32 protein-coding genes, 4 tRNA genes and 2 pseudogenes are annotated in these 49387 nt (G+C 34.1%); 13 read left to right on the forward strand and 25 right to left on the reverse strand.

The window, feature by feature from the left end:
* Positions 1-192 (reverse strand): annotated as a pseudogene (locus AAEO59_RS13655) (IS1182 family transposase); the annotation flags it as partial.
* Between the two features lie 270 nt (positions 193-462).
* On the opposite strand from AAEO59_RS13655, the gene AAEO59_RS13660 reads away from it, so the two are divergent.
* The 3 genes from AAEO59_RS13660 (at position 463) to AAEO59_RS13670 (ending at position 3698) form a co-directional block, all read left to right on the forward strand.
* A complete protein-coding gene (locus AAEO59_RS13660; RefSeq protein ID WP_341701311.1) occupies positions 463-1470 on the forward strand; it encodes an aldo/keto reductase in 1008 nt (335 codons plus the stop codon).
* A 61-nt stretch (positions 1471-1531) separates the two neighbouring features.
* Positions 1532-2437, forward strand: coding sequence for a helix-turn-helix domain-containing protein (locus tag AAEO59_RS13665; protein ID WP_341701312.1), 906 nt, complete (start codon positions 1532-1534; stop codon positions 2435-2437).
* Positions 2438-2744: 307 nt separating this feature from the next.
* Positions 2745-3698, forward strand: a complete 954-nt coding sequence (locus AAEO59_RS13670; RefSeq protein WP_341701313.1) for a Fic family protein — start codon at positions 2745-2747, stop codon at positions 3696-3698.
* Positions 3699-3927: 229 nt separating this feature from the next.
* On the opposite strand, the pseudogene AAEO59_RS16425 reads toward AAEO59_RS13670, so the two are convergent.
* The 10 genes and pseudogenes from AAEO59_RS16425 to AAEO59_RS13715 form a co-directional block, all read right to left on the reverse strand.
* Positions 3928-4158: pseudogene (locus AAEO59_RS16425) on the reverse strand (IS1182 family transposase); the annotation flags it as partial.
* A 321-nt stretch (positions 4159-4479) separates the two neighbouring features.
* The gene (locus AAEO59_RS13675) at positions 4480-5988 is read right to left on the reverse strand and encodes a calcineurin-like phosphoesterase family protein (RefSeq protein WP_341701314.1); all 1509 of its coding nucleotides are present in this window, start codon (positions 5986-5988) and stop codon (positions 4480-4482) included.
* Position 5989: 1 nt separating this feature from the next.
* Entirely contained in the window at positions 5990-7783 is a 1794-nt protein-coding gene (locus AAEO59_RS13680; protein WP_341701315.1) for an alkaline phosphatase, read from the reverse strand.
* Positions 7784-7861: 78 nt separating this feature from the next.
* Complete coding sequence (locus AAEO59_RS13685; RefSeq protein ID WP_341701316.1) at positions 7862-8818, reverse strand: purple acid phosphatase family protein; 957 nt, start codon at positions 8816-8818, stop codon at positions 7862-7864.
* A gap of 92 nt (positions 8819-8910) precedes the next feature.
* Entirely contained in the window at positions 8911-10653 is a 1743-nt protein-coding gene (locus AAEO59_RS13690) for a RagB/SusD family nutrient uptake outer membrane protein (protein ID WP_341701317.1), read from the reverse strand.
* A gap of 16 nt (positions 10654-10669) precedes the next feature.
* Entirely contained in the window at positions 10670-13639 is a 2970-nt protein-coding gene (locus AAEO59_RS13695) for a SusC/RagA family TonB-linked outer membrane protein (RefSeq protein ID WP_341701318.1), read from the reverse strand.
* A gap of 175 nt (positions 13640-13814) precedes the next feature.
* Entirely contained in the window at positions 13815-17519 is a 3705-nt protein-coding gene (locus AAEO59_RS13700) for a two-component regulator propeller domain-containing protein (RefSeq protein ID WP_341701319.1), read from the reverse strand.
* A 326-nt stretch (positions 17520-17845) separates the two neighbouring features.
* Positions 17846-17919 (reverse strand) — tRNA-Arg (locus AAEO59_RS13705).
* 31 nt (positions 17920-17950) lie between these two features.
* Positions 17951-18025: transfer RNA gene (locus AAEO59_RS13710), tRNA-Pro, on the reverse strand.
* A gap of 11 nt (positions 18026-18036) precedes the next feature.
* Positions 18037-18120, reverse strand: a tRNA-Ser gene (locus AAEO59_RS13715).
* Between the two features lie 247 nt (positions 18121-18367).
* Between AAEO59_RS13715 and AAEO59_RS13720 the strand changes: the two genes are divergently transcribed.
* Positions 18368-19546, forward strand: a complete 1179-nt coding sequence (locus tag AAEO59_RS13720) for an acetyl-CoA C-acyltransferase (protein WP_341701320.1) — start codon at positions 18368-18370, stop codon at positions 19544-19546.
* Between the two features lie 12 nt (positions 19547-19558).
* Positions 19559-20320 (forward strand): C40 family peptidase, encoded by a 762-nt coding sequence (locus AAEO59_RS13725; protein WP_341701321.1) that lies wholly within the window; start codon positions 19559-19561, stop codon positions 20318-20320.
* 182 nt (positions 20321-20502) lie between these two features.
* Here AAEO59_RS13725 and AAEO59_RS13730 read toward each other — a convergent pair whose 3' ends face one another.
* Entirely contained in the window at positions 20503-21162 is a 660-nt protein-coding gene (locus AAEO59_RS13730) for a M15 family metallopeptidase (protein WP_341701322.1), read from the reverse strand.
* Positions 21163-21354: 192 nt separating this feature from the next.
* On the opposite strand from AAEO59_RS13730, the gene AAEO59_RS13735 reads away from it, so the two are divergent.
* The 3 genes from AAEO59_RS13735 to AAEO59_RS13745 all read left to right on the forward strand — a co-directional run bounded on the left by AAEO59_RS13735 (position 21355) and on the right by AAEO59_RS13745 (position 26306).
* A complete protein-coding gene (locus AAEO59_RS13735) occupies positions 21355-21804 on the forward strand; it encodes a YhcH/YjgK/YiaL family protein (RefSeq protein WP_341701323.1) in 450 nt (149 codons plus the stop codon).
* Between the two features lie 133 nt (positions 21805-21937).
* The gene (locus AAEO59_RS13740; RefSeq protein ID WP_341701324.1) at positions 21938-24460 is read left to right on the forward strand and encodes a PIG-L family deacetylase; all 2523 of its coding nucleotides are present in this window, start codon (positions 21938-21940) and stop codon (positions 24458-24460) included.
* A gap of 124 nt (positions 24461-24584) precedes the next feature.
* A complete protein-coding gene (locus AAEO59_RS13745; RefSeq protein WP_341701325.1) occupies positions 24585-26306 on the forward strand; it encodes a sodium:solute symporter in 1722 nt (573 codons plus the stop codon).
* A 239-nt stretch (positions 26307-26545) separates the two neighbouring features.
* Here AAEO59_RS13745 and AAEO59_RS13750 read toward each other — a convergent pair whose 3' ends face one another.
* The 3 genes from AAEO59_RS13750 to AAEO59_RS13760 all read right to left on the reverse strand — a co-directional run bounded on the left by AAEO59_RS13750 (position 26546) and on the right by AAEO59_RS13760 (position 29266).
* A complete protein-coding gene (locus tag AAEO59_RS13750; protein ID WP_341701326.1) occupies positions 26546-27553 on the reverse strand; it encodes an LLM class flavin-dependent oxidoreductase in 1008 nt (335 codons plus the stop codon).
* A gap of 21 nt (positions 27554-27574) precedes the next feature.
* Positions 27575-28603, reverse strand: coding sequence for a zinc-dependent alcohol dehydrogenase family protein (locus tag AAEO59_RS13755; RefSeq protein WP_341701327.1), 1029 nt, complete (start codon positions 28601-28603; stop codon positions 27575-27577).
* Positions 28604-28726: 123 nt separating this feature from the next.
* Positions 28727-29266, reverse strand: coding sequence for a YfiT family bacillithiol transferase (locus AAEO59_RS13760; protein ID WP_341701328.1), 540 nt, complete (start codon positions 29264-29266; stop codon positions 28727-28729).
* Positions 29267-29458: 192 nt separating this feature from the next.
* Here AAEO59_RS13760 and AAEO59_RS13765 point away from each other — a divergent pair, with 192 nt between their 5' ends.
* Positions 29459-29854: a winged helix-turn-helix transcriptional regulator gene (locus AAEO59_RS13765; RefSeq protein ID WP_341701329.1), complete on the forward strand. Its 396-nt coding sequence runs from the start codon at positions 29459-29461 to the stop codon at positions 29852-29854.
* 352 nt (positions 29855-30206) lie between these two features.
* Here the strand turns inward: AAEO59_RS13765 and AAEO59_RS13770 are convergent, their stop codons facing one another.
* The 5 genes from AAEO59_RS13770 to AAEO59_RS13790 all read right to left on the reverse strand — a co-directional run bounded on the left by AAEO59_RS13770 (position 30207) and on the right by AAEO59_RS13790 (position 33914).
* The gene (locus tag AAEO59_RS13770) at positions 30207-31049 is read right to left on the reverse strand and encodes a DUF2911 domain-containing protein (protein ID WP_341701330.1); all 843 of its coding nucleotides are present in this window, start codon (positions 31047-31049) and stop codon (positions 30207-30209) included.
* Positions 31050-31105: 56 nt separating this feature from the next.
* Positions 31106-31780 carry an HAD family hydrolase gene (locus AAEO59_RS13775; RefSeq protein WP_341701331.1) on the reverse strand — a complete coding sequence of 225 codons (675 nt, stop codon included), beginning with the start codon at positions 31778-31780 and terminating at the stop codon, positions 31106-31108.
* A 117-nt stretch (positions 31781-31897) separates the two neighbouring features.
* Positions 31898-32626, reverse strand: a complete 729-nt coding sequence (locus AAEO59_RS13780) for a tRNA threonylcarbamoyladenosine dehydratase (protein ID WP_341701332.1) — start codon at positions 32624-32626, stop codon at positions 31898-31900.
* A 38-nt stretch (positions 32627-32664) separates the two neighbouring features.
* Complete coding sequence (locus AAEO59_RS13785) at positions 32665-33312, reverse strand: TatD family hydrolase (RefSeq protein ID WP_341701333.1); 648 nt, start codon at positions 33310-33312, stop codon at positions 32665-32667.
* Positions 33312-33914, reverse strand: coding sequence for a DUF1684 domain-containing protein (locus tag AAEO59_RS13790; protein WP_341701334.1), 603 nt, complete (start codon positions 33912-33914; stop codon positions 33312-33314). Before AAEO59_RS13790 ends, AAEO59_RS13785 begins: the two co-directional genes overlap by 1 nt.
* A gap of 190 nt (positions 33915-34104) precedes the next feature.
* Between AAEO59_RS13790 and AAEO59_RS13795 the strand changes: the two genes are divergently transcribed.
* A complete protein-coding gene (locus AAEO59_RS13795; RefSeq protein ID WP_341701335.1) occupies positions 34105-36042 on the forward strand; it encodes a DUF294 nucleotidyltransferase-like domain-containing protein in 1938 nt (645 codons plus the stop codon).
* A complete protein-coding gene (locus tag AAEO59_RS13800) occupies positions 36042-36698 on the forward strand; it encodes a 3'-5' exonuclease (RefSeq protein ID WP_341701336.1) in 657 nt (218 codons plus the stop codon). Before AAEO59_RS13795 ends, AAEO59_RS13800 begins: the two co-directional genes overlap by 1 nt.
* A 27-nt stretch (positions 36699-36725) precedes the next feature.
* On the opposite strand, the gene AAEO59_RS13805 is transcribed toward AAEO59_RS13800, so the two are convergent.
* The 5 genes from AAEO59_RS13805 to AAEO59_RS13825 form a co-directional block, all read right to left on the reverse strand.
* On the reverse strand, positions 36726-39461 hold the full coding sequence (locus AAEO59_RS13805; RefSeq protein WP_341701337.1) for a DNA gyrase/topoisomerase IV subunit A: 2736 nt from the start codon (positions 39459-39461) through the stop codon (positions 36726-36728).
* A 7-nt stretch (positions 39462-39468) separates the two neighbouring features.
* Positions 39469-40557 carry a PDDEXK nuclease domain-containing protein gene (locus AAEO59_RS13810; RefSeq protein ID WP_341701338.1) on the reverse strand — a complete coding sequence of 363 codons (1089 nt, stop codon included), beginning with the start codon at positions 40555-40557 and terminating at the stop codon, positions 39469-39471.
* Positions 40558-40575: 18 nt separating this feature from the next.
* Entirely contained in the window at positions 40576-42438 is a 1863-nt protein-coding gene (locus tag AAEO59_RS13815; RefSeq protein ID WP_341701339.1) for a DNA topoisomerase IV subunit B, read from the reverse strand.
* 349 nt (positions 42439-42787) lie between these two features.
* The gene (locus AAEO59_RS13820; RefSeq protein WP_341701340.1) at positions 42788-43885 is read right to left on the reverse strand and encodes a slipin family protein; all 1098 of its coding nucleotides are present in this window, start codon (positions 43883-43885) and stop codon (positions 42788-42790) included.
* A gap of 348 nt (positions 43886-44233) precedes the next feature.
* A tRNA-Ser gene (locus tag AAEO59_RS13825) sits at positions 44234-44300 on the reverse strand.
* Positions 44301-44773: 473 nt separating this feature from the next.
* Between AAEO59_RS13825 and AAEO59_RS13830 the strand changes: the two genes are divergently transcribed.
* Entirely contained in the window at positions 44774-47887 is a 3114-nt protein-coding gene (locus AAEO59_RS13830) for a DUF6493 family protein (RefSeq protein WP_341701341.1), read from the forward strand.
* Position 47888: 1 nt separating this feature from the next.
* Positions 47889-49214: an SWIM zinc finger family protein gene (locus AAEO59_RS13835; protein WP_341701342.1), complete on the forward strand. Its 1326-nt coding sequence runs from the start codon at positions 47889-47891 to the stop codon at positions 49212-49214.
* Positions 49215-49387 lie beyond the last annotated feature (173 nt).

Genomic DNA, 49387 nt, shown 5'->3' on the forward strand with positions numbered 1-49387 from the left:
TTTGAGAAACACTTTGGCGTCAAAGCTCGGGCGTCCTTCGGTCTTGATGGTTTTGGCCTTAAAACCAAGCGATTCCAGAGAGATATGCTCAACAAAGGCTTCTATGAAACGAACGGGATTGTCTGGTGAAATTCTGTCTTCCAGACTGCTGATTTGTAACTGTTGGCGGGAGATTCCTGATATGTGTTCCATCCTTAAAAATACGAAAAATCTGCTTTTTATAAAACTATTTTATATATTTGTTTGAAACAAAAACGGAAGTTTTTTCACAGACTGACGTTGGGTGCAAGGCTAAACCGACATTTGTGCAAATATCAACGGGCTTACAAAACGGAAAACCAAACCTACCCACCACCCGACAAAAATCAATGACCTACTATTTGGATACAACTTCGCCCGATTTAGATACTTTTTACTGTGACAACATTCTGACCTTTGCAACTCACATTCAAAGTAAATTTTATGAGCATCAAAAAAGTAAATTTAGGAAGTCAGGGCCTTGTTGTTCCTGCAATCGGACTTGGCTGTATGGGTATGACAACCATTTCTGGAAATAATATCTACGGAAAAGCAGATGAAAAGGAAAGCATTGCTACAATTCATCGTTCGCTTGAATTGGGAGGAAATCTTTTAGACACAGCAGATATGTATGGTCCTTTGCTTAACGAAAGATTGATTTCAAAAGCAATTAACGGAAACAGAGATAAATACATTATCGCCACCAAATTTGGTTTTGAAGTTAATGCCGAAGAGCAAATGACAGGAAAAATTAACGGTACTAAAAATTATGTAAAAAAAGCCGTAGAGCGTTCTTTAAAGAATTTAGGGACAGACTACATTGACCTATATTATTTACACCGTTTGGACACCAACACACCTATTGAAGAAACCGTAGAAGCAATGAGCGAATTGGTAAAAGAAGGCAAAGTAAAATACATAGGCCTTTCGGAAGTTAGCTCTGAAACCATCAAAAAAGCACACGCAATTCACCCAATTACTGCGGTGCAATCCGAATACTCATTGTTTGAAAGAGAAATTGAAGAATTGGCAATTTTAGACACACTAAAAGAATTGGAAATTAGTTTAGTTGCGTATTCGCCAATTGGCAGAGGATTTTTGAGTGGAGAAATTCAAAGGCCAGAAGATTTTGCCGATGATGATTTTAGAAAATATTTTCCGAAATATACAGGCGAACAATTTTACAAAAATTTAGACTTGGTAAAAGAAATTAAAAAAGTCGCTTTAGAAAAAAACATTACGACTGTACAACTTGCATTGGCTTGGATTATTGCCAAAGGACATTTACCAATTCCCGGCACAAAACGAGTAAAGTATGTAGAAGAAAACATTGCATCAACCAACATTTCACTGACAGAAGAAGACCTAAACCGATTGGAAAGCATTATCCCATTAGGAACACAAACAGGTGCAAGATATGATGAAGCAGGAATGAAAGGTGTAAATTTGTGATTAATAAAAGCAACGGATAAATTTAATTGCTTATCCGTTGTTTTTTTCTTAAATTAACTCAATGAAAAATAACGCACCATATTTTTTGAACTCTGTTTCAGGGCTTCATACTTTATTGAAAATCAGAAAGCCAACGCACCCTTTGGTAAGTGTTGTAAATCTTGACGACATTGCTTTTGAAAATTCTGACGAAATAAAAACGATTGTCTATAATTTCTACACTGTTTCTTTGAAGAAAAATTTTGACGGAAAAATAAAATACGGACAACAATATTACGATTTTGACAACGGAATAATGACCTTTCTTACACCTAAACAAATGTTTTCGGTGGAACGAGGAAGTTCATCAAAAGTTGAAGGTTGGATGCTTGTTTTTCACCCTGATTTTATTCAGAATTATGAATTAGGAAAGCGAATAAAAGAATACGGATTTTTCTCTTATGCAACTAACGAAGCATTGCACCTTTCAGACAAAGAAGAAACAGTTATTTCGGGACTAGTGCAAAACTTGCAACAAGAAATTGAAGCAATGATAGATAATTACACACAAGACCTTGTTGTTTCACACATTGATTTGTTGCTGAGCTATTGCAACCGTTTTTACAATCGTCAGTTTATTACACGAAAAAAAGCGTCAGACGATTTGTTTTTGAAGTTTGAAAAATTGTTGTTAACATACTTTCAAAATGAGATTTCAGGGTTGCCAACCGTTCAATATTTTTCCGAAAGATTATTTGTGTCGCCCCATTACCTAAACGATATGCTGAAAAACTTAACGGGACAAACCACACAGCAACATATTCAAAACCAACTCATAGAAAAAGCAAAAGAACTTTTGTCAATTACAAAATTATCTGTTTCGGAAATCGCTTATCAGTTGGGTTTTGAATATCCGCAATCGTTCAGCAAGCTGTTTAAAAACAAAACCAACCTGACACCATTGGAATTTAGGCAGTCGTTTAACTGAAACTAAAAGTTGTAGATGAGCAGACGAAAACGCTTGACAAAATGCCCAGCACCCAATCGAGTAGACGGCTCTGCCAGTAACTGACAGAGTGCGCCTCTCAAATATTTATATCCCGACCGCGCGGATTTGCAATCAATGTCTCGCTTGGATAGCGCGGATTTGCATCTTAAATCCGCGCTATCTTCACGAAAAAGATTACTGCAAATCTGAGCTATCCCATCGCTCGGATACACATAAGCGTTAGTAATAATAATTTTGGGCGTTTACTGAAAAAACCTATCTTTGATAATATCAAATGATAGCATCAATGAAACCACCTTACGAGATTACTCCGAAAATTCTAAAACTGATAAGTTCAATTTCAGAGAAAATTGGAGAAGTAAACGCTAATTACCTAAGCAAACAATCTCCGCAGCTCAGAAAAAAGAATAGAATCAAAACCATTCATTCTTCGCTACAAATCGAAGGTAATACATTGACAGAAGAACAAATCACTGCTTTAATTGAAAACAAAAGAGTAATTGGCCCTGAAAAAGATGTGTTGGAAGTTTTGAATGCCATTAAGGTTTATGAAAAACTGAAAGAATACAAATTTTCATCTGATAAGAGTTTTTTAAATGCACATCTTCAGTTAATGAATGGATTAATTGAAAGTGCTGGAAAATATAGAAAACAAGGCGTTGGAATAGTTAAAGGAACAAATGTAGAACACATTGCTCCGCCTTATGAGAATGTTCCGCATTTAATGAAAGATTTGTTCGAATATCTGAAAGATTCTGATGAATTAACGTTAATAAAAAGTTGTGTGTTTCATTACGAAATGGAATTCATTCATCCTTTCCTTGATGGTAACGGAAGAATGGGAAGATTATGGCAAACGCTGATTCTAATAACTGAATATCCAGTTTTTGAGTTTTTACCATTCGAAACATTAATTAGCAAAACTCAAGATGAATATTATAAATCATTAGCATTAAGTGACAAATCTGGTAAGTCAACAATCTTCATTGAATACATGCTTGGAGTTATTGAAAAATCGTTGGAAACTTTACTCAATTACAACAATAGAGTTCTGAAAGATATTGACCGTTTAGAATATTTTTTGAAACTCGGAATAAAAGAGTTTAACAGAAAAGACTATATGAACATATTTAAAGATGTATCATCTGCAACAGCAAGCAGAGATTTGAAAAAAGGAATGGAAATGAAAATGTTTGAAAGTGTTGGTAATCTCAATAAAACGAGATATATAGTGAAATAATTACTGTTGCTAACAGCGGTTTAAAGCAATAGTTGGATTGCTTCGTTACTTTGACGTTTTTTGTTCACGAAAAAATTCTATCTTTAACAGAAGATAATCCGTCCGCTCGCTTCACTACTGTCGCCAAGCTGCAAAACGTCAGGCTGTGAAAAAACCTCGTTTTTTCTTTAAAACCTCCCCATTTTCATAATCTACAATCCAAATAAAGCCTTTTAAGAAGGCTATTTTTTCAGGCTGCAAATTCAGTTTGATAGAAAACAAAGTCTAATTTTAGCTTTAAATAAGTCGTTCTTATAAAAATAAAACCATTTGTTGGGTAATTGACATTCCATCTCTTGATTTTGGCTATCAAATCAGCTACTCCCAGGATAGTAATACTGCGTTTAATATTATACACTAACATAATCGGGCTGTGCTCTCCGTTTACTTTTTCCAGTCCTATTAAATTGGTATGGTTGTATCTCTAAGTTTCGGGATTTATAAACGAGGTTTATTTTTTAAATGAAATTCGAAATGTGAAATTTGGTGAGTTTACGATTTACAAAACATTACGACTTCCTGTTTCACATAGAAGAAAAAGACAAATGAAGTTGATAACGCTGAAACAAACCTAAAAATTCTTCAAAAGAATCTCTAAAACGAACTTATCAATTCTCAATATTTTCAAAACAAATCAAAAAAATCCACTACTCACAAAAAATATTGCAAGTAGTGGATTTGCGTTATTGAAATTGGGTTTAAAACTTTAAACTGGGGCAAAAAGTATTACCTGCAAACAGCTTTATTTATCTATCCACAAAACGGCATTACCATGAACATCCAGATTAATTTTGTTAGCACTTGCTTTTATCCTTACGCTATGTGCACCCGGCAGCAAATCAACTGGTTTTTCTATTCGCCATAAATGATGGCTAATGGTTGTAGGTTTAGGAAACTTAGCCATTGATTCATTACTAAATTTGCCCAATGATTGCAAATGATACAATTTTTGTATTTCTGGAGCAACATCTTCATATTTACGCATGGCCATCCATTTTCCATTATCAAAACGAATATCCACCTGCGTAGTTTCGTCGGCAGCAAAAACATTGGCATAGATAAAATTATCATTAAAAATATTCAAACTCTTATCCCATTCTTTGGTATTAGGAACAGTAATATTCATCTGTTTATCATGAGCTGCTCCTGAAACCTTGTATTTGAAATCATATTGCTGATGATCAAAAATAAGTTCCCAATAGCCTTTGGGTGTACCATCATACATTAGCGCAAAAGGAATTTGATCGATATCATGCGGTCCCTGCCACCAGGAACCACAAACTGCACCCGCCACGAGTTGGTGTATTGGCTTTTGATTATTCCTTTCAAAATAGTTATGGTATTGCGTATGCGTATGCCCTGCAGCTACAAAAACATTTTCGAATGGTTTTACTAAAGTGATCAATTCCTCTTTGTCCTTCATTTCTTCCAATGGAATATGCATGTATACCGTAACAGATTCAAACTTTTCTTTTTCTAAGGCAATTAAATTTCTTAAAAATGTGAGTTGCATTGCATCTAATCTTCCTTCATAGCCTTTGGTTTCCAAAGGATAAATATTATTGAGGACGATATGTAACTGTTTGCCATATTCAAAAGCATAATAGGATGGTCCAAAAATCGCTTCAAAACTTTTGTCTCTGTCCATAAAAGCTTTTTCAGTAAAATTTAAATCATGATTTCCTATTGTATAAAATATTGGTACCCCAATAAGTCCCAAGGTTTGGGATAATGGATCAAAAATAGATACATTGTCAAAGGAAAGATCGCCCAGAGGAACTATAAAATCAATTTCTTTATCCATTAATTCTTCAGTAACTAATTTCCCCACATGATGCACATCATCAATAACATCCACCTGCGTATCGCCTAACAAAACGCTCTTAGTAGGTTTGTTTTCCTGATGTGGATACAAAGCAAAATCATATGTTTTGACCGTCTGAATCGTATCAAAAGGAACAAAAAACTGTACCGTTTTTTGTTTATTCAGCCGGAACATATACGATTCCGGTTTGATAACAAAAACCGTATTTCCTTCTATCTTAGCTATTTTGTAATGACCTTTTGCATCTGTTTTAACAACATCTTTTCCGTTAGAAATCAAAACATTAAACAACCCAACCTCATCAGTATCTTTATAATTATTCTGATTAACATCCACGAAAACTGTTCCGGAAAGTGATTGAGAAACCTGTCCAAAACCAATTAACGTACAAAATGAAACGACTAAGATTAAAACTCTTTTTTGCATTTTATTTTTCCTTGTTTAAAACTTCCAACATCTTATGAAACAACACATTGTTTTCATAAACTCCTGTAAATTTATTCGATTGGGGTCCATAAGCAAAAATCGGAATCATGGTTGCTGTATGATCATGAGTGATAAAATCACCTTCAATTTCATGTTTTTTTACATTTCCCTGAGGAATAGCAAATCCGGAAGTTTCATGATCGGCTGTTATGATAACCAATGTTCCTTCGTTATTATCTGCAAAAACTAAGGCTTCGGTAATGGCTTTATCAAAATCTAAAGTCTCGGCCACAATTCCAGCCACATTGTTCGCATGACCAAAACTGTCTATCTGAGCACCTTCAACCATTAGAAAAAATGGCTTGTTTTTCTTTTTCAAAAAGGCCAAACTATTTCGGGTAGCATCTGCTAAAAAATCACCTCGACCGTCTAAAACAGAAGGCACTCCTTTTTCGGAAACTAAAACACCAACTGCCGGACTTGATGTCTGAGCAATTTCAGAGATGGAAGACAGCATAGAAAATTGGGAATCAATATTTTTATTTTTAAAATAAGAAGCGCCCCCTCCTACAAATAAATTCAGTTTGCTTTTTAATAAATCTCCCGAAATACCAGCTACATCACCTCTTTCAATTGTATGAGCAAAAAATGCTGCCGGCGTTGCACCTATGATTTCATCGGTTGTAATGCATCCTGTAGAAAAGTTTTTCTTTTGTAATAATTCTAAAATATTTTGAACAGGTTTCCCCAAACTGTCTACTCCTATCGCTCGGTTGTTAGTTTTTATTCCGGTAGCCAAAGCAGTTCCTGCAGCTGCCGAATCAGTTGTAAAATCATCCGCCGATTGTGTTTTCAATAAACCAATACTCCTTAATTGGGTCAATGACAAAGCCCCATTATTAGCTAAAACTGCCGAAGAAATCTGAGACAGTCCATTTCCATCACCAATAAGTAAAATGATATTTTTTACTGGCATTTGTTTTTGATCTGTTTTGAAAGTTGGTGTGTAAACTTTTGAGAAATTAGAAGCGGTAATATATCTTTGTGATAAGGAACCAAAATACTTTACACAATCATAAGGATGGTCTGTATTGATGATATCTACTCCTAAATCTAACAAGGCTTTCCACGAACTATTACCATCAGGTGATGCCCAAAAACGAAAAGGTTTATGAAATGATTTTCCCTGAGCAATTACATTTTTTACTCGGTTATAATCTTCATGCGTAAACCTCCCTTTTCCATTCCAAACAGAATATTTTTTAAAATCGACACTTACCATGGCCACTTTATCTAAATTTTCGGCTGTCAATGGTGTATCCAATTCCTGATGATCAAAATAGATATAATGGGGATATTTTGAATAGGTGTTCGGATTAGGTCTGTTGCCTGAAATAATGATTTTGATATGCTTATCAGCAATTAAAGTTGGATAACTGTCTAAAATCTTTATGAGACGATTAAGAGTGGGTACCGCATCCGTCTTTAAGTCTATCAGTAAAAAAAGTTCTTTGTCTTTTTTGAAACCTAATTCCAAGGCTTTTGTCAATGGTTTCAGGTATAAATCTTCGAGTGTTCGCTTTGGTTCAATATCTGATTGATTATGTGCCACGAACAAATTATTGTCTTGTAAAAAAACATCCGCTTCGATCGATGTCGCTCCATTTGCGTAAGCATCCCAAAAAGGAACACCCTGATTATAATCGTTATGGGAATGTACTTTAGAAGAAATTAATTCCTGTGCATGTGCAAACAGGAAAAATTGGAGGCAAAAAATGCTTATTATTTTTTTCATTGAAAATAGTAGTTTGTTCTTTGCTAAGTTGCAGCCAACTTAACTTAACACAACATATAATTTGTAATTAATTTGTTTTTACTTTTTTATTTCGGTGGAGTAAATGACTTCTCCTTTTTCGTTAACGGCCTGTACATACAAAGTGTTGGCTGAAACTGAAAATACCATAAATCCATATTCATTTGAAGCCAATTTGCTAATAGGTAAGCGATCAATTGGTGTAGATTCTGAAGCCGATCCGGAAACGAAATAATGCGTTTTACCCTCTGGCAATAAATGCTGTAAATCATGGTCATGCCCTGCTATATAAGCATCAACTTCGCATTTATCCAAAAGAGATTTTAATGATTTTCGTACTGCTTTGGTATCATAACTCTCTCTTCTTTTTAAAGTTGCCGTAAACAAAGGATGATGTCCCACCACTAATTTCCATTTTACAGTTTTAGGTGCTTCTTTCAGAGTTTTAACAAGCCATTTTTTTTGTGCGGTAGAATCTTGTGAAATTACATTTTTAGCATACTGTTTACTTTTATAAAATTCAGGAATCAAAGGATTTGTATCAATAAAAGCAATCAATACCTGCTCATTAGGATTTCCATTGATATTAAATGTTTCACTGTAATATCGGGCAGGCATATTCCAGCGTCGGCTTATTTTAGAGTAAGCTACCTGTGCATCGGGATTTCCTGCATAATCATGATTTCCCAATACAGGATACCAGTTCCAGTGGAGTGAAAAATCAGTGTAAATATCTTCAAAAGAAGATTTCCATTGCGGATCATGTTCGCTGGCTACTCCTACCGGATAAAAGTTATCACCGGTTGAAATTATAAAATCACGGTTTATGTCGGTAGCCGTCTTCCCCATTTGTTTTGCCACGGGAATTTGATGATCTTCACCAAATCTACCCCAATCGCCCATTACAATAAAATTAAGCGAATTGGCATATTTTTTAACAGTAGTATCTTTTGTCTGGGCATTCACAAAACTCAAAAAGAGCGTGCAAATGGACACTATAAATGTGTTCTTATTCATCACATATTTATTTTTTAAAATTAAAATTTGAAGGCTATTTAGTTTTTCATTAAAACTAAATGCCTTCAAATTAAATGTATATTTTACTCGAATTAATATCCGTCGTTTTGCACTAGATATCCCGGAGTATTTGATGCTCCGTCTATCGCTTTTTGCGGAATAGGAAATAATCTTTTCTTTACATCAGTATCTGCTTTTTCCGTCCATTTGTCTTCATAGTGACCAAAACGAATTTGAGTATTTCTTCTTAAACCTTCCCAATAAAACTCAAAACCATATTCTCTATACAAAATATCCAAATTAATTGAGCTTAATGCAGCAGGAATTGGCGTACGGGCAGTTCTGGAAGTTCTTACTGTGTTCATATCAGCTAATGCACCTGCTGTGTCCCCTTTTCTTAATTTAGCTTCAGCACGCATCATAAAAATTTCTGCATATCTAAGCAGTACCATATCTACACTGCTGTAATAATTTCCGTCTGGAGAAGTATGACTGAATTGGTATTTTGACACTCGGTATCCGGAATAGTGCATGCTTCCTTCTTTAGTAAAATCAACTTTCTCTGTAAGGTTTACATAAGCCACATTTTTATCCGGACCGTTTCCTTTAATTTGTTTTACCGGGTAAATTCTATAACCACCATCACATTTATAAAATGCACCATTAGCATCTTTTCTGGCTGCCCATGGCACACCTCTCATAATTCCTCTGTCAATTTCGAATTCTTCTGCCTTTACACAGTAATAATGGTTTTCGTCATTTAAAGGAGAAAGTCCTGTAAGGTCTTTTAAGTGATCCGGAACCTTAGCATTATTTTTATAAAATCTAGGATCGGCATCTGCTGGATCTACAGTACCATAAGCACTAACCCATGTTTGGTAAAAATCTGATGTAATTGCAGGACCGTCTGTTCCATCAGCATTAATAGATTCCGGTCTTGGGAACATGGAACCCGGAATTGACCAATAAGCCCAACGGTTATGTTCATCTCTTAAAACTCCTCGCTGATCCAATCCAAAAATTAATTCTTTGTTCGAATTATTGTTGTCATCAAAAAGGTCAAAATATTCAGGAGACAGGCTAAACTTACCTGAGTTTATAATGTTACTTGTATATAAAATAACTTTATCCATATCCGCTGTTGCAAATTGAGGTGCTCCGTAAGGATCACGATACACACCCGCATTTAGATACAATCTGGAAAGTAATCCCCAAACTGCAGCCTGCGTCATTCGGCCTGGTCCTTTATCCTTATTTATGACATCAGCAACCGAAAGCAATTCACTTTCGATATAAGAAACCGCCTCTGCTCCGCGAATTATTTCTGAATCAACAGTTGATGATTCTTTTTTAAACACAATTCCCCAATTGTCTAAGGTCATCATATGCAAATAAGCCCTTAATGCTTTCATTTCATAAAGTGCCCCTTGCGCTTCTGTATTACCGCTCTCAGCAAGCGGAGTTAATACTTCTATAGCCGTTAAGGTTCTGGAAAGATTTATTGTAATCTCTGTCCATGTACTTCCTACTAAATCATTGGTTGGTGTAGTTGTATGAGCGTGTACCGCCAAATATTTACCTCCATCATACCAGTCAGTTCCACCACGATAAGGCAAAATTCCTTCATCACTTGCAATTAATTGCAAACCAAAATTGTTGGTGTGCATCCAAGTTGCTTTTAATTGCCCGTATGCGGGAGCAATGGCTCCATTAACTGCTTCTGCCTGACCAATTCCGGTTAAGGATTCGTCTAATATTTTTTCTTCTAAGTCAGTACAACTCCAGTTAAATAATAAACTCATTGCTAAAGTTGCTACTATTATTTTATTTTTCATTTTGTTTTTTATTTAATTAAAATGCCACATTTAGACCCAACAAAATTGTTCTGCTTCGAGGATAACTGAAGTAGTCAATTCCAAAAGACTGAATTTCTCCAATTGAAGTACCTGTATTTAACTCAGGGTCATAACCACTGTATTTTGTAATTACAAACAGGTTTTGTCCGGTTAAAGAAAGACGGATATTATCCATTACATTACCAAGTCCGATCAATTTTGGACTTAAATTATATCCTAAAGTCGCATTGTTTAATCTCAAGAAGCTTCCGTCCTCTAAATATCTTGTAGAAACAGTATTCGAATTCGATGTATCTTCGTTTAAAAATTCTGATGCTCTGTTAGTAGTATTGAAAGAGTTTGCCAAATTTCCTCTGTTGAATGAAGTCATTGCTACGTGGTTATAAATTTTATTACCAGCCGTACCATTAAAATTAGCTACAAAATCAAAATTCTTATATTTTAAATTCAGGTAAAAAGCATAGATGTAATCCGGTAAAGCTTTACCAGCAATGATTCGATCATCATCCAGAATCTGACCATCTCCGTTTGTATCTGCAAATTGGTTTCTTCCATCAGGACCAATTCCTATAAAATCTAACATATAAAAAGAACCTATAGGTTGGTTATTGATAATTCCATTAATCGTTGCTCCTGATTGTCCTCCACCTTGTGCTCCACCAGTTGTTAAAATTTTATACGCTGATTTAGCCACTTTATTTTTTGTAAAAGATATGTTTCCTCCAATACTATATGAAAAATCAAGACTTTTATCACTACTGTAATCCAAAGCTAACTCAACACCATTGTTTCTTATTTCCATGTTAGGAATATTAGTGTAGTACATTGGTACCGGCTGAATAGGATCTGTTGGAGCTATTTGTAACAATAACTTACTAGAAACTTTATTAAAATAATCAACCGTTCCAGATAATCTGTTATTGAATAAACTGAAATCCAGACCTAAGTTGGTTTGTGTTGAAACTTCCCATTGAATATCCGGACTTGCTAATCGTGAATAGATTGTTCCGTATGGGTATCCGCTTAAATCTGTAGCTGAAGGATCTAATGGATAAGTGTCATATCCACCATTACTTTCTCTATAACTTGCTTTGGTAATTTTAGAAGGAATCTCCTGTGATCCTGTTTGACCCCAACTTGCTCTAAACTTCAAATTGTTTACCAATTCTGAATCTTTTAAAAAATCTTCTTTAGTAATATTCCATCCTAATGCTACAGAAGGAAAGTAACCATATCTGTTATTTTGACCAAATTTTGAAGAACCATCAGCACGCATAGTTGCTGTAAACAAATATTTATTGTCAAATCCATAATTAATCCTTCCGAAGAAAGACTGAAGCTCATTTTCTACAGCAGATGAAAACTGTGTTGTACGCTCACTTGCTGCCCCTATCTGGTTTTTAGGTTCTATACCATTAGTAGGAAATCCTGATAGGTTATAACTTTTTTGACTTACTTGTATTTTTTGATAAGAGTGACCTGCTAAAAATATAAAATTATGAGCATTTTTTTTGAAATTGTACGTTAATGTATTCTCATATAAAACATTATTATTCGTTGTAACAATGTTATTCAAAGAACCTAAAGTGGTGTTAGTAGCTGATCGATAAGGTAAAACCTGAATATCTCTTTGAGACATAGAATAATCTACACCCAAGTTAAATTTATAAGTCAATCCTTTTATAAACTCATAACTTGGAGCAATGTTAGCCAAAATACGATTGTTATTCGTTATATCAGAGTAATTTTTCTCACTGATGATTGGGTTTAAAATATCATTGCTTAAATTCAAATTTGGTTCTCCGTCAACATAAACCGCATCTGTAGGATTCATTGTCAACATATTACCTACTATGCTTCTGGCATCTGGTCTTGAATTTTCAAATTTAGTTCCTGTTAAATTGAAAGAAACATTAAATTTATCGTCAAGTGCTTTTTGATTTAAATTCAAACGTCCTGAATAACGTTTTAAATCACTATTTCTCAAAATCCCTTCCTGATTATCCACACCTAAAGATGCAGCATAAGTTGACTTTTCATTTCCGCCACTCATCGACAAATTAATGTTTTGAGAAATAGCTGTTCTGGTTAATTCATCCTGCCAGTCTGTGTTTGCTCCGCCATCCTGTAAAGTTCCATTTACTGCATTTACCTGTCTTCTAAATTCATCAGCACTAAAAACAGCTACTTTGTTAGTTAAACTTGAAAATGCATTAGTTACATTAAGGTTTATTTTAGACTGACCTTTTTTACCTTTTTTAGTTGTGATTACAACTACACTGTTTGCAGCTCTGGAACCATAAATAGCAGCAGCAGAAGCATCTTTAAGGATATCAATACTTTCAATATCCTGTGGATTGATAAAATTTAAAGGGTTTGAAGCCACACCATTATTACTATTATCCAAGGCAAATCCGTCCACAACATAAAGTGGTGTTGTTCCTGAACGTAAACTTCCCATTCCACGGATAATTATATCCTGATTAGCACCTGGTTCACCACTGGCCGCTGTTACATTAACTCCGGAAACTTTACCCTGAATCAATTGTCCCACATTAGCAACAACCCCTTTATTGAAATTTTCGCTTTTTACAGAAGCAATAGAACCTGTTACATCTGATCTTTTTTGAGAACCGTAACCTATAATTACAACTTCATTCAACGAACTGGTTTCTTCACTCAAAGAAACCGTTAAAGTTTGATTTCCTGAAAAAGGAACTTCCTTGGTTTTATATCCTATGTAAGAGAAAACAATAACACCGCTTTTTTCTTTGAATTGGATTTTGAAATTCCCATCAAAATCAGTGGAAGTTCCCTTGGAAGGTTGTCCTTTTAAATAAACCGAAACTCCTGGAATGGGAGCTTTTTCAGGGTTAGAAACCACATTACCTGTTACTGTAACCTGCGCATAGGAAAAAGACATGAAGCCTAAAGCAAGTAGTAACATTACATAAATTTTTTTCATTTAATTAGTATTTTAGTTTCGCCAAAAGTATTTTAAGACTCAGGCTTAAAGGTTGATTTTTGTTTCTGGAAAGTGGACAAATCATTCAAATTAGCTTCAAAAAAGCTTCAAAAAAGAGTGATTTTGCACACTAACATTAAGCTAACACTGAGCAAATACAGGGGTAACAACTTTTTTATGCCGATTGCGACTTAAATGCTTTAGGACTTTTGCCAAAATACTTCTTGAAAGAACGCCCAAAATATTTGGGATCATTATAACCACATTCAAAACTGACTTCAGAAATATTCAGATTTCTTGTTTTCAATAATAATTCGGCTTTTTGTAATCGCAAAGACATCAATATATCTGAAGGGGATTGTTTTAATGTTTCTTTAAAAAGGCGATAACATTTTACTCTTGAAATCTCTAATTTATCCGCTAAAATTTCGACATTAAAATCGGGTTCAGAAAGTTCCTCTTTTATAATTTCCAATGCTCTTTTTAACAACTTATCATTTGGAGTTTCAATCGTTTCTTGGGTAGTTAATATTTGGAAAATTTTCTTTTGAATAGTATTTTCTCCAGTGCTTTTTTGTTTTCTGTTTACCAATGTTTTTATCTTCTTTTGAATAAATGAAGTACTGGCAGGCAACTGTATCAAAGTATCAACACCGTATTCCAATAACTGCTCGTTTAATTCATAATTGATATCTTCTGATATAAAAAGAATTGGCGTATTAAAATGATCCGAGTCTTTATTTGAATTTAAAAAATGGATCAATTCCTTAGTAAAATTTGCTTGATACAAAACTATCACCGCTACATTAATTTGTTTTAACACAGCATTCAAATTAGCCGCCTCACTTTCAAAAATCAAATGACAATCCGGATGTTCCAGTACTTGGTGAGCAACCGAAAAATTAGAAGGATCGCTAAATACCAAAATTGGAGTTTCTTTATCAGACATCTTTTCATCTTCATCAAAATGTTTCCAGGAAATAGTTTCTTTCAATTGAATTTGCTGCTCAACCTGCTCTATAGGAATTTGTATAAGCAATTGAAATTCTTCCCCTGTTTTATTCACAAAATCACCTTTTAAGTCTTGTAACAAAACCTGAACTGCTTTAAAATAGGGACTGTAATGCAAAATAGTATTCCAGTTGTTTTTTAAAATTTCGCTTGTAGAATTAACAGTTATTTCCAAAAACTGATTTTCATATTCCATTTTAATATCCAGACTACTTTCGGCATCCGAATATTTACTGATATCATTAAAGAAATATTGGAGTAATAATTTTAAACGAAGCTCATCTATTTCTACAAAAAAAACTGAATTAGTCATTTCACAATTAAAACTCACCCGATTGTGCTGCAATTCTTTCTCTATTTTCAGAACACTATTTTTTAAAACCGAAAATAAATCAATCACTGATTTCTTAACCTCACCGAGTTCTTTAATATGATCCAGATAATTCCAACCAGAGATAAGATTGACTAATTGATTGGATTGATTAATTAACTCCCGATGTTCAGGAGTATTCTTTTTTAAAGTGGCCACATTCTTGATTATTTTAGAAATAGGCTCCTGAAATTCGGATAACATAAAAGATTTAAACTTTTCTATTTCAAAATTTTCTCTTTTAAGATTACTGTGCAGCATCAAAAGTTTTTCTTTTTGAGCCAGGATTTTTTTATTCTTTTTATCTAATTTTTCGTTGATGTTTTGTAAATCTCTTTTTTGATTTTCAATCACTTTTGTTCGTTCCTGAATTTGATCCTCTAAATATTTTTGACGAGCAATTACCTGTTTGTCTTTATAATAAAAGAACAGTACAGAACCAACCAAAATGCTAATAATAATCAGAATGTAAAACAAAATGGTTTCATAAAAAGCTTTACTTATATGCAAAGAAAAACAGACCGGTTTAACGACTCCCTTTTCTCCTACTTTAACTAAAAACTTATAGTTTCCTGAACTCAAATTGGAATATTTTATCTTATTCGTATTGTCAAACAATACCCAATCATCCTCTCGCCCTTCCAATTTATAAAATACTTTAAGTTTTTTATTTACAGGAAACATAATAGGAATCAGCTCGATTTCCAGTTGGTTATTGGAAAAAGTTTTTTCTATTTCAGAAGTATAATTCTCATTACCATCAACAATTAATTTTATTTTAGGAATTATTTTATTAGCCTGAAGTGTGTTTGGATTAAAATAATTCAATCCGTTCACCCCTCCAAAAAACATTATTCCTTTTTTATCCTGAAAATAACTCCCTTCAGAAAATTCAGCTCCCTGCCAGCCTTCAACAGGATTATAGCTTTTTATCCTGTAAGTTGTTTTATCCACTGAAGCAATTCCCTTAGTGGTACTCAGCCAAAAAGTATTTCCATTAAGCAATAATGCATACACCATATGGCTGGGTAATCCATCTGCCTCGGTAATATTTTTTACTAACTTGTTTTTCGCTACATCATAAATACTGATTCCGCCTAAGGATGCAATCCACAAATAATGGGTTGTAGGGTCTTTATACAATGAATAAATACTGTTGCCTAAAATACCGTTAGCCGTGGTAATTGTTTTTACTTTTCCGTTTTTTAAATCCAATTGTACCACACCATGATGTTCAGTACCAGCAAAAAGTTGATTTTTGTAAACCTCAACTTTTCGAACATGCAATTTATTCAACTTCGGTTGACCTATAAACGGTTCAAAAGTATTCTTCTTCAAATTAAACTTAGCAACTCCTCCCCAACAGCCAATCCACAATTGGGCATTAGTATCTTCATAGATGGAATAATTTCTATCCGCAGGGAAATTGGTGTTTTTTTTTGATTCATATAAAACATAAGAACCGTTTTTGATGCGAATTAAACCCGCATAAGTTCCTACCCATACAGAGCCATCCGAAGCAGTAAACAAACTTCGCACTCGATTCCAATCCGGATTAGAACTGCTTTCGGTAATGAAAAATTTTGTGAATTTTGTGCCATGAGAACAATAAATACCCTTAGTATAATAACCTAACCACATCGTATTATTGGGATCCAGAGTAATAGCCCGAATAGTTTCATTAGGTAAATTTGGATTTTGTACCGGATGTGGAAGAATACTTTTTATCTGATCTGAACCCTTATAAGCCATGCTTAAACCACCGTCTTTATGCCCAAGCCATACATTTCCAAAATCATCCTCAAACAGCTTTTCTATTTCATTACTATTAAAACTATATGGAGCATATAAATCATAAGTGTAATGTTCGATATAATTGTTGTTGAAACTAGATGTCGCATTAGAAATCCGATACAATCCATTTCTTCTGGTGGCAAACCAAATCGACCCCTCACTATCTTTTAACACATCATTGATAATAACCTTGGGATATTTTGAAAGCAATAAACTTTTAAGATTTTCATGAGGATCAACCGAGACAGTTTTTTTTTGAATCAGTTTAAATTTTCCTTCACTAAACGCAAAGGATTTATTTTGAATATGGATAAGCACTTGCCCATGTTCGGATAAAGATAAAGCGGATGGTGTTTTCTTAAAAAAGTAATTTTTAAAACGATGGTTACCTAAATAGACACTCACTGCCCTATCAGTTAGAACCCAAATATGATTTTGATTATCTTTAACAAGTTTAAAAATCATATTACCTTTCAAAGAGTTATTGTTGTTTAACTCTTCCTTATAAACGATAAACCGATAACCATCATAGAAGTTTAATCCATCCCAAGTAGCAATCCATAAACCACCTGTAGCATCACTAACGATATCCGAAACAGAATTATTAGATAATCCGTCAGCTGTAGTTAAGGTCTTAAACTTAATATTTTGACCATAAACCATGCAAGAAATAAGAAAAACGAGAACGTAAAAAAATCGATACATAAACAAAATTTGACACCAAAATTAAGTTGCCATTATTAAGCCTGCATCAATCGTATATTACGGTTCTATTAATAAGAATCATATAATTTGCAAAGACAAAATATTTACATTAAAAACATAAGAAATGTTTTCAATTATATCTATTCGGAAAAGAAATTTACTTTAACTTACTATTTAAAATAAAGAAAAAAATCCTAATTCGACCGAGATTTACCTACAAACATATAGGGGAAAACTTTTGAACCTGATCCGGAAATACCAAAACAACGGATATAAGAATACTTAAAACAAAAAAGCCTCGAAATCAATGATTTCAAGGCTTTTCGTGATCGCAGAAGGATTCGAACCTTCGACCTACGCATTAGAAGTGCGTTGCTCTATCCAGCTGAGCTATGCGACCATTTCTTTTAAAACTAATGTTAAAGTTTTTGTCGGGGTGGCAGGATTCGAACCTGCGGCCTCCTGCTCCCAAAGCAGGCGCGATAACCGGGCTACGCTACACCCCGAGGACATTAAGCGGAGAGACAGGGACTCGAACCCTGGCGACGGTTACCCGTCGACAGATTAGCAATCTGCTCCATTACCGCTCTGGCACCTCTCCTAGCTCAAAGAACGTGTCTCGTTTTGCGGTTGCAAATGTAACACAACATCTCATTTCTCACAACTATTTTGATGCTTTTTTTTTATATTTTTTTTGTTTATTCCCAAAAACACTAACAATCAAACAGATAGATTATAAGTTTTTTTGAACTTTTTTTCTAAAAAGAGAATCAATAGTGTAAAATATAAAATGTATCCAAAAAAGAGTAAATTTGCTACAACTATACATTCAAACCTATTTATAAATAATGAACAAAAGAGTAGTTATCGTTGCTGCTGTAAGAACAGCAATTGGGAGTTTTATGGGAGGATTATCCGGAATTACAGCTCCACAATTGGGAGCCACAGCCATCAAAGGCGCTTTGAACAAAATCAATTTAGATCCTAATTTGGTTGACGAAGTACTAATGGGCAACGTAATCCAGGCTGGTGTAGGTCAGGCTCCGGCAAGACAAGCAGCTCTTTTTGCGGGTTTGAAAAATACTGTTCCTTGTACAACTATAAACAAAGTTTGCGCTTCCGGAATGAAGGCGGTTATGATGGGCGCACAAGCTATTCAATTAGGTGATGCCGAAGTTGTTATCGCAGGTGGAATGGAAAACATGAGTTTGATTCCTCATTATACCCATTTGCGAAGCGGAACTAAATTTGGACCAACTACACTGGTAGACGGTATGCAAAAAGATGGTTTAGTAGATGCTTACGACAATCAGGCGATGGGTGTTTATGCCGACTTATGTGCAAAAGAATACAATATCAGTCGTGAAGAACAGGATAATTTTGCTATTGAATCCTACCGTAGATCAGCTCAGGCATGGGAATCCGGTAAATTTGACGCAGAAATAGTTCCCGTTGCTGTTCCTCAACGTCGTGGCGAACCCATAATCATTTCACGTGACGAAGAATATACTAATGTAAAATTAGATAAAATCCCTTCTTTAAACCCTGTTTTCACTAAAGACGGAACCGTAACTGCGGCAAATGCTTCTACAATCAATGATGGAGCTGCAGCTTTAATCTTAATGAGTGAAGAAAAAGCTGCCAAATTGCAACTAAAACCTCTGGCATATATTAAAAGTTATGCCGATGCAGCTCAGGAACCTAAATGGTTTACCACCTCTCCTGCCAAAGCTTTACCAAAAGCACTGGATAAGGCAGGTATTTCAATAAATGATGTCGATTTTTTCGAATTCAACGAAGCTTTTTCTGTTGTGGGTCTGGCCAATATTAAAATTTTAGGTTTAGACAGTAACAAAGTAAACGTAAACGGAGGTGCCGTTTCACTAGGACATCCGCTAGGTTGTTCAGGAGCCAGAATTCTGGTAAGTTTACTACATGTTTTGGAACAAAATAATGCCAAAATTGGAGCCGCTGCAATTTGTAATGGCGGTGGTGGAGCCTCAGCAATTGTTATTGAAAGAATCTAAAAAAATAGAATAATGTTCGGAATCTGTAATTTAGCCATTATCCCGCTTCGATTTGAGCCTAGTGACAAAAGCGAAATTGTTTCTCAGGTCTTATTTGGAGAACATTTTAAAATATTGGAAAAACGCAATCAATGGTCACGTATTAAATTACAGTATGATGATTATGAGGGTTGGGTAGATTGCAAACAATACCAAGTGATTTCGGAGGCGAATTACGAACAATTATCCAAGGACACTATTATTCTGAATTCAGATTTAATTGAATACATTACTTCAGCTGATAATCAATTAATTCCTATACCGCTTGGTGCTTCACTTTCGTTTTTAAATAACAACGAAATCAACACTCAAAATTACGAGTTTGAAGGCACTAAAGTTAATGGCACGAAAGACAAAAGAAACCTTATCAATACTGCTTACATGTACTTGAACGCTCCTTATTTATGGGGCGGCAAAACGCCTTTTGGGATTGACTGTTCCGGTTTTACACAAATGGTATACAAATTAAACGGATATAAACTTTTACGTGATGCTTCGCAACAGGCTACTCAGGGAGAAGCTTTGAGTTTTATCGAAGAAAGTGAACCGGGAGATTTGGCCTTTTTTGATAATGAAGAAGGAAACATTATCCATGTGGGAATCATGATGGAAAATAATTATATCATCCACGCCAGTGGTAAAGTACGCATTGACCGAATTGATCATTTAGGGATTTTCAATAATGAAACTAACCGACATACGCATAAATTAAGAGTGATTAAGAAGATTGTTTAATACAACCTGATTATAAACCTAGAATTGTTCTCGATACAAATTTTAATAAAAAGCTATTCGCATTTTCTTAAAATTCACTCGAACTGACATGTAAATAGTACCGTCACTTCGAGTATTTTATGAAGTGAAACGGAATAAAATGTATCGAGAAGTCTTTCTAGATAATTTCTCCAAGCTTATTATTACTTACAATCCCATTTTTGATTGGACAATTTATCTTTTAATCCGGATTTTAAATTGTAATGCCACCACTCTGAATCAAAGGAATTAAAACCATTTTCCAACATCACTTTTTTTAACAAAGCCCGATTGTCTTTTACTTTTTGGGATAAATCCTCAAAATTATGTCCGGCTTCCGGACCAAAAAAATCAAAATCGGTACCCATTTTCAACTCTTTTCCTCTTTTGTTAACTAATGTAATATCAACAGCTCCTCCTCTATTGTGTATAGAACCTTTAGCAGGATCAGCAACATATTCGGGATTAGAAACAATGGTCCACATTCTTTTTTGAATATCCAATGGACGATAACAATCAAAAAGTTTAATACGCAAGCCTTCTTTCATAAAAGCCTCATTCGCCTTAATTAAAGCCTGAACGGTTTTGTAACGCAAATAACATTCGGCACAATCGTATACTTGGGCTTTCAAAAAATTATCCTCAGTAGCATATTTCATGTCATACACAAAATCTAAACTATAATCTTTTAAGTTTACAAAAGTAGTGTCAGCAACAAGCTGATTCTTTTCCACATTCGGATTCACAACCACTGATTGCGACTTACAGGAAAAAAACAACATGCTAAGGCTAAAAACAATAAAGCTTTGCAAATTTAATTTCATAATAATAAATTTTAAAAAAATGAGCTGTAGTAACAAAAGTACAAAACAGAATCACGGAATTCCAGTTTAATATCTTGTTTAAAAACTTTTTTATGCTAATTTGATTCGGTGATTGAATTTAAAAATGTATTTTTATTTTTTATTACCCCAAATGTAATAATCATTCAACTTTAAACTAAAAACAACTTTAAAATGATTGTAGATTCTTTAAACAAAGCTACTAAATACTACGGCTTACACCCTGCTTTTGAAAAAGCATTCCAATTTTTAAACGAAAACGACCTAGCAAATCTGGCTGATGGCGTAACCCAATATACTGACGATTTAAAGATAATCGTGAATTCTGGAAACGGAAATTCAAAGGAACAAAGTTTGGTTCACTTTGAATGTCACGATAAAAACATTGATATTCAGGTATGTGTGGCTGGTCCAGAAACTTATGCTTGGAAACCAAGAGAAAAATGTGTAAGTCCCAACGGAGATTACAGTGATGAAAAGGACGTTCGCTTTTTCTTTGATCAACCCGATATGTTTTTTGAATTGAATCCGGGCCAATTTACCATCTTATTTCCTGATGATGTTCATGCTGCCATGATAAGCAACGGAAAAATCAAGAAAATCGTTATCAAGGTTAAAATCTAAAAAAAAATCAAAATTAATTACAACAAAACTACTTTTCGGAGTAGTTTTTGTTGTTTTAGGAAGCAATTGAGAATCATTTTTTTCCAAAAAATAATTATTACATTTGATGTTATTGCCTAAAATTCATACAACAATGCACAATAAAAGAGTCCTTTTTATTTTTATATTCCTTTGTTTATTTCAGTTTGGTCGAGCACAAAAGCCAGCAAAACCAAATGCAGTTGAAATTCACAATCAAATTCAAAAATTAAATTTCCTGGGAAGCGTTCTTTATATTGCTGCACATCCGGATGATGAAAACACCAGACTGATTTCTTATTTTTCAAATGAAAAAAAAGCAAGAACAGCCTATCTTTCACTAACCCGTGGTGATGGCGGACAAAACCTTATTGGTCCGGAACTTCGCGAATTATTAGGCGTAATTAGAACACAGGAATTAATAGAAGCCCGAAAAATTGACGGAGGAGAACAGTTTTTTAGCCGTGCCAATGATTTTGGTTTTTCCAAAAATCCAGATGAAACTTTTGAAATTTGGGACAAAGAAAAAGTACTGGCAGATGTCATCTGGACCATACGAAAATTTCAACCGGATGTAATTATCAATCGTTTTGACCATCGTTCACCAGGTACTACACATGGCCATCATACTGCTTCAGCTATTTTAAGTGTGGAAGCATTTGGTTTATCCAATAATCCCGAACGTTTTCCGGAACAATTACAGTGGTTCCACCCTTGGCAAACAAAACGTATTTTTTTCAATCCATCAGTATGGTTTTATGGCAGTCAGGAAAAATTTGATGCTGCCGACAAAAGCAATTTTGTTACTTTAGAAACAGGTGTTTACTATCCGGCATTAGGTCAATCCAATCAGGAAATTGCGGCCTTAAGTAGAAGCTGTCACAAATCACAAGGTTTTGGCAGCACAGGAAGTCGCGGTATAGACAATGAATATTTGGAACTAATTAATGGCGAAGCCTTAGAAGATAAAACAAATATTTTTGAAGGAATTGACACTAGTTGGAACCGCATTAATGGCGGAAAACCTATTGGAAGATTAATAAACAACATCCAGGAAGATTTTGATTTTTCAAATCCATCAGCTTCCATTCCAGCTTTAATCAAAGCCTATCAGATGATTGATAAACTCGATGAGAATCATTGGAAACCTATCAAATTAAACGAAATTAAAAACATCATCGCCAGCTGTACCGGATTGTATCTGGAAGCAGTAGCCTCAGATGATCAAGCTACTCCCGGTAGTGAAGTAAAAATCAAAATTGAAGCGATAAACAGAAGTTCCATTCCAATGGAATTGAAAAACATTATTAGTTATCCAAATAAAAATACTACCGAAATTAATACCCTTTTAGACAACAACAACACAAAACATCTAAAAATCAACCTACAATTACCCGATAGTACGGCTTACAGCCAACCTAATTGGTTAAAAGAAAAACCAACAACTGGTATGTATCAGGTAAGCGATCAAAAAAACATTGGAATTGCTGATATTATTAGAGGTGTTAAACTGGAATTCAACATGCTAATAAATGGCATTTCGATTCCATTTGAACGGGATGTGGTTTATAAATTTAACGACAAAGTGAAAGGTGAAATGTACAATTACCTTGATGTTGTCCCAGAAGTAAGCTCAAGAATTATTGACAAAATTTCTTTTTTCAATGATGGAAATACTAAGAAAATGGCGGTAATGGTAAAAGCTGGAAAGGACAATCTAAAAGGAGAAATCCGATTGGAATTGAACAAGGATTGGAACGTTTTCCCGGATCATATTCCTTTTAGTTTAGATAAAAAAGACAACGAAAAAACAGTCTATTTTGAGGTAACTCCTCCTAAAGAAGCTTCTGAAACCAATGTAAAAAGTGTTGTTACTCTTAACGACAAAAAATACGAAAAAGAACAGATCATCATCAATTACGAGCACATTAGTAAGCAACAGGTATTATTGCCTTCTGAAGCGAAATTCAAAAAACTGGATCTAAAGACTACTAATGAGAAAATTGGTTATATCATGGGTGCTGGTGACAATGTTCCTGAGTGTTTAAGCCAAATGGGATACCGAGTAACACTAATTACTCCAGAGGAAATCAATACCCGTTATTTAAGTAATTTTGATGTAATCATTACTGGAATTAGAGCTTATAACACCCTTCCGTTTTTAAAAACGAGACAACATTTGCTATTGGAATTCGTTAAAAGAGGAAAAACATTAATAGTGCAATACAACACCCCCGACAAATCCTTGCCTGACAATATCGCACCATTTCCTTTAACCGTTTCAAATGATAGAGTTACTGATGAAAATGCCGCTGTAGCATTTTTAGCACCGGAACACCCTGTCTTAAATTATCCTAACTCAATTACAGCGAAAGATTTCAAAGGTTGGACACAAGAACAGGGATTGTATTATCCTAATGAATTTGACACTGCTTTTACACCTATACTTTCTTCGCACGACAAAGGAGAAAGTCCTAAAAAAGGAGCACTATTAGTGGCTGCATATGGTAAAGGACAATATATTTATACAGGATTGAGTTTATTTAGAGAATTACCGGAAGGTGTTTCAGGAGCTTATCGATTAATAGCTAATATGATCGCTTTAAAAACTCCAGAAACAGCAGAAACACAAAATTAAAAAAGACGTAAAAATGGACCCAAAAAAAGAAAAAAAGTGGAAACCAGAATATACCTGGGTACTTGTTGCCAATATTACTTATGTCTTGTTTTTTTATCTAATAATGAAATTATACTCTTAAACCATGCAATTATTTGACTGGATTGTACTGATAATCACTTTATTGTTCATCGTTATCTATGGAACTTGGAAAACCAAAGGAAGTAAAAACGTGGAAGATTTTATTCTGGGAAGCAATGAAACGCCTTGGCATACGGTAGGTCTTTCGGTAATGGCTACACAGGCCAGTGCTATTACCTTCCTTTCCACTCCGGGTCAGGCTTATCATGACGGAATGGGATTTGTTCAGTTTTATTTTGGACTCCCCATTGCGATGATTATCATTTGTTTGACCTTTATACCCATTTACCACAAATACAAAGTTTTTACAGCCTATGAATATCTGGAAAAACGTTTTGATTTAAAGACACGTTCTTTGGCTGCAATTCTTTTTTTATTGCAAAGAGGACTTGGAACAGGATTGACCATTTATGCGCCAGCGATCATTTTATCAGCATTATTAGGTTGGAATCTTACTTACATGAACATCATAATTGGAATTTTGGTGATTTTTTATACTGTTTCCGGTGGAACAAAAGCGGTCAACGTAACCCAAAAACAACAAATGTTTGTGATTATGTCGGGAATGTTTATCACCTTTTTTCTTATTCTGCATTTCCTGCCAAACGATATGACTTTTAGCAATGCTTTGCATATTGCAGGTGCCAATGGAAAAATGAACATTGTTGATTTTTCTACTGACCCTGAGGAAAAATATACGTTCTGGAGCGGAATTACAGGAGGTTTCTTCCTCGCCTTGGCTTATTTTGGCACCGACCAATCTCAGGTGGGACGCTATTTATCCGGAAAATCAGTTCGTGAAAGCCAAATGGGATTAATCATGAATGGAATTTTAAAAGTACCTATGCAGTTCTTTATCTTATTGACTGGTGCAATGGTTTTTGTTTTTTTCCAATTCAACCCAGTACCTTTAAATTTTAATCCCAATAACAAAGCGCTTGTTGAAAAATCAAGCTATAAAGAACAATACCACGATTTAGAGAAAAAACTCGACACCCTTTCTGAAGATAAAAAAGTAATTAATCTTTTGTATATCGACCAATTGAATCAGGATTATGACAATCCTATTTTAAGAAAAGAATTAGTAGCCATTTCGACCAAAGAAAAAGATTTAAGAGACAGAGCTAAAGAAATTATCCATAAAGTCGATAAAAGCAGTGAAACTAATGATAAGGATTATGTTTTCTTTCATTTCATCCTGCATTATTTACCTAAAGGTTTAATAGGTTTATTATTGGCTGTAATTATTTCGGCGGCTATGTCTTCTACTGCTTCGGGACTAAATGCTTTGGCTTCTACCACGGCTATTGATATTTACAAACGAAATTTAAAAGAACCCAAAACCGAAACGCATTATCTGTATGCTACTAAATTCTTCACCTTCTTTTGGGGAGTAGTAGCCATTCTTTTTGCTTGTTTCGGAACTCTGTTTGAAAACTTAATCCAATTAGTAAACATTGTAGGATCCATCTTTTATGGAACCGTATTAGGCATTTTTCTGGTTGGTTTCTATTTTGATTTTGTCAAAGCCAAAGCTATATTTTATAGTGCATTCATCACCCAATTGACCATTTTTGTCATTTATTATTTTGCCATTTTTGTCTATCCAAGTGGCGAAGAAAAACTGGGGTATTTATGGCTGAATTTCATTGGTGCCATGATGACGATTGTGCTTTCTTCTTTATTGCAATTAAGTATTTTTAAAACTACGAAATTTGAAGAATAATTAAAAAAACTAATATAAAGGATAGTTTTCAGTATCTTATTCTTGCTTATAAGATTTGAAAATAATTATTCCAATTAAAAAATACAATTAAATACAATTTAACTTATAGAATTATGTATATTTTATGAGTTGTAAATCACCTTAAAACAACATCCTGCATAGAAACAGCTAGATTTTCAAGACACACAACTCGAAATTAACAACTTCTAAAGTATCACAATTTTCATTGTCATTATCATTTAAAAAATATTAATCTCCCTCATTACTTCTGCAAACAACTCAACAGATTTGATGCGATCTTCTATCCCGAAAACATTAGTAGACACCATCAGTTCATCTATTGGTGTATATTCCAAGAAGCGTTGTAACCCAGCTTTAACAGTTGCTTTGCTACCTATAAAAGAATATTTAAGCGTTTGATACACGGTTGGATATTGAAGCATTTGCTGTATTTCAAAATCCATTGCAACTGGTGGTTGTAAAGGTTTAGAATCACCAGTAAATATACCGTAAAACATCTTTATTAAAGAAGTGAACAGTTTCTGCGCTTCTGTGTCGGTATCTGCAATAATCACGTTAACACCAGCAATGGTGTAAGGTTGGTTTAAATCACTCGATGGCTGAAACTCCTGCTTATAAATAGCCAATGCGTTATGCAAATGTGAAGGTGCAAAATGACTACCAAAGGCATAAGGTAGCCCTTTGGCAGCTGCCAAATAGGCACTGTCAGTACTGGAACCTAAAATATATAAGGGTACTTCCATACCTTCGGCAATAGCAACTCGTACTTTAGCCGATTGATTCTGAGAATCAAAATAATGTTGAATTTTATTTATTTCCTCTGGAAAGGAACTTGTAGCCTGCATAAAATCTGACCGAATAGCCTGTGCAGTCGCCGTATCGGTTCCCGGTGCTCTGCCTAAACCCAAATCGATACGTTTCGGGTACAATTGAGCCAAAGTTCCAAACTGCTCTGCAACAATTAAAGGCGAATGGTTTGGAAGCATAATACCGCCCGACCCGACTCTGATATGTTCTGTATTATCTGCAACATAACCAACCAAAACAGATGTAGCATTGCTCGCAACAGTGTCTGTATTATGATGCTCTGCAAACCAAAATCTAGTGTAATCATTTTCTTCCGCCGCTTTAGCTAATTTCAGAGAGTTGTTCAACGTTTCTTTAAAACTCGTTCCCTCTGAAATCGCTGCAATTTCTAATATCGAATACTTGATTTGATTTTTCATTTTTAAAAATGATATTGTGTTTTATATTTCAATCACCACTTTTCCAGTTACCTGGCCACTTTGTAAACGGTCATAGGCTTTTTGATAGTCTTCAAAGGCAAACACACTATCAATCACAGGTTGCACTTCTACACTTATCATTGCTGATAACATCGCTTCAAAATCGCTGCGAGAACCCATTGTTGTGGCCCCAAGTTGTATACCACGAGTCATGATTTCCAAAGGTGATACACCACCGCCCATACCGCTAGCAAAACCTACCAAAGCCACATTGCCACCTGCTTTGGTGCTGGCAACCGATTTATTAATTGTTTTTTCGCCTGCGACTTCCACAACTTTATCTACTCCTAATCCATTAGTTAATTTTAAAATTTCTTTGTCCCAATCAGGATTATCACCGTAAGCAACCACCGTTTCTACACCCAATTCCTTTAATAGATGAGCTTTGTAATCATCATCACGATTGGCAATTGCTAAAACCCTGGCTCCACTTAATTTGGCCAATTGCAGCGCAAATAGCGACACCCCACCTGCTCCTTGTATCAATACGGTTTGACCCGCTGTCAATGTACCATGTTGGTGAATGGCATTCCAAGCCGTTACTGCACCACAAGCCAGCGTAGAAGCTTGTACATAACTTAAATAATCAGGTAGAACCACCAATGACATTTCGTGCAACACGATATATTCAGCAAGCCATCCATCCATATTAAACCCAATACTGGCAACATAATATTCAGGTTTCAGAACTTTGCCATCCACCCAATTAGCCCAACAGTTTGCTGACACTCTTGATCCAACTTTAACCCGTGTCACATTTTCTCCCACTGCCACCACTTCACCAGCACCATCTGACAATGGTACAACCGAATTGACTATCCCAGGATAGTTGCCACTTAAAGCCGCATGGTCACGAAAGTTTAAAGAGGCCGCTTTGACTTTAATCAACACTTCATTTTTGCCAAGCGTGGGAATGGACTGCTTGGTTTGAATTAATTGCGTCTGATTACCATTTTTGGTTAAACGCACTGTAGTTTGAAAATCTAACATATACTATATCTTTTTATGGTTAAAAATAATTATTATTAAAATGCCACTATTGATAAATGGCTGCGAATGGTAATATGATGTCATCACTATTTCAAAATGCACATCTTTTCACATTTAGTTTCTTTATTTCCACCCCATTCTGTCTTTCAGACTTTTAATGTGTGTAAAATGATGCTTACTGTGCCAAGAAAAAATAGCCAAGAATTCGGGAATCGACATTGTTCTACCTGCGTCTGGATAAAAAAATGTTATATCAAATTCATGGTCTTCAAGGGATTTCAAGTCTAAAACCCAATTATTGTGAACATTATTAATGGTTTGAAGTGCAGTTTGAACAGCATTATTATGGCTTGCGCCAAAATCCATTATTTTCTTTTCGGTGTGAGGATTTACTATAATATTGTTTTCTTCCAATCCACGTTTAAACATAATATAAGCTCTCAAATGAGCATCCGCAACATGGATTATTACTTGCTGAACTGTCCAACCATTTTCCCTATATTCAGTATCAAATTTTTCATCATCAAAATTTTCAACAGTTTTTACCAATTCAACAGGGAGATTCCCAAGAATTCTAATGTATTCCTGCACATCTTCATCAGATATTTTTACAGGCATTTCAAATCTTCCAACCGGATATTTTAGTAATTCTAGATCGTTCATTTTTATTATTAATAGTCATCTTTATATTAGGTTACAAAGGTAATTCAACAATACTATCCTTTTGATAGTACTTACCTGTAGGAAAGTGATATTTATACAAAATGAAACAATTTGCTACTTGATCATTTTTCTAATAATTCATTTTTACTTTCCTTTGTAAAGTAATTATCGAAAAGAAAGTAATTGGCAGATATGAAAGAGATTGCAGAAAAACAAAAACAAAAGCAAACACATTATAATTGTGCAGAAACAATAATACCGTTACGTGATGCATTGGACGTATTCAGTGGAAAATGGAAAATACCAATTTTATTTTCGATGATGTCTGGAAATGAACGATATACTGACATTCAAAGCAGTATGCCATGTATCTCTCCAAAGGTTTTGGTAAAGGAATTAAAAGACCTTGAAGAACATAAATTAATCAAAAGGGTAATTATTGATGATTATCCAATCAAGATTTTGTACAAATTGGAACCTTATGCTCAAACCGTTATACCAATAATTGAAACCCTCAAAACTTGGGGGCAAAACCATAGAAATAAGCTATTTAGGGCAAAAGAAGAAATCATAAATTCAACTAAATGATTAAGACATTTAGTAAATCTTTAAGTAATTAAAAAGCGAAAATATTATTACGTAAGCAAAAATTCCGTAGAAAGGGCCGGCTTCAAATTTAATAATGGCAAAAGCTAAATTGAACGACTTCCAATAGGCATTTGTACAAGATTCAACATTCATTCTTCGAGTGAACTTTTGTATCAAAATCCCACCATCGGCAATACTCGAACCCTTATTGGTCTACACGAGTAAGAGCAAGAAACTCGCACTTGCTACAGGAAAATATTTTTAAAACTAATAATTGAAGAATTTATTAATACAAAAATCCCATTCGCACAATCTTGTCCGAATGGGATTTTTATAAAAAAAACGGAATATTTTATCTACTCCATTCCTCTATACTCGCTTTATTCATCTCTACATATTCTTTATTTCCGGCAGCTTCCGAAGCAGAAATAGACCATTTAGCCGTTTCGATTGCACCTTTTTTATCTCCTTGTTTAGCCTGAATCAATGATTTCAATCTCAAATAATAAAACGGAACTGACTTAGAATTTTCAACCGCTTTATCAATATAAGATCTTCCTTTGGCAATATCTCCGTTAGACTGATAATAATATTGAGCCGCAGTATAATATTCTTCAGGTGTTGGTCCAGCAAGGGTTTTATCAATACTTGCAATGGCCAATTTATTAGTAGGTACTTCAAATTTCAAAGACACATATGAATTCTCCCATGAAATATCTAAAGTTGCTGAATTAGTTGTCAAATTATTGATTGCAATAGTAAAGGTTTCTACTGGCTTAGTCAATGCTTCATCATTAACAGTAGCCTTCAAAGCCACTTTTTCCTCATCATATTCTTTAGGATTACCCCAATTATCTGTCGCGGTATAAAAAAGGATATCCCAACTTTGAACATTTGGAATAGTATATAAAGCATATTTTCCTTTCTTCAAGGTTTTCCCATTTATCACTACATCATCACTAAAAGAAATTATAGTGTTTTCATTGGCTCCGGTACGCCATAACTGACCAAATGGAACCAAATTCCCTAAAACCGATCTTCCCCTTGCAGATGGTCTGGAATATACAATTTCAACATCTGTTAAACCAACGACTTGTTTTACAACAGCATTCGGACTCATTTCAGGAATTCTAACCTGAGCTTCAACACTAAAATGAGAAACCACTAGAAATAATACAATCAATACTCTTTTCATAATTCTGGAATGTTTTTAAAAAAATCAAATTTACAATATCTGTTTTATGACAGCTGTTAATTATTGCATAATTTAGAATCCATTTCTTTTACTCTGGAATAGTCTAACTCGTCAAAATGATTCACCACATAATCTGCCAATGACAAATCCTGATTTTTAGAATGCTCACTATTGTAACCTATACACAAAATCCCTGCCGCTTTTCCTGCAATAATCCCATTGGTACTATCTTCAATAATAATACAATTTTCTTTAGGTGCGATAGATAAACTAGCAGCATGTTCAAAAATGGCCGGATGTGGTTTTGATTTTGGAAAATCCTCACCACTTACTTTATGCGTAAAATATTGATGTAAATTAAAACGATTAAATATGCGTTCTATAGTCACTTTTGAAGCAGAAGATGCTAAAATCATCTGAACTCCATTTTGATGTAAATCTTCGATTAAATTGCGAACGCCTGCCAATAATTCTAAATCTTCTTTCGTATCAAAGGCATCATTAAAAATACTGCGTTTTCTTAAAATTAAATCTTCAACATCTTGTTCTAATTGGAAGATATCTTTCAATTTTTGAAAAATATTTCGGGTTGAATTTCCCGTGAATGAAGTATATAACTCTTCACTTACTTCGATATTTAATTCTTTAAATTGTTTGTAATAGGCATAACGATGTACCGGTTCCGTGTCCACAATTACACCGTCCATGTCGAAAATTACGGTTTGTATCATTCTTTTGTTTTTAGTTTATTATTTTGTTTAAAGTTGAAAGTTTAAGCATGACTTCTAATCTCTAACTTCTAACTTCTAACTTCTAACTTCTGACTTCTGACTTCTGACTTCTGACTTCTAACTTTTAGTCTCTGCTTTCAAAAGATCACGAATTACTGTTTCAGCAGCGTGTAATCCAAATAAAGCCGGCATATAACTGTTCGTTCCGTAAAAAGATTTTTTAAAGTTGGTTCCATCGGTCATTTTCACACTCGTTTCATCTGGTTTTTCCATTGAGAAAACCGCTTTCACTCCTTTTTTCACTCCCATTTTTCGCAAACGCTTACGTACTACTTTTGCTAACGGACATACATCTGTTTTACTTATATCTTTTACCGTTACTTTTCCAGCCTGCATTTTTCCTCCTGCACCCATATTTGATATAATTTTCACTTTCTTTTTCTTGCATCCCACAATCAAATTCAATTTTGGCGTGATACTGTCAATACAGTCCAAAACATAGTCCATATCTTCAGAAACCAATTCGAATGCACGTTCAGGAGAAAGAAATTCTTTTACTCGGGTCAAATTCAATTCCGGATTAATATCCATCAAACGGTCTCCTACAATGGTTACTTTTGGTTCACCTACTGTAGAATGTAACGCAGGTAATTGTCGGTTAATATTAGTAATATCTACTACGTCACCATCTACAATAATCATATTTCCCACTCCGGCGCGGGCTAAAAATTCGGCTGCAAAAGAACCAACTCCGCCTAATCCAACTACCATCACTGTAGCATTTTGCAATTTATCTAATCCTTCTTTTTTGAATAAAAGTTCCGCTCTTTCGGTCCACTCTGCCATAATAAAATCGTTTATTTGGTAATTTGTTTGATATTTTGTTATTTTTTAAAAACAGTTTTCACATTTTCTGAAATCTGCAGTTGCAATTCTACTACTGTAATCTTTTTATATTTTGCCGCTAAGGCATAAACCTCACGTATTCCCTCTTCTACCATATCCGTTTCCAAGAAAAATCGGTTATTCGGTGTATTGACAAAAACAGTTTCCAACTCAGGATTTCGCAATAAATTTTTTCCAAACGAAAGATAAAATCCATTGTTTAGTAATTGTTTAGCCAACTGCTCTTTTTTAGAAAAGCCGTGAATTACAATGGGTGTAGTAATTTTTAAACGGTTTTTCATTTCTACCAATTCCTGAAAAGCTAAGACACAATGAATCACTACAGGCTTTTGTAATTTTTCAGCAATAAGTAATTGACGTTCCAAAACTTGCAATTGAACTTCAAAAGCGGTTTCGCTGCGTTTATCCAAACCACATTCGCCAATGGCTAAGCATTCCGGCGAAGCTGTTTTTTCTTCTAAAATTTTGAAATCACTTTCCAATCGGTCTTCGTCGATAAACAAAGGATGAATTCCGATAGAATAATTTAAAATTGACACATCAAACTCCTGAGGATATTGGTTCACCAATTCTAAAATAGCAGCATCATTAGTAAACTGATGCGTATGTAAATTGAAATACTGCATTAGTCGTGAAATTTTTTAACTCCTGCATAAATAGCCACTTTCAAATCATTTTCTAAGGGCACTCTCGGACAGGAATAATGATGACTATAAGCACAATACGGATTGTAAGAGGTATTAAAATCGATTGCAATCGTATTTCCTTTTGGGATTTTTAAATCAATATATTTCCCTCCTATGTAACTTTCTTTACCTGAAGTTGCATCAAAAAAAGGTAAAAACAAATCGTCTTTATATTTTGGATTTTTGATTAAATCAAGACTTTGGTAGACATTTAATTTACAATTCTTCTCCTCTATTACAAAATGTACTTCGCCATATTTGACATAAGCAGGTTTTCTATCGGTAGATGTTGCCATCTTAAAAGGTTTCTCTTTTGTAGTTCTGACAAATTTAGCAATAACAAAATACTTTTCGTTAACAGGGTAAAAATCCAAACCTTTAAAACTTTTAAAATCAGCTTCATCCAGCGGGCTGGTATCACGAGTAGCATATTCTTTATTTAAATCTTGCTGGTATTTTTTGGCTGCAGCCAAATCAAATTTTTCCTGAGAAACACCAAAAACACTTTGTAACAAAACGGCTAATAATAGAATATACCTCATCTTCAATTTTTTATGCAAAAATAACTTAAAAGTTAGAAAGCGACAAAGATATTTCAAATGGAAGATTGACGATTCTTGATTTAAGACGGCACTATGTTTTAAATTCAAATACAAAATATTTTAAAAATTAATATATTAGCATACTTAAGCAACTTAGCTATTGCTTTCTTTTTTAAACAAATCAACATTAATGAAAAATACCATTTCGCAAAGAGTAGCCGACTTTTTAAAAAACTTCCCGCCTTTTAATTTCTTAGATCAAATTGATATTGAAAAACTATCCGAAAAAGTTTCTATCATCTACAAAGAAAAAGGTGTTGTAATATTTGAAGAAAATGAGGAAACACATGACTGCTTTTATGTTGTCCACAAAGGAGCCGTTGAATTGCTAAAAAATCAAAAAAATGATATTTTAGACATGTGTGACGAAGGTGATATTTTTGGTTTACGACCTTTAATTGCCCATGAAAATTATAAAATGGAAGCCAGAACACATGAAGAAACCATTCTTTATGCGATTCCAATTGACATTTTCAAACCCTATGCCATAAAAAATTTAAATGTTGGAAGCTTCATTATTGAGAGTTTTGCCTCTAACACACATAATCCCTATTCTAAAAGTCATCGTGGAAAATTATACGGTAATACTTTTGATGATGAAAACAACGCCGATGATGTAATCGATACTGATAATAAAATACTCGATTTACAGCCCATAAAATATTCCAAAAAAATAATTACTTGCTCCAGAGCTGCAACTGCAAAGGAAATTGCCAAGACCATGACAAAGAAAAATGTAGGAGCCATGCTGGTAGTTGAAGATATGTTACCCATAGGAATTATTACCGACAAAGATTTAAGAAATAAAATTGTTACCGGGGATCATTCTATCAATACTACAGCCGATGTGATTATGAATTCGCCTGTAATTACCTATTCTAAAAAAATGACCATCACTCAGGCACAAATGGCAATGATGAAAAGTAATATCAGTCATTTATGTTTAACAAAAGACGGAACACCTAATACTAAAGTGGTTGGAATCTTATCCAAACACGATGTCATGGTTGCATTAGGAAACAATCCAGCCGTTTTAATCAAAGCTTTAAAAAGAGTCAAAAAGGTAAAAGAAATAAAGCCTATTCGAGCTAAAATCACGCAACTACTTCAGGGCTATATAAATCAAAATATTCCAATAACGCTAACCGCTAAAATAATTACAGAACTAAATGATGCCTGTATTCAAAGAGTTATTGAATTATCATTAGCAAAAATGAAAACACCGCCACCGGTTAAATTTTCCTGGTTAGCCTTAGGAAGTCAGGGACGCAGTGAACAATTATTGCATACTGATCAGGATAATGCTTTGATTTATGAAGATGTACCTGAGGATAGAGAAGAAAAAACCCGTAAATACTTTTTAGAATTAGCTGCAATTGTCAACAAAGGGCTTTTTGAAATTGGTTATGATTATTGTCCTGCCGAGATGATGGCTTCAAATCCAAGTTGGTGTTTAAGTTTGAATCAATGGAAACAGTTGGTACACGACTGGATTAGCAAACCCGGAAAAGACGAAGTATTACTTTCTTTTATCTTTTTTGATTACAGCTTATCCTATGGCGACAGAGACTTAACTAATCAATTATCCGATTATATTTTTGGGGATATTGAAGCTAATCCTATTTTCTATGTTCACTTAGTAAGTGGCGCTTTGCAAAGCCCTTCGCCTACAGGCTTTTTCAGACAATTTTTAGTAGAACAAGATGGCGCACATAAAGATTTCTTTGATATCAAAAGACGGGCGCTAATGCCACTGGCTGATGCTGCAAGAGTTCTAATACTTTCTCATTCGGTTAAAGGAATCAGCAATACCTATGAACGATTTGAAAAATTAGCTGAACTGGAACCACAAAATAAAGAATTGTATCTTTCTTGCTCTTATTCGTATAAAGCCTTACTAAAATTCCGTACCAAACAAGGACTTTTACATCATGATTCAGGACAATTCATCGAACTAGAAGCGTTATCAAAACTGGAAAAAGTAAAACTTAAACGAACTTTTAAAACTATCAAAGAACTTCAAGAAGTGATTTCGATGCGTTTTAATCCCGGAAAAATCGCATTATAATGACTATTAAAGAAAAAATTATTGAGTCGCTCCAAATATTAGGAATTTTAAAAGTACCTATTGAAGAGTGTTTAAATTTCCCCGTCGAATCAGCTCGATTTGTCGTTTTAGATACTGAAACTACTGGTTTTGATTATGATAAAGACCGTATTCTTTGCATAGGAGCAATCGTTTTACAAAACGGAACTATCAATGTAGAAGATAGTTTTGAACATTATATTGATCAGGAGCATTTTGATAAAACGAGTGTAGTTATTCACGGAATTATAAGGCGTGACGTATTGAATCACAAATCCGAAATTGAGGTTTTACAATTGTTTTTGGATTATTTGGGCGATTCTATCATCATAGCACATCACACCCGTTTTGATGTTACTATGATTAACAATGCCTTAGAACGAAACGGATTAGATAAACTTAAGAACAAAACCTTAGATACTGCGGTTTTATACAAAAAAACACTCATTAAATCCAATTTGCTTCAGTATAAAGATCATTATACCTTAGATGACTTAGCCGATAAATTTGATATTTCTAAAAAAGACCGTCATACCGCCATAGGAGATGCTTACATTACAGCAATTGCCTTCTTAAAAATTCTTAAAAAATTAAAAGAAAAGTACCCTAACATCATGCTTTATCATCTTTTTAAATAATAAAAAGCTCCAATTGGAGCTTTTTATTTATTCTAAGACCAGACCTATTTGTCCATCATCTTCTAATTGTATGGAAGTATCATCGGCATTTAATTCGCCTTTGACTTCTAATTCTTCAGCAACTATCTCTTCAGGAGCTTCATAAGGTAGAGATTCCAAAGCATTAACTTGTTTCAACTTATCCGTTGTCAATTGGTTTCCAAGTGCCTTAAATCCTTTTACCGCAATAAAATTCTCTACATCAATGGTCACACTTTCTTTTTGCACTCCTTTTATTTTTGGAAACACTAATTCTACTAATGGTCTATAATCGGTAGAAACTAACTCTAACTGTGAATTAGGATGTTCGGTAATAAAAATATCTTCCTTAGCTTCATTTTCGACCAAGAAACGTTTCAAATAATAACGCTCTTTTTCGCCATCATAATAAATGGCTGAAATAGGTTTTTTAGGAATCCATTTTTCCAGCACAATCATATCCTCTTCAAAGTGAGTCGTCAATTCCGGAATGATTACTTTTAATTTTCCAGATTGTTGTATAATTAAAATCTTATCACTTGGCCTGAATTCGCCTAACAATTCTCCTCTGGCATCCACATTCAAACGTTGAACGGTATCATCGTACCAAATTTTTCTTGGCAACAAAGTAGAAATACCTTTTTCTTTAATTTCGATTTTCTTAATTGGATATTTGGTAACCAAATTCCCTTTGGAAGCTCGTCCTTTAATCGCCAATTTGGCAAAATCCAGATCGAATTTTAATTTCTTAATACTGCTTATTTGACGTAACAGAATCGTAATTACCTCCGCTTCTCCATTAGGATTGCAGGTAAAATACAACACCATAGAACCTTTGGTTCCATTGGTTAAATCGTATAATTTATCTCTGGTAACACCGGAAACATTAAATCGTTTGATATAAGAAGGCCCGGATTTTCCATCGCGATACACCATATTGTAAATCGTGCGTTTGTCGCTCTTGTCAAAAACAGCTACATGGATAATATCTTTACCCACAAAAGTCTTGGCATCTACTTTAGTGACCATCATACTTCCGTCTCGCAAAAAGACAATCACATCATCAATATCCGAACAATCAGTTACGTATTCGTCTTTTTTCAAACTAGTTCCTACGAAACCTTCGGCTCTATCGACGTACAACTTGGTATTTCGCAACACAACTTTGGTCGCTTCGATATCATCAAAAATGCGTAACTCCGTTTGGCGTTCTCTGCCTTTTCCGTATTTCTCTTTTAATTTGGTAAAATAAGCTATTGCAAAATCTATGATGTGTTCCAAGTTGTATTCTACCTCCTTCATCTCGTCTTCTAATTTCGAAATAAAATCATCTGCTTTATCCGAATCGAAACGGGTAATACGAATCATTGGGATTTGAGTCAAACGCTGTAAATCCTCATCATTAATTTCTCTGACAAAGGACTTTTTGAATGGCTCAAAACGATCGTATAAATATTTATAAAGAGATTCTCTGTCAGAATACAATTTGAAATCAATATACATTTCTTCACGAATGAATATTTTTTCCAAAGTAGCAAAATGCCATTTGTTTTTTAATTCTTCCAATTGAATTTCCAACTCCTGACGCAACAAATCGACCGTTCTGTTAGTCGAAATCTTCAACATCGCTGAAACTCCAATAAATAAAGGTTTGTTGTCCTCAATCACACAACCTAAAGGCGCTACCGAAGTTTCGCAAGCGGTAAATGCAAATAACGCATCTATAGTTTTATCCGGAGAAACGCCTGGATACAAATGAATTAAAATTTCTACCTCAGCGGCCGTATTGTCTTCAATTTTCTTGATTTTGATTTTTCCTTTTTCATTGGCTTTCAAAATACTGTCAATCAATGTCGACGTATTGGTTGAAAAAGGAATTTGAGTAATCGCTAAAGTATTTTTATCAACCTGAGCAATTTTAGCACGCACACGTACACGTCCGCCACGCATTCCATCATTATAATTGGAAACGTCAGCGATACCTGCCGTCATAAAATCAGGGTATAACGTAAACGGTTTTCCCTTTAAAATTTTAATCGAAGCATCAATCAGTTCGTTAAAATTATGAGGCAATACCTTTGTAGAAAGACCTACCGCAATCCCTTCAGCACCTTGAGCAAGTAACAAAGGAAATTTTACCGGAAGATTAATTGGTTCGGCTTTTCTACCATCATAGGACATACCCCATTCAGTAATTTTAGGCGAATACAAAACTTCCAGAGCAAATTTTGACAAACGTGCTTCAATATAACGCGATGCTGCTGCACCATCACCTGTTAGAATATTCCCCCAGTTTCCCTGACAATCAATCAGTAAATCTTTTTGACCTATTTGAACCATCGCATCGGCAATACTGGCATCACCGTGCGGGTGATATTGCATAGTATGACCTACAACATTGGCAACTTTGTTGTAACGTCCGTCATCCAACTCTTTCAACGAGTGCATAATACGGCGTTGAACGGGCTTAAATCCGTCCTCAATGGCAGGAACAGCACGCTCCAAAATAACATAGGAAGCATAATCCAAAAACCAGTCTTTGTACATACCGGTAACTTTGGTAATGGTATCACTGCCATCTCCTTCTTCCTGATGCTCGTAAAAATGTTCACCTTCAAATTTAGAAGCATCTACGTTAATAATTTCATCCGCCTCTTCTCCATCTTGATTGTCATCAATAGGATTCTCTTCCGAATTATTTTCTTCGTTGTCTGGAATGATGTTATCGTCTTCTTCGTCTTTCATATTTTGATTACGAAATTAATTTTATTAAATCTTCCTTGCTCGGCAAAACCGTTTTGTACTTACTAGCAAAGATTTGTTCATTATTTTCTGGTAAAGTATATTCTACAACCAAATCACTTTTGTTTTGACACAGAACAATTCCAATTGTTTTATTTTCACCTTCAATGCGTTTTTCCCTATCGTAATAGTTCACATACATTTGCATTTGTCCTAAATCCTGATGTTTTAATTCGCCTATTTTCAAATCAATAAGTACAAAACATTTTAAAACTCGATTGTAAAAAACCAAATCTATTCTAAAATGTTTATCATCAAATGTAATTCGGTCCTGACGGGCAACAAATGTAAATCCGTGACCTAATTCTAATAAAAAATGCTCTAGTTTATTAATAATTTCAGCTTCTAATTCGGTTTCAGAATATTGATTCAATTCTGGTAACCCAAGAAATTCCAAAATATAAGGATCTTTAATAAGATCTTTAGGTTTCTCTATAATCTGACCTTGTTCTGAAAGTTTCAAAATTCCTTCTTTATCTCTGCTTAAAGCCAATCGGGCATAAAGAGCCGAGTCATATTGTCTTTTTAATTCCCGAACACTCCAATTGTATTTTTCAGATTCTATTTCGTAGAAACGTCGTTCTTTTTCATCGTCAATTCGCATTAGAAATGAATAATGAGACCAAGTCAATTTGAATATAGAAAATAATGTTTCAGAATTCAATTCCGCAGTCAGTGACTGCGTTTTTTCATTTTCAGAATTCTGCGACAATGTTGCGGAATTCTTTATCTCCAAAATCCGCGACAGTGTAGCGGATTTTGAATAAATCAAATAAAACTTTCTAATTCGTTCTAAAACATCGATAGAAAACCCTTTCCCAAACTCCTTAGTCAATTGTTGTGAAAGTCCTTTTAAGAGTTGTTTACCATATTCAGCTCTCTCTTTTCCGTTTTGTTCTTCTTCAACAATCATTCTCCCTATCTCAAAATAGGTGTAAACCATTGTTGAATTTACAGTACGTAAAACTTGTTGTCGGGCATTTTGTAAGAGCTCAACAACCTGTTGGAATAAAACTTTATTTTGAAGATTTTTTTGCAAATTTTATATTTAAAAAAATTAAGCTTCCTCCAAAGTATCTACTTCCACCTTCAGGTTTTTGATGATAAACTCTTGTCGGTCAGGCGTATTTTTACCCATGTAAAAAGACAACAATTGCTCCACCGAAGTATTTTTGTCCATCATCACCGGATCCAATCGAATATCTTCGCCTATGAAATGCTGAAACTCATTTGGAGAAATCTCTCCCAATCCTTTGAATCGGGTGATTTCCGGTTTCGGTTTTAATTTTTCTATCGCGGCTACTCTTTCTTCTTCCGAATAGCAATAAATGGTTTCTTTTTTATTTCGAACCCTAAACAAAGGCGTTTGCAAAATATACAAATGTCCTTCTTTGATCAATTCAGGGAAAAATTGCAGGAAAAATGTAATTAACAATAATCGAATGTGCATCCCATCGACATCGGCATCGGTAGCGATAACAATGTTGTTGTAACGCAGGTTTTCCATATCGTCTTCGATATCTAAAGCCGCCTGTAACAAGTTGAATTCCTCATTTTCATAAACAATTTTCTTGCTCATGCCGTACGAATTCAAAGGCTTACCGCGCAAACTAAATACTGCCTGTGTATTTACATCACGCGATTTGGTAATCGAACCCGAAGCCGAATCTCCCTCGGTAATAAACAGCGTACTTTCTAAATAACGTGGGTTTTTAATATCTGGTAAATGGACACGACAGTCACGTAATTTTTTATTGTGCAAACTCGCTTTTTTAGCTCTGTCTTTGGCTAATTTTCGAATACCCGAAAGTTCTTTTCGTTCTCTTTCTGCCTGTAAAATTTTGCGTAACAACAAATCTGCTGCCTCTGGATTTTTGTGCAGGTAATTGTCTAAATTATTTTTGACAAAATCATTAACGAATGTTCGCACCGATGGCATTCCGGGCTCTGATCCTATTTCGGTAGAACCTAATTTAGTTTTGGTTTGCGATTCAAAAACCGGTTCCATCACCTTAATACTCACCGCTCCAACAATCGATTTTCGAATATCAGAAGGTTCAAAACCTTTGTTGTAAAACTCTCTAACGGTTTTTACAATCGCTTCTCTAAAGGCAACTAAATGTGTACCTCCCTGAGTCGTATTTTGACCATTTACAAAGGAATGGTATTCTTCGCTGTATTGCGATTTACTATGGGTCATCGCAATTTCGATATCATCTCCTTTGAGATGGATGATATCGTAAACCTTATCCTCTTCAGCTATATTTTCGTTTAATAAATCCTTTAATCCGTAGTCCGAAAAGAATTTTTCTCCGTTATAAATGATTGTTAATCCGGTATTCAGATAACAATAATTTTTAAGCATTTTAACCACATACTCATTCCTGAATTTGTAGTTCTTAAAAATTGCCTCGTCAGGTGTAAAGGTTACTTTAGTACCTTTTCGCTTGGTTGTTTCAATAATATCTTCTTCCAGCACCAAATTTCCAGCCGAAAACTCCGCCGCTTTTTGCTTTTCTTCACGAACCGATTCTACACGAAAAAAAGTAGACAAGGCATTTACCGCCTTGGTACCAACTCCGTTCAAACCTACTGATTTCTTAAAAGCCAGTGAATCATATTTACCTCCGGTATTCATTTTAGAAACTACATCGACTACTTTTCCTAACGGAATTCCACGTCCGTAATCACGCACCGAAACCGTTTTATCCCTGATAGTCACTTCGATAGTTTTACCTGTCCCCATGACAAACTCATCGATACAGTTATCGATAACCTCTTTCAATAAAATATAGATACCGTCATCAGGCGAAGAACCGTCACCTAATTTCCCGATATACATTCCGGGACGCATACGAATATGCTCTTTCCAGTCTAATGACCGAATATTATCTTCGGTATATTTACTTTGATCTGACATTAAAATTTGTGGATTTTTTGCTAATATAGCATATATCACCCTATTTTAAAAGGACTGCCAATTAAAGTTATCAAAAATGATATTGACAGGGGAAATTAGACCACAGAAACTAAAGATTTTACGATTTCCATACTTTTAGACTGGTTTTCTTTTTTACTATTTGAACCACAACTTAAAGTAATTTCAGGAAACACCGCTCCCGCCATACGCTGTATCTTGTGGCGGCATAAACGCCACCGCCACAAGGATGCCGCTGCTGTCGGGGGTAATGAGGAGGATTTGTATTTTATGCATTCTCTATTTTCTTCCCAAACAAAAAACCACGAATAAAAACTATCCGTGGTTTCCCTTATTTAACAAAAATCTCTTTCAATTGTCCGATGATGTTTCCACCACCTGAAATGCTAATCTCACCTATTTTGTCGGCTATTTTTTCTACATATTCCATTTCTTTCAACTTCCATAACATTTCATTTTCCTCCATCAATTTGGCGGTATTCAATAAACTTCTGGTGGAAGCTGTTTCTTCACGTCGCATAATACTGTTAGCCTGTGCTTTTTTCTCGGCTACCAAAACCTGATTCATGATTTCTTTCATGTCTCCTGGCAAAATTACATCCCGAATTCCCGCATCAGAAACTGACAAACCTAAAGTACTGATTTTAGACGTCACATCTTCTAAAATTGCTGTAGCTATCGTATCTTTTTTACTCAACAATTCGTCCAAAGTCAAACTTCCCACAAAGGCTCTTAAAGCCAACTGCATCAACACATATAACTGTTTTTCAAAATCTTTATTATCCACCAAAGCTTTCAAAACATCTACTACTTGGTATCTCACATAAAAATTGATTCGCAATCCTGCTTTATCTTTAGTCAACAATTCCTGACCTGAAATTTCCAATTGCTGTTGCCTCATATCAGCTGTTTTTACCTCAACAGTGGTATTGTTGTTCCAAAAGTAATAAGTTCCGGCCATTACTTCTTTGATCAATTTACCATCAACAAACAACAATCCTTTTTCATAATTAAAAACCTGAAATTTGCGAGTGTACATTCGTAATTTGGCATTTTCCAATAAAGTTGTTGCAATATTTTCTGTAATGTCAACTTTTGTTACATCTACTTTTACAAATTCGTTTTTCACATAAGCCTTCCAAAAAGCGTAACGACCAGTTTGTAATACTTCTTTAAACATACCGTTTGTATAATACAACGCTATTTCGTTATCACCTACTTCCACAACTTCTAATAGGGAAGCCAATTCTTTGTTCTCTAACAAAATATTCAGTTCTATTGGAGCTACAAATGATTGTTTCATCTCAAATATTTTTAACTCTTTGTTTCCAATAATCCAGTATCTTCCTTCTTGTAATACTTTTGTTAACTTCCCGCGTTCAAACACCAAACCCACTTGGTACGCATTAATTGTAATTCTCTTTATCATAATTTCTCTTTTTATTTTTTTTCTTAATACTTAATACTTCTTTCTCATTTCTAAATAAAAAACCACTTTGTCTTTCTCCTCCGAGAAAAACGGGCGAACATTTTTGTTGTTTGTTTACGCTATTTGTTTGCGATTCTTTTTTGAAAAAGCGATGCTACAATCACTCAAACAATCAAATCGAAAAGAAAAAGTGTCTTTCAAACCCCATTCCTGTTCGCACTGGCTTTATCATGAGTGTGAAATTCAATTCTTAAACCTACATTTCACTGACAAAGACAAAGCAGTTTTTTTGGGTACATCTTTTTAAGAGTGATGCGCTCTGGAGACAACCAGCCGTCAAATCGAACCTAAATCGATTGCAGGATTCGAACCTGCGAATTTTCTATTGTTCTAACCAACTGAACTATTCCGATTGCTCGGAAGCGGGAATCGAACCCACGACCCATAGAGTGGTGACCATTTTTTGGAAAACAGCCTAAACCTCCAAATCAAGTTGCACAGCAAAGCATCATCCGCTTTCGCGAAACCTTTGCTACATTAGTGCTATACAGAAACACCCAACAGGACTTGTTTGATATTGTATTTCAACTAAACCTTTGTCACATCGAGCGCAGTCGAGATGTATAAATGGTTCTCGCCTTTTACTAGTCTTGAGCCCTTTCGAAAGATTCGATCTGACAATCACTAATTATAGACCTATTACTAACTCAAAGAACTTGTTTTATTTCCTGAACAAATATTCAAAACGAAGTGCGCAGTTATTTTGCGCAGTAAAAATTATTTTGCACTAATAAAAAAAATCAAAAATTTCTTTAGTTTGTTATCATTATTATTTGAGATATTTACTACTTTAACCAGCCATATATACAAACTATATTATCAATATCCATGAAGAAACATCTTAAATACATCGACGGAACTTCAGATAAGTTTTGGCAAATTGAAGTTGCAAAAAGTGAATTTACAGTTACTTATGGTCGAAATGGTACTGCTGGAATATCTCAAACCAAAATATTTGAAAAAGACGAAGATTGCCTAAAAACAGCAGAAAAGCTAATAGCAGAAAAAATCAAAAAAGGATATTCTGAAAATGGTGATGTTTTGATAGTTAATAAAGTGGATACCAAAAGCGGAAAATCGAACAATATAACTGCAATTTTAGAAGAATACGACACTATAATAAATCAAAAAAACAGTGCATTACTTTTACCTTTTTTAGAAAAAAACACAAAAGGGAATTTAGATCCAATCAGAAGACATATCAAAAAAAACAAGCGTTATTGGATGACATTCATTGATTTAACGAAAGAACCTGGTTATAAAAAAACAAAAGATAATAATTGGTCTTGGGGAATTCGCGGTGATGAAAAGATAAAAGAAATAATAACATTAAGTGCTATTGCAACTTTTGATAAAACAGATATTCTCTCGTTTGACGAAGCAATCAACTATTTAGAAAGAGCACATGAAGCTGTCATTTTAGAAATTTTAAATTGGACAAAACCCAAGTGGATTGAACTTTATATTCTGGATAGATTTAGAAAAAATGAGTGGCAAAATTTTGATTATAAATCACTCCGTTTCCTAGAGGATAAAAACTTTATTACTTTCAACCCTGAATTATTTGGGTTATGCTTGTCTAGATTTAATAGTTGGCATGGAAAAATAAAACCTCGAGAATTTGTAGATTTTTTAACGAATGATGAAATTGCATATAAAAGAGACATCCCACTATTATTTGAATATGAAACAAATATTCAAAATAGTACCTTTAATGAAACTCCAAATGCCAGCTACAGAGAATTCAATACTTGGAATTTGGCTTTAACCCAATTAATAGTCGAAAACAAATTAGATAAAAAAACATTACTTGAAAATGCAATCCTAATTCAAACAAAAGAATGGAATAATAATCTAAAACTCTTTTTTAGGAAGATAGTAGAAGATATAAACACAACTGTTGAAGATCTAATTCCATTTCAAGAGAACATTTTTACTTTCTTTCATAATTCCAATCCAACCATTGTCAATTATGGTGCTGATTTGATAAAGAAAATACAGAGTCATCCCAAATTTAAAACTAAAACATATCTAGAATGGGTTGAAAGCTTAATGATGCGAAACGATTGTAAGGCCGCTATTAAAAAAAGTTTAATGGTTTTGGAAAAAATAAGCAACAACAAACCAAAACTAAACAAACAAATTGCCTTAATAATCACTGATATTTATATTATTTCAGATTTAAATATTCAAGAAAAAACAACCAAACTACTTTTAAAAATTGGCAGCAAAAAAGATAACTCTCTAACTGAGAAACTAACCGCTTATGTAAGCTTCATGCAAGCAAACATTAAAATAAGTTTAAGTGAGTTTTTGAGTAAGGATGAATTGGTTATTGATGAATCTTCATTAGAACATTATCAATATAAAAATGAAAAAATAAAAGTACTTGTTGAAGAAGTTGAAATTCCGAAAGATTGGAATGAAATCCTCTTTTTAATTGGGCGTTTTATTGCTTCTAATGAAATAATTGATTCTGAAACAATAATTAATGTATTTATTTCACAAACACATTTGTTTCCTTCGGATTATACAAGTCAATTACAACCCTACTTAAAACAATTGGAGAAGACTTACTTTACAAGTATTCTAAAAACTTATATTACGAATTTATTAATCAATAAAATCCCTAATAAAGATTTTGTTTATAGAATAAACGATAAAGAATTAATTACACTGAATACTCTCAAACTTATAAAACCTCTTATTCAAAAAGCACTTCTAAAAAACCATGATGGATCAAAAATCCCTTTATTATCATTTCCTACCCACAAACCTTATTGGGTTGCACCTAAAATACTTTTAGAACGAATTATTCAATATCAAAATTCAAATGAAACTATTGATAAAGTCGATTTAAGTATTGCAATTAGCCGAATGCCAAGAGAAAATATAGATGAGGCTCTTCCATTGTTGAGTAAACTTGATACCGAAATGAATGAATTAATGTCTTTTTGTCTTGGAGTTTCAAAAGAAGTTAAAATCAGTTCTTCATCTATAATTTCTAAAGTGTTTCAAAAAGTAACAGGTTCTAATCAAGATGCTGAAAAACTAGCATTATGGGCCGTTGCCGCTAGAACCTATTATCCAAATGAAACCTTTGAAGAATTTGAAAAAACAGCACTAAATGATATTCCGTTCATTACAAAACCTTATGTTACCGAAATACATTTTAAAGAAAATTGGAACGAATGGAAAAATTATCAAACCAAAATTTTAGAACGTTCTCCTTCGTGGATGGAACTTACATATCAGCTACCCGTTGAGAAAAACGTTCCGCAAAATTTTATATATAATTTAGATTTACACCCAAAAAAAGAAAGATACAAATGGCATTCTGATTATGTACTACGTTCGGAAGACAACACCTATTATTGGAATAGTCTTATGCCTCAAAACAATCAGCCACTTTCGTACTTATTATTAGAAAAAAACTGCAAAACAGCCGAAGGAACTAATGATGAGTTAAAAGGATTTTTAAACATTGTGAACTTACCTGGATTTCAATTTGATACAACCTCATCATTGGTATTTGCCTGTTGTTTCTTTCAGGAGAAAAAAGATCTTCGTTTATTAGCTTCAGAAGTAATTATAAGTCTGGTCGAAAAGCAAAATATAGACACAAACCTTTTTACTGAAAAATTAGCTTTCCTGATTTCAAATAAATATGGTGTTCTATCACGATTTATTGACGGAATTATTAGCCTAAAAGATGTTTCTCCACTACACAACTCAGCATTATTCTTAATTTTAGAAGGAATATTCAAAAGAATAGAAATAAACGATAAATTGCCAACTAATTTTAAAAAAATGGTTGAAAATTATTTAGATATTATGGTAAAAACCAATCAAAAACCATCAATAGAAAGTATTCATTTTTTTGAAAAATATAAAGAGAACAATTCGCTAAAACCTCTAATCAAACAACTTTTAATTACATAAAATGAACGATTTACTATATAGCTATCAGAATGTTTCTACCTTAAATAAAACAAAAGGTATAAATAATTTGGTAATGGCACACCAAACAGAAATAGAAGAAATAAATAATATACCTTGCTTTTTTTGGGGTAGTTTAACCGATCCTTATTTAACCGCTAAATGTTGGACAACAATTGCCAAAGTAGTTCGTTCAAGTTTTGGACCAATCCCACCAAGTTTAAGAGACCCTATTATTACTGCGGGAGCTAAAATAATGCGTTTTGAAGGCTTTTCTTCTTGTAATGGAGTATACGTACGTTTAGATATGAAACCCGAAGCTATTGATGGTGAATTTATTGCTTCTGGCACTACTAATGTTGATTTTAATGAGCCCATGCTGAATGCTTTGAATGCTATTCAAAAAAATGAAAAAGTTACTTTAGCCGTTGGTCAACATGATGTCCATGTAATAACCTCCAAAACTAAAGTTGCTGAAAAAAAAGTAACACTCCCACCACGATGGATTAAAGGTTTAACAAGTGTTCAATTATATTTAACCGATATGGATAAAAAATTTGAACTAAATAAAATTCAAGCAATACAACTTTTTCAAAGCTTACCTAAAGGAAATATTAAAGGCGAATTCTACATAACTAAACGGGCAGGAAAATTTATGTTTTCAACCCTGGAAACTCCAGATAGCGTCCGAATTGGCGGTATTCATCGTTTACGTTTACTGGAAGGCATTTTACCTTTAGTTAATAAAATCTACATCCATGAATCATCCGACAAAGAAACTTGTGCTTTTGTCTGTGAATTTGGAAAAATGCAATTATTGATGGCATTTTCACCGGACGCATACAGAGGTTTTTCAGGTGAAGGAAAAGCACTTGAAAACATGACTGAAAATCTTCCTATAGAATGGGTTTATGGACTTAACAGCCTATTAAAATCAAATGAATCATTTGATCCTACAATGTTAGCAATTGAAAATGATATTGACTTTGGAACAATTGAAAATCTAACCGCAAGCCTATCATCAATGGGCTTATTAGGGTATGATATTGAAGAACGCAGTCATTTTTACAGACGTTTACCTTTTAAAACCGAACGGATTTTAAGTCTCAATCCTAGATTGAAAAATGCCAAAAAATTAATTGACAATGAAGATATTCAAATCATTACTAAAAGACATAATTACATTGAAGCTAATGTTAAAGGAACCGGTGTAACTCACAAAGTAATTATAAACGGAGATAATCAGCACTGTACCTGCGATTGGTTTACTACCTATCAAGGGAAAAGAGGAATATGCAAACATATTCTAGGCGTAAAAATGATTCATTAATTTAATTAGCCCATTCAAAAAAAAAACATATTTACCCTAATTTAAAAATTGGTACTATAACATAAACTGTGTAATTAAAAAATAATGGGGTTTTACGACCTCATTATTTTTTTGTTTAAATTTAAATATTACACAGTCTTATGAAAAAAGAAGATTTATTATCAGACGAATTT

It is taken from the genome of Flavobacterium flavipallidum (genome assembly GCF_038289905.1).
GTDB classification, from domain to species: domain Bacteria; phylum Bacteroidota; class Bacteroidia; order Flavobacteriales; family Flavobacteriaceae; genus Flavobacterium; species Flavobacterium flavipallidum.

What these genes read in the sequence shown, in the direction of transcription:
- AAEO59_RS13660 (WP_341701311.1), top strand. Translation starts at nt 463, where the DNA reads ATGAGCATCAAAAAAGTAAATTTAGGAAGTCAGGGCCTTGTTGTTCCT.
- AAEO59_RS13665 (WP_341701312.1), top strand. Translation starts at nt 1,532, where the DNA reads ATGAAAAATAACGCACCATATTTTTTGAACTCTGTTTCAGGGCTTCAT.
- AAEO59_RS13670 (WP_341701313.1), top strand. Translation starts at nt 2,745, where the DNA reads ATGAAACCACCTTACGAGATTACTCCGAAAATTCTAAAACTGATAAGT.
- AAEO59_RS13675 (WP_341701314.1), bottom strand. Translation starts at nt 5,988, where the DNA reads ATGCAAAAAAGAGTTTTAATCTTAGTCGTTTCATTTTGTACGTTAATT.
- AAEO59_RS13680 (WP_341701315.1), bottom strand. Translation starts at nt 7,783, where the DNA reads ATGAAAAAAATAATAAGCATTTTTTGCCTCCAATTTTTCCTGTTTGCA.
- AAEO59_RS13685 (WP_341701316.1), bottom strand. Translation starts at nt 8,818, where the DNA reads ATGAATAAGAACACATTTATAGTGTCCATTTGCACGCTCTTTTTGAGT.
- AAEO59_RS13690 (WP_341701317.1), bottom strand. Translation starts at nt 10,653, where the DNA reads ATGAAAAATAAAATAATAGTAGCAACTTTAGCAATGAGTTTATTATTT.
- AAEO59_RS13695 (WP_341701318.1), bottom strand. Translation starts at nt 13,639, where the DNA reads ATGAAAAAAATTTATGTAATGTTACTACTTGCTTTAGGCTTCATGTCT.
- AAEO59_RS13700 (WP_341701319.1), bottom strand. Translation starts at nt 17,519, where the DNA reads ATGTATCGATTTTTTTACGTTCTCGTTTTTCTTATTTCTTGCATGGTT.
- AAEO59_RS13720 (WP_341701320.1), top strand. Translation starts at nt 18,368, where the DNA reads ATGAACAAAAGAGTAGTTATCGTTGCTGCTGTAAGAACAGCAATTGGG.
- AAEO59_RS13725 (WP_341701321.1), top strand. Translation starts at nt 19,559, where the DNA reads ATGTTCGGAATCTGTAATTTAGCCATTATCCCGCTTCGATTTGAGCCT.
- AAEO59_RS13730 (WP_341701322.1), bottom strand. Translation starts at nt 21,162, where the DNA reads ATGAAATTAAATTTGCAAAGCTTTATTGTTTTTAGCCTTAGCATGTTG.
- AAEO59_RS13735 (WP_341701323.1), top strand. Translation starts at nt 21,355, where the DNA reads ATGATTGTAGATTCTTTAAACAAAGCTACTAAATACTACGGCTTACAC.
- AAEO59_RS13740 (WP_341701324.1), top strand. Translation starts at nt 21,938, where the DNA reads ATGCACAATAAAAGAGTCCTTTTTATTTTTATATTCCTTTGTTTATTT.
- AAEO59_RS13745 (WP_341701325.1), top strand. Translation starts at nt 24,585, where the DNA reads ATGCAATTATTTGACTGGATTGTACTGATAATCACTTTATTGTTCATC.
- AAEO59_RS13750 (WP_341701326.1), bottom strand. Translation starts at nt 27,553, where the DNA reads ATGAAAAATCAAATCAAGTATTCGATATTAGAAATTGCAGCGATTTCA.
- AAEO59_RS13755 (WP_341701327.1), bottom strand. Translation starts at nt 28,603, where the DNA reads ATGTTAGATTTTCAAACTACAGTGCGTTTAACCAAAAATGGTAATCAG.
- AAEO59_RS13760 (WP_341701328.1), bottom strand. Translation starts at nt 29,266, where the DNA reads ATGAACGATCTAGAATTACTAAAATATCCGGTTGGAAGATTTGAAATG.
- AAEO59_RS13765 (WP_341701329.1), top strand. Translation starts at nt 29,459, where the DNA reads ATGAAAGAGATTGCAGAAAAACAAAAACAAAAGCAAACACATTATAAT.
- AAEO59_RS13770 (WP_341701330.1), bottom strand. Translation starts at nt 31,049, where the DNA reads ATGAAAAGAGTATTGATTGTATTATTTCTAGTGGTTTCTCATTTTAGT.
- AAEO59_RS13775 (WP_341701331.1), bottom strand. Translation starts at nt 31,780, where the DNA reads ATGATACAAACCGTAATTTTCGACATGGACGGTGTAATTGTGGACACG.
- AAEO59_RS13780 (WP_341701332.1), bottom strand. Translation starts at nt 32,626, where the DNA reads ATGGCAGAGTGGACCGAAAGAGCGGAACTTTTATTCAAAAAAGAAGGA.
- AAEO59_RS13785 (WP_341701333.1), bottom strand. Translation starts at nt 33,312, where the DNA reads ATGCAGTATTTCAATTTACATACGCATCAGTTTACTAATGATGCTGCT.
- AAEO59_RS13790 (WP_341701334.1), bottom strand. Translation starts at nt 33,914, where the DNA reads ATGAGGTATATTCTATTATTAGCCGTTTTGTTACAAAGTGTTTTTGGT.
- AAEO59_RS13795 (WP_341701335.1), top strand. Translation starts at nt 34,105, where the DNA reads ATGAAAAATACCATTTCGCAAAGAGTAGCCGACTTTTTAAAAAACTTC.
- AAEO59_RS13800 (WP_341701336.1), top strand. Translation starts at nt 36,042, where the DNA reads ATGACTATTAAAGAAAAAATTATTGAGTCGCTCCAAATATTAGGAATT.
- AAEO59_RS13805 (WP_341701337.1), bottom strand. Translation starts at nt 39,461, where the DNA reads ATGAAAGACGAAGAAGACGATAACATCATTCCAGACAACGAAGAAAAT.
- AAEO59_RS13815 (WP_341701339.1), bottom strand. Translation starts at nt 42,438, where the DNA reads ATGTCAGATCAAAGTAAATATACCGAAGATAATATTCGGTCATTAGAC.
- AAEO59_RS13820 (WP_341701340.1), bottom strand. Translation starts at nt 43,885, where the DNA reads ATGATAAAGAGAATTACAATTAATGCGTACCAAGTGGGTTTGGTGTTT.
- AAEO59_RS13830 (WP_341701341.1), top strand. Translation starts at nt 44,774, where the DNA reads ATGAAGAAACATCTTAAATACATCGACGGAACTTCAGATAAGTTTTGG.
- AAEO59_RS13835 (WP_341701342.1), top strand. Translation starts at nt 47,889, where the DNA reads ATGAACGATTTACTATATAGCTATCAGAATGTTTCTACCTTAAATAAA.